Raw genomic sequence first — 56,995 nt, forward strand, 5'->3', positions numbered from 1 at the left:
TGGAATTGATTATTTGGTGCTGCAGGAACTAATCTAAAAGAAGATGTAACATTTGGTTCTAACTCGCTTGGATCCATTAATAAATACATTTTGTACTTATCCAATACTGATTCGACTTTATTACGAGTAGCCACCCGCTCAATCTCAGGTAAATTAAATGTCATCTGCATACCTAAACCCTTCTCTCTATTTAATAATAAAAAAGAACACAGACATAGAGTATTAAATCTTGTCTGTGTCCATCGGTTCTTCCGTAAGGACTTTTCATTGAATTTAATTACTTAGTTTATTCCGTGTCTTTCTTTTAATTTATCAACTTCATTTGTAATTTTCACGAGTAAGTGTCTCTCTTCGGATAGTTCTTTTGAAGTTGCGGTAGGTCTCCTAATATAATGTTGTAAGGAATGTTTTGTAATTTGTAATTCCTTGTACTTCATATGAATTCCTGTCCTTCTATTCTTATTCGTTGGCTACGATCAACGTCTAATACTTGTCCGTTTTTCCAAATGATGATGTCCTGACCATGATCCTTAGCTATAACTTTAGTAAGCTGACATCCTTTAACCACATATACTGCATTTTCATTTAGATTAATCTCAGCCTTCATTTCAACTGCCATATGCTGACCCCCAAAGGTTAGTCTTGTAACGCTTTTGCTTTTTGCTTTAGTGCTTTCCTTGCTAAATCATTCGGTAACTTTGCTTGTTGATGTAATTTATAATGATGTGGGCACATATCCACTTGATGACCTGCATTGTGACTACATTCATCACATAACGGTAAATCACATGTTTCATGCTTATATCCTGGTGAGTTCACTTCTTTAAATCTCTGCCAATTTCTAAAGAATATAATCCCGTTATCGTAACGGATAATATAATCACATAGTTTTGTTGCTACTCGTTTACTACATATGGCGCAAGGGTTTTCGAATACCTCTGCATCATTCACCCTCAACACCCCTTTTCTTATGCTCACTAGCGTAAATCACCAACGATAAAGCGTATAACGCTACCGCTATTGTCAATGTGATTATCGCTGCTTGAATCATTGTGAATCACCTTCCAGTAGTTCAGGATTATCGTATATGTTGCCGATTACTTCACAATTATTTGCTGACCAATGATGACCGCTATCTGTGAAAGGATGCATTGCAGCGAATCCTGCAATCGTATAATATTTCACTTCTTCGTGTCTCGGAGTTCCACCATATTGATTAACATTTACAATATCCCCCTCATAAATCTCTTTACCGTTCTTGTCTTTTAAACCTGTGAATTGACCGACTGATTCATCAATGACAACAACAGGTAAGTTATCTGTTAATATCGTGCATCCTAAATTATCTTCATTTGGTTGTTCTGATAAGAAGCCATAAAACCATGTTTTTAAATCTGGAGCATATCCTCTAAACTTAATATCTCTCATCCTTCACCCTCCTAAAATACAATTTAAAGCCAATCTGAGCGTTTTTAATCCTGCTGACTATAAAACTATTAAATTATGTATAAAACGCTCAATTCGGCTACGTATTTAATTCATTTTGCTATGTCTTGCTGAATCTAACTCATATACTTCAACCTCTGCTCGTTCTTCACTTTCATCACAAGCAAATATCCTCGACTTCATTTCCTTAATCTGCCTATCATCCTTATAAACTATCTTGTTGAGTGAATCGGTAACACCTTTAAAAAAATTGTCGATATCTCCGTGTTTATTTCCACAAATATATAGCGTAATATTTACTCCAACAGCTTCGTTGGTTGGTTCTCCCTGCATGTGCGACCGTGCAATCCAACCGACTTGCTTCTTGTACATCAGATACCGTTTAGCGTATTTATTCTTGTACATGCTCTTTTGTGTCATCCTTACAGCTGGTACGGGGCGACCTGGTATGGTGAACTCAATCATCGCTTTCACATCCCATCAACATCCCTTGCCTACACTTTGCATTGATATGCGTATGCTCCAGTACAAACAGGCTCACATCCTCAATGCTTCTACCATCTGCTGTATGTGCAACATCCATTCGGTACAGAGCGTTCTTTAATTCTGTAATTCTATCGTTTACTGCTCGTTGCCTTTGTTTTTCGGTGATGTCGTTCAATTTAAATCACTTTCCTTTACAAAACTTCCGTTTACCATTTCGCCTTTTCTGTCACTAATCTCACCATAAGCAGCAGCAATACATGCTTGTAAATCTAAATCCAACCGCATAGATAAAATGGTTAATACCACATATACATCGCCCACTGAATCAATCACTTGGTCTCTGTTCGCCTTCGCAAGACCTTGTGCTAGTTCGCCAACTTCTTCCATGAGTTTTAGCATTTGTTTTTCTGGTTGCGCTTCGTCTAGTTCTTTTTCGATTGCCCAAGCTTGGATATTTTCTGTTAATTTATTCAGATTCATTTGTCATCACCATCCTCAACGGTCCATTTGCCTTCAAATAGTTCATCCCATATTGTTCCCGTTAAAAGAACGCCGCTTTGTTTACCGTATATATGATCATGTTCACCATTCGGATAAATAACTTTTACTTTTTTCCCTTCCTTCAACGCCTTCATAGCATCTTCAAAAGATACATAGTTTGGCAGGATGGTCCACTTGTGACCAACAATCATTCCATCAAGTGTAACTTCTCGAAAACCACTAACGTCTCCGTCTTCAGTGCAAAACTTATGAATTGACGATGTAACTTTTTTTATATGCAAATCACTATTTTTCCTCTTTGCAACTTCCCCAACCTTCAATTTATCTATCATTTGTCCTGTAGTTAGCCATTCACTCACGTATAAACTCCCCTTTCTTAATTGATCTATCATTGAATCACCTTCTTTGCCGCTAACTATTCCTCTACAAAACACCCACATCCGCCAATATCGAACATATCAATTTGTTCTGGTTGACTTTCATATTCTTCTCTTAATTGTTTTAATGTCAGTATTTGTTTTTGTCCTTTTTTTGTTCTGGTTAATATTGAAATGTCGTTCCGTTCTAAGAATTTAAGCATTTCCTGTTCTTTTTCTTCATGGTATTTGTAACGGTCTGGCATTTCTTTAAGCAGATTTATAAAGTGCCCTTGTCCTGCTCTTACACAAAATCCTCCGCAATTATTATGTGAAAATCCTTTGTTATAAAGCCTAGGAATAGCTATGCTCCTGCTTTCTAAATCCTTGATAATGTCCACTTTATTTACGTATGGCTCTTCACACATCGGAAACTCTACTTGATATGGCGCCCAATTCCTTATAGGTGACTTTCTGCGGTGTTCTTCTGTAAAGTCGATACCTAAATACAAAATACATTCATCTGGCTTGTAATTGGCTTCAACCCATTCCCTGGACTTATCTTGTTTCAGTATGTGACTACATTTCGCTATCCTAGAATTACCCAAGAACCTTGTATCTTTGAACACCTGCCATACGTCACGACCATCTGCTAAACGTGTAATATCAATACCAAAGTCTTTTTCCGTATCTTCCAAGAACCTATACAAGTCCTCATCTTCTATTAGCGTATCGGTAAATAAGAGGATTACATTTTCTTTTCCGTATCTCTGAATAACCCTGTTAGCAGTTGCCCAGCTACCTAACCCACCGGAATAAAATACAATATGCTTCACTTTCTCATCCTCTCCATTCACGTCACATTTCCGTTCTAACATTCACCTATCAATCACCCACAATACCGCACCTATTCCAAGTACGAACAGTAATCCTAGCCATTCCATTACATTCGCTTGCTTTCTTTTCCGGCATCCTGTTCTTCACGCAAAAACTTCCGAAAACATTCCTCACACAAGTAATTACTCCAATGAGTTGCGACAGCACTTTTACATTCAACACAAGTTTTCATCAAATCACCATCCGTTTATGATTTTGACAACCTTCTGCAATTTCTCGGATGCACGTTCATCACGTTTCATGCTATTTAATTGCGCTCTTAACTTCCCGTTTTCGATTTCTAGTTGCTTTAATTCACTTTTATTAGTTTCTTGATTTTCTAAAGTTTCGATTCTAGCTTCTGCATAACGGTACTTATCTCGCCATTTCTTAGCAATAGCTCTTGATTCTTTTAACTGTTCTTCAAGTTTGTACATTTTTCTTTGAATTGTTTGTATTGGATCTACCATTCTTCAACTGCTCCTTTCCAGGAACTAATAATGTGCTACTTTCCATAAAGGCTCGTCCTATGTTTGATACCTTCCCATCCATCTGCGCTTCATAGAGTGTGAAAAATACTTCGTGCGGGTTTCTTCTAACGGTTTTAGCAATATAAATTAAACTTTTACGCTGATTCCAGAGATCGATGATTTTATTTTCTTGCCATTCTGGAAGTCCGAATTCGATATCCTTATCTTCAAATAAGATTCTGCTCTTACCTTTCGGCAGATTCGGCATCCTGGTTGCGGTTAGGGTGTTCATGCTGTATCATACTTTCGTAAGTAAGCCTGCGTTTGTTCAGCGTTAGGCACCGCCTTATCCTGGACAGCACTTTTATGGTCGTTCCATTCCAGCCATTTGCGTTCCGTTTCTGCTTGGCTGTCCTTTGGATCGAATAGCATTACTGATTTCATACCTTGCCACATACTAGAATCCCCTCCTTCGGTAATCCTTGCCAACCATTTTTATAATTTCAGTACCGTCTAAAATCCTAGATAGGTTTCTTTCGTTCATTTTTTCCCCTAGCCGATCGCTATTTAGATTTGTAGTAAAAATAGTTGATTTGCCAGAACGATTATCTAAGACTTCAAATAACTTTGTATGTGTCCAGTTATCATTATCAGTTTTGTTATTGGTGTATTCCGTTCCCAAATCATCCAAAACGAAAAGATCAACCCTTTCGATCAAATCCAAAATGTCACTTTCACTAAATCTACTTGCAGCATTGTAAGTTTGCTTTATTTTTGTTAGAAGTTTAGGTACCGATAAAAATAAACAAGTAAACCCTTTTTCCATCAAGTCTTTCGTGATGGCTACTGCTAAATGACTTTTTCCGGTTCCGTAATTGCCAACCAGTAATAGATTACTAGATTCGTCTTTGTCAAATTCCTTTGTGTACTGCATAAGCCTGCTTTTAACTTGTCGCAAATCCTCATTCGGAGGAATATAATTTGTAAAGGTTGCTTTCTGTAATGATTTGTTTATTAGTGAGTTGTTATCAAACTGTTGTTGAATTTTTCTTAATTTAGCTTGGTCACGCTGCCTAAGTGCCTGTTCAACAAGTCGAATGTCTTCACACTTGCAACCAATATCCGCAATGATGGTCTCTCCTTTTCGCGGACCCATCGGTATAACCATTTCTTTTTTCTCAACACTTCTACCGCAACCTTCACAAGTGTATGTACCCAGTAGTTTTTGTCTTGGTTGAAGCATTTCCCCAACGTCTTTAATACTTTGCATTGAACAAACCTCCTAAAAACCGTAATTGTATTTTTTATTTTTTTGAATTGGTGTGACATTGGAAGGTTTTGATTGCTTAACCTTCATGATCAATGAATCAAATCGTTTTCTGAGTTTAGCTGGAGATAGAACATTCACCATTTCAAAGTCATCCTGCTGCACCCATCTCATTAAATATCTGATTTGTTCTTCTGTACGCTTGTCCAGCTCAATCATTTTTCTAATATCATCAGCCCACGCTTGTATGTTCGGCTTTTTATGTTGTGGATTATTAATTTTGATCTGTTCAAAAAAGTAAACTGCCAACTGAAAATAAATAGATGTGTCGTCGTAAACTCGTTTGCGACTATTCTTTTTATTATTATTTTCATTCTTAGCATTCTTAGCATTCTTAGCATTCTTAGCATTCTTAGCATTCTTGTTTTTGTTCACCGAACGTTCACCGAACGTTCTCTGTTCGTTTTCGGTTCCGTTCACAGTTTCGTTATTTGTTTCTTGCAAGTCTTGATATTTAGCGTAATTCAGTACTGTGAATAGCGTTCCTTGTTCCGTTTCCATTTTGGACACTCTTTCGGTATTAATTAACTTATCTACACACTTTTTAATGGTGTTGGTGGAATACTTTTTTGTACCTCTTCCTTCCTTGTAAGAAAGGTCATCCGCAAGCTTTCTGTATGAACGAAGATATTGTCCTTTCTTTAATTCAATTCCGGATATCTTTATTCCATCCTGGTGTGTGGCTTTACCAATCAACAATATAAAGAGGCGAAAAGTGGTTACATCATTCCATATGTCCGAATCAAATATTTCCCTATAAACTTTAAACCAGGTTTTCACGATTTCACCCCTTCACTTCTTAAATCAATGCGTTCACATATTGCAAATTCATTTTCTATATAAATTAGGACATAATTCGGATAACGTTGCATATACTGTAGTACAAGCTTATTTAATTCCTGTTCGTTCGTTGATTGTGTGAAAATCCACTTTGGAAGTAATACACGATGTTTATTCAACATGTTATTAGATCTCCTCCCTTATGCCCTTACATTTGCCACATTACACTTTATAAGCTACAATAAAGCTATTCATTTAACATATTCATCCAAGTATGTTAAATTCCATTAATTAGTGTATTTAGCTTGAGACCTTGTGTTGTAGCACGTGGTCTATTTTTTTTAAAATAAAATCAAAATTATTGGTAACACTATCAAAACTGACCCTGCTAGATTGATAGAGAAATCTTTTTGATCGTACACTCACCACGTCCTCCCTCCTGAAGTGATTAAACCGTATAACAAAAACCCTGTAACAATAGCAGCTGATGCGTAAATCTTTATAACGTGAAATTTACTACTCTCTTGTTCTTCAGGCTTCTTAGACCCTTCAAGCTGAATTAATGAACGTCTTGCATTTTCAAGATAAACAAAAGCTTTTGAATAATTCGACTTGTCAAATTGCGCTTTTGCCTGCTTAGAGCAATATTCATAACAGCGTGATTCATCAACAACTTGTTTTTGATTCAATTCTTATGCCCCCTCAAGAAACTTTTTTAGGAATCCAATTTTCAATGTAGTTAATCGCAGTTTGCATGTCCTTACGTTTTATATCCTTGTATGATGAAACTCCAAATCTATCTTTGATTTCGCGGTGCAATTCAGAAAACAAACTTTTACGATATTCTTTATCACTAGTTAAGCTATATACTTTACTTCCAACTGCTCTTTGTAATCTACGTTGTTCGCCATGATAAAGCGTGATTTGTTCCTCGACTTTTGCCTCTAAATCAGACAATCTAGTATCCATCCTCTCTTGCTTTTCAGCAGTTTCTAATGTTAACCGCATACTTTCCATTCGTTGTTCTCTATCGCTAAGTATTTTTGTCCCCCTTAACTGCTGGTGCATATGATTAAATTCATTGATGTATTGCTCTTTAAATTGCATTGCATTCATGCCGGAATAACCCATTACTAGAAGAGTGAATCCTTGTTCTGAGATAATATATTTTTCTTGTGTACGCCCCCTAACATCCTGGTAATTAATAAGTCCAAAATTGGACCCATAAAATTCTTCACTACAATTTAGTTGGCGAATGTCACGTTTGACATGTTTATGTTCCTTGCCGAATACCTCAGCTACAGTTAAACTATCTGTCACAACTTGCTTGTCCTGAACAAAAACTAGTTTATTCATTTTTGCTTAGCCTCCTTTTGCTATTTATTTCCCACCCATTCATCAACTTGTTCTTGAACAGTTTTAAAAAATCGTTCTGTTTCATGATTAGGTGTTGCATTTTCGAAATATCCAAAAATCCTAGATAAAATGCTGTTTTTTCTATGTTGTGGAAGTTCATGCATTTGTTTAAATAGTGAATCGCGTTCTTCCTCAGTCATTTTGTTATCCACCCTTCATTTTTAATTTGCTAGTGCATTAACTTCTTATAAACCATCAATCTGTTATGTCTGTATGGATTACGTCTTTTAGATGGATGAATAGAACCGAATTGAGCAAGTTTTTTTAAATAATAAGGTATGCGATCAACACTTTTTTCAATTGGTTTTCACCTTCTTTCGCTCTTCAGCAATGATTCGCGGAACGGATGTTTTTAAGAAGAATTTGGCTATTTCTTTTAATGTTTCTTCACTAATTTTTTGTGCTGCCTTAACTGCTTCCACTTTTATTCTCCTTTCCTTAATAAAATAGGGACAAATAACCAATATTAACCCTCATAGAAACATTTTGTGTCTATTATGATTAAAAAAAATTTCATCAACAGATAATCCATAGTAATCAGCAATTTTTTTTGCTAAAGGCAATGAAGGTGTACGATCGCCTCTTTCAATTGCTCCTAACATTTGGGGTGTGATTTTAAGTTGTTTGGCGACTTCTTGGCGAGATTGTTCACCTCTACAGTTGATTAGTATTTTTCGTTCCAAATAATTTCACCTCATTTATCAGAAACGTTTTGTTTCTCGTGGTAATTATTACTATAAAGAAACGTAATGTGTCTGTCAATAGTTTTAGGAAACTTTTTGTTTCTTTGGTAGAATGGTGATGGACTAGAAACTAATTGTTTCTTATAATTAAATAGAGTAGGTGATTAGATATGTTAAATGAACGGTTAAAAGAATTAAGGAAGAAGAAAGGCATAAGCCAATATGAAGCTGCAAAAGAATTAGGTTTCTCTAGAGGTCAACTTGCTAATTATGAGCAAGGTAGTAGAGAACCTGATTATTCTACATTAGAAAAAATAGCTGACTTTTTTGATGTAAGTGTGGATTATTTACTAGGTAGATCCGACACAGAAAATTTTACTGTTAATGAAGAACAACTAATTTATGATGTGGACTCAAAAAACTTTTCTTTAAAAGAATTAACAGAGAAATACAAGCTTACCGTTGATGGTAAGCCTGCCACAAAGGAAGAAATTGAAGGTGCAATTAGCTTCATCCGCTCTCTACGCGGTTTGAAGTAGTTTCGTTTTGTTCTTGCTTAACTAATTTACTTAATAATTCCATTAAATCAACAGTAGGTTTTGACAACATGAAACAACTCCTTAGTTGGTAGTAGAGAGGGTGTCTGTTTGACTTATAAAGTCGGTAGATGCCTACTTCGAGAATTACTCTGGAATAAAGATATGACACAACAGGAACTGGCTGAGAAAATGAGTATAACGGCGCAACAAATCAATAAGTATGTACTCAATGATCGCAAAATGTCACTTCAAGTAGCTAAAAACGTTGCAACCGTTCTCAACTGTCAAATTGATGATCTTTATGAGTGGATCGAAGTGGGTAATAACGAGTAGATTGTATCTACTCACCGGCATAAATAAGTCAACTGACTTATTTTATTTATAACACGAATCACGTTACAAAATCATTACAATTTTACAATTTAGTAATAATTAATAAATTTTATGTTACAGTAATAATACCATAAATGGAACAAATGTTCTATATTAAAATCAAAAATATATAGGAGGAGCTAAAATGAAGGCTGCGATTTACATTCGAGTTTCAACAGAAGAACAAGCAAAAGAAGGTTATTCAATTTCTGCTCAAAAGCAAAAATTAAAAGCATTTTGTATTTCCCAAGGTTGGGAAGTAGCTGGCATTTACCCTGATGAAGGTATTTCGGCAAAAGATATGAATAGACCTAAATTGCAGTCAATGCTTAAAGATATTAAAAACGGTGAAATAGATTGTGTTTTAGTATATCGTCTTGATCGACTTACTAGATCTGTCCTTGATCTATACAAAATGTTAGAGATATTCGAAGAACACGATTGTAAATTCAAATCAGCTACTGAAGTCTATGATACTACTACTGCAATGGGGCGAATGTTTATAACTATTGTTGCAGCTCTTGCGCAATGGGAACGTGAAAACATGGGTGAACGTATTAGTTTTGGTTTTGCTGAAAAAGTAAGACAAGGGAAGTACGCTTTAAATTTTTCACCGATGGGATATGATCTAGATAAAGATAATAGCAAATTGGTTATCAATCCTATAGAGGCTAAAACAATAAAAGAAATATTTCGATTGTATAAAATTGGCGGGTTTAATTATGTGAGCAAGCAATTAAACAATAGAAGAATATACACAAAAGCAGGGAACCCTTGGAACGACAACACTATAATGAAAATAGTTACAAGTCCTGTTTTTTACGGTGCTACTAAATGGCGAGATATGGTTGTTGAAAATACACATGAAGGTATCATCACAAAAGGGGAATGGGAACTCGCACAACAACTAATGACAGAAAGAAGACAAGCCCCTCCTAGATCCGTTTCAAGCCGTTATATTTTTTCAGGCAAGCTCAAATGTAAAGAATGTGGTAGAACATTAACCGGATCCTATACGACTTATAAAAATAAAAAGTATTTGCAGTATCGATGTAGACATAAAAGAATTGGCCAATGCAAAGGAATAAGGAATGTGTCTGAATCTAAATTGGAAACAGCATTTGTTGAATATCTAGAACATCTTGATTTTGAAGAAGTATTTAAAGATGTAGCAGAAACTGGAGAAAAAGAGTTAAATAGCAGCCAGAGCAATAATCATGAAGTCGATATAGAATCCCTTAATAAACAACTGAAAAAAATCGAAAATCGAAAGAAGAAATGGCAGTATGCATGGACCGAAGATGTAATGTCTTATGAGGATTTTAAAAAACGGATGAATGAAGCAAAACAAGAAGAAGATGCAATTAAAGAGCAATTTGGATCAATAGTTGAGGAACCGAAAGTGGAACCGATAAATCAAGAAGAAATTATCAATGCTTTAAAAAGTGTAAAGAGAAATTGGTATGCATTAGAAATGCATGAAAAGAAAAATCTGATAAATTCACTCATAAAACAAATCCACTATTCTTACTACGGTAATACTCTAATTATTGAGGATATTATTTTTAAGCGTTCTTAGTACTTTCATTTGCTAAGAACCTTTAAGGCTGGCACCAAAAAATTTGCACGCATTATCAATAATTTTTGTTGGGATGTGTTCTACTAAAACTTCCTCTTGATCCTCAAATATACATGTACTAAAATTCCCATTTTCATCTGGCTTCGCAATGATCGCCAGTGTAAGGGGAGTAATTTCATATGATGGAGAATAAAAATCTTTCATCAGCTTATAACATCCTTTCCATGTTAAATGAAAAAGAAAGAGGCTTAAATATAATTTACCAAATTTATAGGCAGAAAGTAATATAAAAATGCAATTTTTAGAAAAAATTCACAGTTTATTCACAAATGATACTAGTTATTGCTCTAATTTTGTCGATACGTCAGTATTTTCGTGATTTTCATCACTTTTATAGTCGGTGTTTAATTGGCTTTCCACCGTATGAAAATCAGGATTCAGTATTGTATATGTGGCAAGTTCTGGATCATTATTCTTTTTTTTCATTATTAACCACCCCTTTTCTTATTAGTTTGCCAAACTAAAGCAGGGTTCATACTTTATCAATGAAAATAGGTGTGCATAAAGCAAAAATACCATGCTTCAGCACACCACAATACGGACTTTCTATAGTTCTACTCTCTCCTTAAGATTTCTGCGTAGAATTTTTCCGGTTGTATTTTTCGGAAGCTCATCCAAGAATTCAATTTTTGCCGGGACTTTATAGCCTGCTAAATGCCCTTTACAAAATTCAATAAGTACCTCCTCTGTCAATGTCGAATCACTCGAAACAACAAAGCACATAACTGCTTCTCCTGTATTCGTATCTGGAATTCCGATAACTGCTACCTCTGAAATATCAGGATGTGTATACAAAACCTCTTCAACCTCACGAGGATAAACATTGTAACCGCCTACAATAATCATATCCTTTTTACGATCTACTATATAGAAAAAGCCTTCATCATCCATTCGTGCCATATCTCCCGTGTAAAGCCAGCCATCCTTAAGTGTAACAGCTGTTTCCTCTGGCAAATTGTAATAACCCTTCATCACATTTGGTCCTCGAACTACTAATTCACCAACTTCTCCAACGTGCACTTCTTCACCAAATTCGTCCACTACTTTATTTTCAACATGAAGAATGTTACGACCGATGGATCCTGGTTTTCTCGGACGATCTAAAGGATTAAAGCATGTAACCGGAGACGCTTCCGATAACCCATACCCTTCAGACACCATAACACCAAATTCCTTTTCAAAGTTTTTCAATAACGCAACAGGCATGGCCGCACCACCGGAAATACATAATCGGATTTCTCCAAGATCTACATTCTTACCATCTGCACTTTGCAGTAAATAATTATACATCGTGGGAACACCCGCAAAAATCGTTGCATTATATTCATTAGCAATACGAAATACTTCCTGCGGTGAAAATTTTGGCATAATTAACACCGTTCCGCCGTTCATTAACGGTGCATTTAATGCAACTGTTAAACAAAATACGTGAAACATTGGTAATGCAGCAATTACCCGATCATCTCCATTAATGGATAAATAATCGGCAACATCCTTAGCGTTAGAGAATAAGTTCTTATGTGTGAGCATGGCGCCTTTTGGTTGGCCAGTCGTTCCTGATGTATACAAAATTATAGCCGTGTCTTCTTCATTAAGCTTTGGTTTATCAAACATCAAAGATCCTTCCTCAACCATTTCTGTAAACGGTTTCAATTTAACAGAAAGAGTACGATTCTTAAGAGATATATCTGTACCTGTTTCACAGGATATGTAATGGTCCACACCTGGAAGATTTTCAGCTATTGCTTCGAATTTTTCTAGTAAGATATCCATTGTAATAACCGCTTTTACATCACCATTTTTTAAAATATACGATAACTCATGTGCCGTGTACAATGGATTAATCGGGATAACAACTGCACCTAGCCTGAGTGCACCGTACAATCCAATCACATAATAAGGACTATTACCAACAACCAAAGCAATATGGTCACCTCTTTGATAACCTAATTCACATAATTGAGATGCAAATTTTGTAACTGCCCCCTCTAACTCCATGTAGCTCGTTTTTTGGTTCTGAAATACAAACGCTGTTTTGTTTGGGTGGTTTCTAGCTGTAATAGACAATTGATCACTTAAATTCACTTCCAAGCCCCCCTTAATATAATGAATGAATAATCATTCATTATTACGGTAAAATTCATATTAATTATAAAATACAGATAATAATTTATCAAGTGGCAGTGGTAAGGGATGATACATCACTTCTCGAGATGATCCTGATTTTCCGATGACACTAGTCCACAAAAAAATCAGGCACCGTCAACGACGAAAACCTGATTCCCCATAATTAATATAACAAGTTTATAAAGTCTTCTTTGGAAATTTTGCCAAGGTAATGCGGTACATCCACATCTGCTAATGCTTCTTCAATTGCTTTCCGTTCATGACGAACACCAGTTAGTCTATCCTCGATAACTGATACTTCACCAACACCAAAGAAATCACCATAAATTTTACAATTTTCAATGACTCCTTTTTTTACATCTAGTCGGACATCGACAAGACCAGCAGGGAATTTGTGTGATTCTTGAATGTTAAATGATGGTGATTTTCCGTAATTCCAATCCCAATTTTGATAGCGCTCTTTGGAAATTTTATGAACGTTTTCCCAGTCCTTTTCTGTCAGCTCATACTGAGGTACATCTTTCACATCTTCAACATCAAAGACGTAACGTAGAATCAATTCTTTAAATTGGTCCATCGTAATTTTCTCTTCAAGGAATTCAGAAATATTTGCTACACGACTACGGATTGATTTGATTCCTTTTGATTGGATCTTTTCCATTTTTACATTTAACGCAGACACGACATTTTCGATTTCTGAATCAAACATTAATGTGCCATGGCTGAACATACGTCCCTTTGTAGAAAACATAGCATTGCCTGAGATTTTTCGACCACCCGCTGCCAAATCGTTTCGTCCTTGTAATTCTGCAGGAACACCTAGTTTATTCAGGGCTTCGACCATTGGTTTGGTGAACTTTTCGAAATTTTGAAAGCTTTCCCCATCATCTTTCGTAATAAAACTAAAGTTTAAATTGCCTTCATCATGATAAACCGCTCCGCCACCAGATAAACGACGAACGACTTTAATACCATTCTCATCAACATAATTTGTATTAATTTCTTCAATCGTGTTTTGGTTGCGACCGATAATAATGGATGGCTTGTTAATGTAAAATAATAAATATGTATCCTTTTCGCCAAAATTTTGTAAAATGTATTCTTCCAATGCCAAGTTAATACTTGGATCGGTTATACCTTTATTATCTATAAACTTCATGTGATTGACCCTCCCATAAATGTTTGTCCACTCTATATTGTAATCCAATTTTACTAGGCAATCAAAGGATATATCGATTACATTATTTTTCCCACACTAATCCTTCTTTTGCCAACATAATTTTCCCATCATAATACTGTTTTGCTTCCTCAACTAGTTGGTAATTATCACCGTACTGTGGCAAATGACTTAATACAAGTTCACCAACCCTTGCTTTAGCAGCAATCATAGCCCCTTCTTTACTTGTCATATGTCCGGCACTTGCCCCATCCTGATCTGCGTAAAAATTACAATCGGTAATTAGCAAGTCAGCATCGTTAGCAAAATCACTCCACCCTTCTTTATGCGCTGTATCAGCAGTATAGACAATGACACGGTTCCCATCAAAAATCCGCATACCGTAGCATGGAACTGAGTGATTTGTTTTAAAAAATGTAATCGAAAATGGTCCTATTTCAAGCTGTTCATCCGGATTATAAGCAATTCCCTCCGTACATTCATGTGTTAACGAATCAAATCCTTCTCTGTCTTCCGTATGGCCATATATCGGTAAAATTTCTTTATTGTTCTGTAAATACATGTGAACGAGCCAAGCGTATTGTAATACACCAATGTCTGCAACATGATCATGGTGATAATGTGATATAACAACTGCATCAAGATCCATAATATGTTTATACTTTTGTACCTTTGCTAATGCACCACTTCCTACATCGATTAATAACGAAAACCCATCTTTCTCCAACAAATATGCCGATGTTGCACTGTCTAAAGCTGGGTATCCACCCCAAAATCCTATTATTGTTAATTTCATATTAATCACCTCATCAAATTTTGTTGTGACACACTATTGACTTTTTGCATACTGTTATAATACAATACAGTTACTATAACAAAGGAGGATGTTACACATGAAAAGCGTCGTTGAGTTTTTTAAGAACTTACCAAAGAAAAAGTGCCATGAATGTGGTCAAGACATGAACGAGAAAGCGGATTGCTATGGTAATTTATGTGACGAATGTGATCATCCAGCACGGTAATAGTAGTATACCCTAAAAAATCATTTGTACTGTACTATAACATATCATCAAACAGCTATTAGTAGTAGCTGTTTATTTTTTTGTAAAGGATCTTTTTCGCATAGTTTGTTGCTATTCATAGAAACTGTGACGTAAATGCTAGGTTGATTTCGCACTTTTGGTTGTTCTTGCCCCGCATCTACTCAGCTTTCCGTGGGCAATTAAAAGTTTCTCATCCCCCTGGAGATTATATTGAGGATATATGCTTTTCTATTTCTTATAAATGAAATGCGATTATAAAGCAACAATCTATAGAAAATAGTCTTTGCAAAAAAACAGACACACCATTTTATTTGAAAAATCATACCATTCAACCATTTTTTATATTATACTATTATTTAGAGTACCGAAATACTTATTCTGAAAGGGGCAAAATAATGACTACTACTACACAAACAAAACGGTGGATAAGATCAGAAGTACCCGAAGAACAAACGTGGAATTTAAAAGATTTATTTACATCCGATCAGGATTGGGAACAGGAATTAGCTGCAGTACAAGCAGATGTTGACGAAGTAACGAATTATAAAGGTAAATTAGGTACGAATGCTGACACACTATTAAACTGTTTAGAAACCCTTGAAAACTACCAAAAGCGAATCATTAAAGTGGCTGTATATGCAAATTTGCGTTCAAGTGCTGATGGAACAGACCCTAAGAACCAGGGAGATTCCGCAAAAGTTTCGGCAGCGCTCGCAAACATTGGTGCAAAGCTTTCTTTTGTTGAATCGGAATTATTAACATTACCCAATGCAACAATCCAACAATTTTTACAAGAAAAACCAGAACTCAACACCTATCAAAAAATGCTTGATGACGTACTTGAAAAAAAGCCATTTACTTTATCACCCGAAATAGAAGAAACTTTGGCAGCTCTTAGTGAGGTTCATGACTCACCATACATGATTTATCAACGCAGCAAATCATCAGATATGGAGTTTTCATCCATTCAAGATGAAAATGGAAATGAACTACCGATGTCAGCAGCACTTTACGAAGATCGATATGAAATAACGGCTAATACAAATCTTCGCAGAAAAGCATATGATTCATTTATTAATACGCTGGACCAATACAAAAACACGTATGCGGCAACCTATGCAACAGAAGTTACCAAACAAGTTACTATGGCTCGTTTACGTTCCTATGATTCTGTTACAGACATGCTCCTGCAGTCACAACATGTTACGAAAGATATGTATCACAATCAGTTAGATATTATTCAAAAAGAGCTTGCCCCGCATATGAGAAAGTTTGCTAAGCTAAAACAAAAAGATCTTGATTTGGATGAATTACGCTTTTGTGATTTAAAAGCTCCACTTGACCCGAAATTCAATCCAACAACAACGTATGAGGAAGCGACAGCGACAATCTTAGAAGCTCTTCAGGTTATGGGGCCCAAATATAGTGAAATCATGCAAAAGGGAATCAAGGATCGTTGGGTTGATTTAGCTGATAATGTTGGAAAATCAACTGGTGCTTTTTGTTCTAGTCCTTACGGGGTTCATCCTTATATCCTTATTACATGGACAGACACAATGAGAGGCGCGTTCGTACTAGCGCATGAATTGGGGCATGCAGGACATTTTTATCTTGCCGGAAAAAATCAATCAATCGTAAATACACGTCCGTCAACCTATTTTGTTGAAGCACCATCAACATTAAACGAATTACTGTTAGCTAATCATCTCATTAAAAAAACTGATAACAAGAGAATGAAACGTTGGGTTATTAGTCAATTGCTAGGTACTTACTATCACAATTTTGTTACCCACTTATTAGAAGGTGAATTCCAGCGCCGCGTTTATGAACTAGCTGAATCTGGAACGCCGCTAACAGCAAATGTGTTATGTGAACAGAAACGAGAAGCTTTAGAAAATTTCTGGGGTGATACCGTTACATTTGATGAGGGTGCAGGTCTTACATGGATGCGTCAACCGCATTATTATATGGGACTCTATCCATACACTTACTCAGCAGGCTTAACTGTTTCTACTGCTGTTGCCCAAAAAATTCAAGAAGAAGGAAAACCCGCAGTAGATCGCTGGCTATCTGTATTAAAAGCAGGTGGAACAATGAAACCACTCGATTTAATCAAACAAGCTGGTGTTGATATGTCTAAGCCTGATGCAATTAAAACGGCTGTAGCATATGTTGGAAAGCTCGTGGATGAATTAGAAAAAAGCTATGAATAGCAAGTAAGATAAGGCTGTTCCATTTGAGGAACAGCCTTTTTTTATAACTATGTTAGGATAGAATTATTTTAGCAATGAAAGTTCCAAGTTCCTTAACCTTACAAGTAGATTCATGCGCTCAAGTGATGAGGTTGCACGTTCACGGACCGAGGTTGCGTGCTTAATGATCAAAGTTGCACGTTCTACTGTGGAAGTTGTGTGTCCAGCTCAAAACGGCGCATTTAAAGTCTGGAGTCATCAGTATCAGCATCAATCTCAATCCACAAAAAAAGCCCGCACACTCTATTAATGTACTGGCTCAGATTATCATCCTCGCAAAAACTCCAATACATCTGTCACTGCCTTCTCACCTTGTTCAATACAATCCGGTACACCAATACCTTCATACGAACTACCTGTTAAAAAAACACCTGGAAGTTGCTCATTAACCTTATTACGAACCTTAGCAATTCGTTCTTTATGGCCAACCGTATACTGCGGCATTGCATTCTTCCAACGTGTAATAACACTAAATTCAGGTTTTCCAGTGATATTCATTGTTTTATTTAAATCATTTAATACAATATCGATAATTTCCTGATCCGATAAATCAACTACTTCTTGGTCTGATGGACGACCGACATAGCAACGCAATAGCACCTTACCATCTGGTGTCGATGTTGGCCATTTCTTGTGTGTCCATGTACAAGCAGTGATACGGAAATCACTATTTCTTGAAACAACATAACCTGTTCCATCAATATCTTGGTCAATTGCTGATTTATCAAATGCTAAAGCAACATTTGCAACAGAAGTAGCTGGAATTTCTTTAAAACTACTAAAGAAATCATATTGGCTGAACATCTTTGGTAGCGTGAAGTGCGGTGTCGCCATTATGACTGTGTCAGCCTTATAAACCTCACCATTACTTAATAACAAATGATAGCCATGTTCTTTTTTTTCAACATGATCTACAGCTGCATTTAATGTAACTGTATTGTCATCAAATTCATCTGCAAGTCGATCAACCATTGATTCAAGACCACTTTTAAATGAGAAGAACATGCCAGGCTTCTTCTCTTTTGTTTTTTTAGGTTTAGGCATCGTATTCTGTAAGCCTTTAACAAGACTACGATGTTCTTGTTCTAATTGATAAAAATTAGGGAATGTAGCCATCAAGCTCATATCATCAATATCTCCAGCATAAATACCAGACAACAAAGGCTCAATTAAATTTTCCACTAATTCGTTACCAAACCGGCGTCGGAAAAAGCCACCTAATGATTGGTCTGTTTGTTCCTTTCCTTTAGGAAGTACAAAATCAAATCCTGCACGTAACTTCCCTTTCCCCGAAAAAATCCCCGAAAATAGAAACGGTCGAACTTGTGTTGGGATTCCCATAAAAGCACCACTAGGCATTTTGTGTAATTTACCTTGTACTAAAATATAGGACTGACCAGTACCATTTCTTACAAGTTGATCATCCATGCCTAGTTCTTCAGCAAGTTTAACCGCAGGCTTTTTTCGTGATAAAAATGAATCCGGACCTTGTTCGATCGTAAAACCATCTTTTTTAAACGTTTTGATTTTACCACCTAAACGTTCACTTGCCTCCACTAATTTCACATCATATGGCAATTGATTTGCTTTTATTTCTTTTTGTAAGTAGTAAGCAGCGGTTAAGCCTGTTATACCGCCACCAACAATTACAATTTGCTTTTTCTCACTCATTACGCTTCACTTCTAACTTTTTTCAAAACTACCTCGGCCAATGTTTTGATAAACTTCGGATGTACATTAGGCATCTCAGGTCTATAGTAGTTAGCTCCTAATTCATCACAAACTACCTTACATTCATAATCATTGTCATATAAAACTTCTAAATGATGTGCAATAAATCCTACTGGAGCATATACGAATGAACGATAGCCCTTTTTATCATATAATTCACGTGTTAAATCTTGTACATCTGGTCCAAGCCATGGATCTGGTGTGTTTCCTTCGCTTTGCCAGCCGATTTCGTAATTTGTAATACCAGTTTTCTCAGAAATTAGTTTAGCAGTTTCTTTTAATTGGTCAGGATATGGGTCACCATGTTGCAAAATTTTCTCAGGCAAGCTATGTGCAGATATTACCAACACAGCTTTTTCTTTTTCATCTGCAGGCATTTTATTATAAACAGCATTAATTTGCTCAGCCCAAAAACCGATGAATCCAGGTTCATCATACCAGCTTTCCACAGATATAATGTTAGGTTTACCATGTTTTGCAGCCTCTTCACTTGCACGTGAATTGTATGATTTTACACTAAATGTTGAGTAGTGTGGGGCGAGTACCAAAGATACCGCCTCTTCAATTCCGTCTTGCGCCATTTGTTCCACTGCATCTTCAATGAATGGCTCAATATGTTTCAATCCGATATATACTTGAAATTCGTATTCTTCTTGCATCTCGTTTAAATTTGCTTCAATTGACCTTGCCTGGTCTTCCGTGATTTTTGCTAATGGAGAAATTCCACCAATCGCTTTATATCTATCTTTTAAATCCTGAAGCATGTCATCTGTTGGCTTTCTACCATGACGAATATGTGTATAATAACGTTCAATATCTTCCTCTTTGTAAGGCGTTCCATATGCCATTACAAGTAATCCTATTTTTTTTCGTTCCATTTTCAGCACCTCTTATTTTCGTGAATAATTATGAATGAGCTCCGTCAATTTCTTCAACGTTGCTGGTTCGATATCTGGTGTTACTCCATGCCCCAAATTAAATACATAGCCGTTTTCCCCTACACCTTCATCTAAAATTCCCTTTGTACGTTTTTCGATTGTTTCCCAATCAGATAATAAAATTGCAGGATCCAGGTTCCCTTGCACCACTTTCGTAACACCCATTTGTCTTGCTTCCGTAATAGATGTACGCCAATCCAAGCCAATAACATCTACTGGAAGGTCATTCCATTCGAGTAGTAAATGCCTTGCACCAATACCAAATAAAATCAATGGTACGTTTTCTGCTTGTAACTCTTGAAAAATCCGATTCATGACAGGTTTAATATATACCCGATAATCACCTGCATTAAGAGCCCCTACCCACGAGTCGAAAATTTGGATAGCTTTTGCTCCCGCATTAATTTGTGCTTTCACATACGTAATAACCATATCAGCAAGTTTATCCATTAATGCAAACCAAACTTCAGGTTCTTTGTACATGAATGCTTTCGTTTTATTGTAATTTTTGGAAGGGCCACCTTCAATCATATAACTTGCCAATGTAAAAGGCGCACCACTAAATCCAATTAACGGTACACTTAATTGTTCCTCTGTTAATAAGCGAATGGTATCTAATACATACGGTACGTCCGCTTCAGGGTTAATCTTCCCTAGCTTGTCCACATCCTGAAACGTTTTAATCGGATTGTGAATAACCGGGCCTACATTCTTCTTAATTTCTACATCAATTCCAATAGCCGGAAGCGGCGACATAATATCTTTATACAAAATTGCTGCGTCAACACCATAATGCTCTACAGGCAATCGTGTAACATAAGCACATAGTTCTGGCTGGTGTGTAATTTCAAATAAAGAGTATTTTTTCTTCAATTCTCGATATTCTTTTTGTGACCTGCCCGCTTGTCGCATGAACCACGCAGGAGTGTAATCAGTTTTTTCACCATTGTACGCTCTAATAATCGTATCATTAATCTGTTTCGACATTTTTTTCACCCTTTTTACCTACTTAACCTCTATATTTAACTATAGCGATTTCCTTTCTTACTGTATAGCAAACCCTTTTGATTGTCATGAATTTGTCTAATTTACATCGACAATTCCACTGAATTTGAACGTTTTCCTTCTATTTTTGTTAAAGGGTTAAATGGTACGACATAAAAATTTTCTTTCTGAAATAACGAAACATCATCGACAATAAATTCATTATCCCCTTTCACCTCACCAATACGTTTATCGATACCATCTTTTTCTTGATAAATACGATAAACAACACGATCATCTGGCGGACTTGTCCATGTCAATTTTCCCTTTACTAAGGAAAAACCACCGAATTCATAACCGGCAGAAAGTTCTATATTTTCCGGCAGATTAATCGGTTTTGCTAACGCATCAACATTTTTTGGTTTTGTAAAAGCTGTTGTTAATGATTCACGGTTGTCCAACTCTGTTAAAATAGCTTTTGTAAGCATTGTCGGATATTTACTTCCATCTGTTAAGTAATGTTTTTCATCCGACTTATCATATCCCATCCACAATGCACTAACATACTCCGGGGTATACCCGACAAACCATGCATCTTTAAACTTACCATTTACAAATGGATGTTGAGTCGAACCAGTCTTTCCTGCCAAGGCTTTTTCGTATTCCCCATATTCGGCAGTTCCATGATCAACATTTGCCTGTAAAATTTCAGTCATGTTCCATGCAACTTGTGATGAGAAAACTGCCGTGGTTTCAGCTTCATTTTGAAAAATAACCTCATCATCTTGATCATATATTCGATCAATTGTATGGGATTCAATCGCTTCTCCAGAATGTGCAAACACTCGATAACTTTCCATCATCTCTAAAGGGGTTATGCCTTTTGACAACCCACCTAATGCAATAGCTAATCCATTATCTGGAATCGTAATATCCATTTTAGTTAAATATTCTTTTGCATAGGGAATTCCAATTTCATCGAGCAGCCAAACTGCTGGTACATTTTTCGACTTTATTAGAGCTTCATAAATGGAAACCGCTCCCGCATAGTTATTGTCAACATTTGTTACAGTATAACCATCATTATCCATTTTCTGGTCTGGTAAAAGCGTATAAGGCTGATAATCCTCTTTCATCATTCCTGGACCATATACAGCTATCGGCTTCATTGTAGAGCCAGGCTGGCGCTTTACGGTTACACGATTTAAGTCTCCTAGACTATAATCCCGCCCTCCGATGGCTGAAATGATGGCACCCGTTTGCTGATCCATCATGACAAAAGCACCCTCTACTCCTGTCGTATTTCCTGGGAAATAGTCCTCTTTTTTAAATTGTTCATAGGCAATTTGTTGTGCAGTATCATTCATATTTACCACAATTCGATAACCACCGCGTTTTAATTCATCAATCGACAATTGATGATCGCTTGCCGCTTCTTTCATCACTAGGTCAACGTAACTGTCTGTCCACGGATTTGGTGTTTCTTCTTTTACGTGTAACCCCAATGTTTTGCCCTGTGCCTGAACGCGTTTTTCAGTAGATATCATACCCGCCGCATCCATGGCTTGAAGTACTGTATTCCTTCTTGTTAATGCCTTTTTTGGATGATTGATTGGCGAATAACCATTTGGGGCTTGTGCTAATCCTGCCAAAAGTGCCCCCTCTGTTACGGTTAACTCTTCAGCAGACTTAGAGAAAAATAATTGCGAGGCAGCCTCAATTCCGTATACACCATGTCCAAAATAGATTCCATTTACATATAACCCTAAAATCTTTTCTTTGGAAAACTCTCGTTCTAAATAAATTGCAGCCATTACTTCTTTTGTCTTTCGCATCCATGTTTTATCATTGTGTAAAAACAAATTTTTTGCCACCTGCTGCGTGATGGTGCTCGCTCCCTCAACCTTTTTCATAGCAACGATATCTTTAAATACTGCACGTGAAACAGATTTAAAATCAACGCCAGCATGATCATAAAAACGTCGATCTTCAATTGCCACAAACGCATTTTTTACATGCTCTGGAACATTGTTAATATCGATAGGAGTCCTATATTCATGGTATAATGAAGCTATGACTTTACCGTCTTGGGTTTCAATCGTTGTTTTTGCGTCTAGAATTAAATCTTCCTCATCGACAACTAGTTTTCCACCGAATAAAATAATGAAATAACCGATCAACCCGAAAAATATAATAAAACCAGCTACAAATAATGTCCATTTTACTTTAGTAGGAATTGATAAAAGTTTTTCATATTTGTTATTCTTTTTGTTCATATTTCACCTCTAGACATGATTGTTTTTTACAATCACACCGTATAGTATACGACAAATTTCACCAATCCGAAAGAATAATACTCAATGTTATTTAATACTAATTCTAAATACTAGTAGATTAATATTATTTTCATAGGGTATGAATAACTATAAGAATTTTTTGAGAGGAGATGTTAACGTGAAAGCATACATGACAAATGGTTCGTTCGATTTTTTATCTAAACTTCAAGAAAAATACCCAGAAATCCATTTTTATTTCATGGCTGGAGGCGGAAGTGCATTAGCCTATTATGAGGATTATAAAAAAAACGTTTTCGCTGCTGGAAGGGAATATCACGTTTTACAGGATAGCGGAAGTATTGTAAAAAAGGGATATGTCGTGATGAATAACATAACGGTAACAGAGGATGGGACAGCAGCGTTTGAGGATCGCTTTAAACAACGGGCGGGCGAAATTGATAAAATGCCTGGGTTTCAAGCGTTTCGTTTATTAAAGCCTAAAAAAGGAAATACATACGTTGTGTTTACGCAATGGGCTTCAGAAACTGACTTCGAAAACTGGAAAAACTCTGATACGTTTAAAAAACAGCATCAACACGGGCCAACTAAACCACCAGCATTTTTTGCAGATAAACCCTTTGTTACTACCTATACCATGATTGATCAAGATTAACGGGAGAGAAGGATAATCCCTCTCTCCCGCTTATTTTCCTGCTATACTAGCTAAATAAATCGCTATTCACCTAAACTTTATTGTTTATTAACGTCGTAGTTTCAGTAAAATGCTACGTTAATTAATGCTAGGGGGTTCGTTTCGGAAATACATTTCGCTTTCCGCGGGCTCGCGCTGAGCCTCCTCGCTCGCAAAGACCACTCCCTGTGGGGTCTCAACGTCTTCGCTTTCCCGCAGGAGTCTGAGGCCGTCCCTAAGGTGCGCATCCGCCCGCAGCGATCCCGGACGACGATAGAGAGTTAGACTTAATTATTTAATCACTGACGACACATTTTATGTATCATGTGTCAAAAAACAATATTTTACTAAACATCCTAATTAAAAAACTAGATACGCACAGTAGCTAGTCTTCTATTTTACAACATATTCATTAAAAAACGCTCTAAACATTTCTTCGGATTGGGATCCTGTAATCCTGTCCACTTCTTTCCCATCTTCATAATATACAAGTGTCGGTGTTGCTTCGATACCATACGTATTCCAACCATTTTCAAACTCTAACAGATTAAATTTTTTCATATCCACACCTAATTCATCAGCTATTGGAACAAGATATGGCGTTGTATTTTGACAATGTACACATGTTGGGCTAAAGAAATAAACTACTACATCTTCTTTATTATCTAACTTCTTTTCTAATTCATCTGGTAAAATTATATTCTGATATAATGGATCGTCTAATTGATCTATCGTCGCTTGGTCTAAATTATTTGTGCCATATGGATTATCAGTATTCTCGATTGCCTTATCATTTTTATAGTCCATTACAAAGTATAATGCTATAAATAAAACGACAATTACAGCAAGGATGATGAATAATTTCTTTTGCATCTATTATTTCCCCTTTTGTTGTTTTAGTAAAATAATATGAAGTACAAAAATTACAATAAACGCGACTCCAGCTAAGAACGGTATTGTGATGAAGCCTAAATAATTTACGTATTCGGTATTACATGGAATAATTCCACATGATCCGCCGGTTTCGTGTAACACTGGTAATTTCTGAATCAAATAATGATATGCAGAAACAAGCATACCTATACCACTTAAAATTAGTCCTGGTAAAGCGATTGATAAATCTTTTTTAATAGCTGCAACACCATAAATAATAACTAATGGATACATCAGAATGCGTTGGAACCAGCATAATTCACATGGTATATACCCCATAATTTCTGAGAAGAATAAACTACCAAGTATTGCTATTAGTGCCTGGGCCCATATCACTAAAAGAATAGTCTCACTAGAATTGGAATTTTTCATTTATGTAAACTCCTCCAATTTAATATACATTGTTATTATACAAGCGCAGTTGTAAAAAAACAAAAAAGAAGATCCCCCAGAACCCTCTTCCTGCTTTATTTTATTACAATTTAATGAATTAATTTATTTCGATGCACATAAACAGCCGCCTGTGTCCTATCATTAACACCTAGCTTCCCTAAAATATTGCTTACATGTGTTTTTACTGTTTTTATTCCGATATAAAGTTTTTCGCTAATTTCTTGGTTCGTCATTCCATTTCCGATACAAATTAACACTTCTAACTCTCGATCGGTTAAGTCATCATGTGCCCTTCTTTGTGCAGTTCTGTATTTAGACATCATTTTCCCAGCTACCTTTGCCTCGATAACATTTTCACCACTTGCAGCTTTCTTAATAGCATCAGTGATTTCTTCTGCTGTTGATGTTTTCAAAATATAACTAAATGCACCAGCTTCAATTGCAGGAAAAACCTGTTCATCATCGTAATAGCTAGTCAGAATAATTATTTTACAATTCGGCAATGTACGCATGATTTTAGAAGTTGCATCAATCCCTGTTCCATTCTCCATCATCAAATCCATTAGAACAACATCTGGTTCCAAATCGATAACCAGCTTGGCACCATCATTTCCACTACTAGCTTCCCCTACCACTTCTAATACATCGTCAGTTCGTAAATAGGCTATGATACCTTTTCGGACGATATCATGATCATCAACTACGACTACTCGAATCATAATTTCTCCCCCCTTTAAAAAGGAATTCGTATATCAATATACGTTCCTTCTCCCACATTTGATCGAACTGCAAACGTACCACCTAATTCAGCGCTTCGTTCCTTCATTGTCTTTAAACCATATGACGTTTTCCGATCTGCATCCTCATCAATATCAAATCCATTACCATTGTCACTTATATGTAAAAACAATTCATTAGCACGATGACCCAGCTGTAATTTTACTTCTGTTGCATTAGCATGACGTAAAGTATTTGATAACGATTCTTGAATAATACGAAAAACATGCTCTTCTGTTGTTTCAGAGAGGTTTAAGTCTTCATCAATTTTTAAATTAAATTCCAGTTTGCTTTTCCGCTTTAATTCATTAATCAATTTCTTGATACCAGATGCCAATGGTTCACCAGATAAATGTACAGGTCGAAGATGTAACAAGAGTGCGCGCATTTCCGTTTGCGCTTTTAATGCTGCAATCGCAACCTCTTGCATCTGTTCTTTTGCAAGTTCAGGTTTCTTCTCTAATTGTTTCACTGCCGCTTCTGACATCATGGTCAATGCAAACAATTGTTGACTGACCGCATCATGAAGGTCCCTTGCCAATCGTTGCCGTTCTTCAATTACAGCAGCTTTGTGCGCCGATTTGGCGAAATCCGATTTTTCATCAGCCATCCGTTGTAATGATTTCACTTGATTTTGTAATTTCTCACCTAATTCATTCAACTCATTGCCAATTCTAGTAATCTCATCTTCTTCATTAAAAAAAACACGAGAGGTATAGTTACCATTGGTGAATTGCGTGATTAAAACAGATAGGTAATCTAACCGCTCTTTCATATCACCACTTGATTTAAATCCAACATAAAACGATAAAATCAAAGCCAATATGACATACAATAATACAAATACAAATATACTTGTCACATTCAGCCATGCCGGAGCAATTAACACATGTATAGAAAGTAAAATCGATAATAAAGTAACTGTCGTTAAAAACGTACTATAAAAATGGGAACGAATATAGCTAAAACGTATACTACTAAAACGTTTTTTCATTATTTCCCCCCCTCTAGACTCTATCCACAAGGATTGAACCAGCTTTTAGTTTCAATCTTATATCTATTTTTCGAACTGCATTTTCATAGTCCGTAGATTCATAGAACACATTTCGATTAACGCCATCTGCTGATTCACCCAGTACATTAATCTCACCTGCTTTGACAGAAGCATCTATTCGAAACGCAAGGTTTTCCGGCAACAATATTTGTACGTCACCTGCCCAGCTATTGATCGTGATCGGAATTTCTTTTTCCGGGATAAATGCTTTCGTAAAATCAATGTAGTAATTTCCAGCAGCATTAAACAAGTCCATTGGTTCCACTTTCCAATTAGGTTTCTTAAACTCGTGATCACCTATCGAGAAGCGGTTCCCCTTCCTTTTGCTTTCAACATTATTGTCTTTTTTACTATCTGTCATGATACTGAATTTCATCCCACGCCCGGGTTTCCCAATAATGCTAAAACCAATATAAATGATTAATAGTGGCCATAATTTAAATACATCGGAAAAGGTAAAGTTAATCACATCAAAATATCCGAGTAATAATAATACTCCAAATATGATTAAAAACGAGCCCCCCATCCAGCTTCCGCCCCATTTTCTAATATCATTCGTAAACCACTTTATTCCGAATACGATAAGAATTATTGGTAGTAGCAAATTCCACACATCTGTAACATCAAAATAAATGATATCAAAGTTTGCCAAAACCAGTACTGCCCCAATAACGATAAATAATAGTGCCATAAGATTTCGGAGCATTTCAGTCACCCTTTCTACTCTTTAAAACTCAAAATATGTTTGTTCCTAAAATTAATTGCAGCAATGAGTGTAACAATAATTCCACCAATAAATATAATAACTTGAATGCTGACTCCCATGGCTAACAGCAATGAAGTTACAACATATGATACCGGGACTAGCCCGGTTGAGACCGTCATCAGAAAACTCATCATCCTGCCTAACATTTTTTTCTCCGTTGTTTGTTGAAGCATCGTCATTAAAGGAATGTTGACCAATTGAATTAAAAAGCCCATTGTTGCTACGATAAATGCAACTAGATATAAATTGCCAGATATTCCTATCATTGAATAAAAAATCCCTAACAGAATTAGACTTATTAAAAGTACAGTCCCCTGTTTTTTTAACTTTATTGAGGCAAGTACAATTGCTCCAACAAGTGCTCCTATCCCCATGGAAGTTTCAACAGTCGCCAATCCCAGTGCACTACCTTGAAATATATCTTTTATTATTATTGGAAGACCAATTGACAGTGGACCTGAAATGAAAAAGTTTAAAAAGAATCCCAAGATCACAACTGCAATAACCAGTTCGTTTTTCCTGGCATAACTAAATCCTTCTTTTAAGTCTTCCCACGGTGTTTTCTTCTCACTTTCAACAGCTTGTTGTGGCAATTTGATAAACAATACTGCTAATGAAGATAAAAGAAGCATAACAAATGCTACTGAAAAAACACCTTCAAATCCTAAGAACGCAATTAAACTACCACCCACTGCAGGTCCTAAAATCGGACTAATTTGTGCTGTCATTTGAATAAGTGAATTCCCTCGCTGTAACTGATCTTCCTCTAAGATCATCGGTGTCATGGAATTCATTGCTGGATAACTTAAGGCATCCGAAATTCCAAAAACAATAGCCATAACAATTAAATGAACAATGGTTATGGAGTCAGTCACAATAAAAAATAGTAATACTACGATTAACAGTGCTCTGGATAGATCAGATAAAAAAAGTATTGTTCTCCGATTAAAACGATCTGCAATTAACCCTCCTGCAGTTAATAATAACAATCTTGGAATTGATGCCGCGAGAAACAGCATACCGAAATAAAAACGATTATCATTAATGGATAGCATTAACCATTCAGAACCAATTAAATAAACATAATAACCCGGTGAAGAAAATAGAGCTGCAATAAATAAAAAGAGAAAATTTCGATTTTTGAAAACAGGAACTTTCCCCTCATTTACTATGTTAGCATGCGTAGTTTCCACACATAACGCCCCTTCCGTTTTATCTTACCCATATACTAATGGAAAGCGCAACATTAATTAACGACCTGAAGAATGTTTCTTCCTCCGCCTTAAGACTGAGTCAGCTGAAACTGTTATTATAGGTTTTAAAAATTTTTAATAGGGAATCGTAACTATATAAATAAAAATAAAGGCTGTTTTCGAGAAAGATTGTTTTTGAAGTGGTGAATGTTGTCTAATTCTAACAGTTGAAATATAAAAACAACAATCTCTTATAAAACAGCCAAAATAAATAAAAGGTTGGGATAGTATATGAGTGACGAATTACAACAATTAATTGATGGATTAAATGAAGATTTATCACATGAATATGGAGCAGCAATCCAATACACATACAGCGCATCGGTTGTTTCAGGTTTATATCGCTCTGCACTAAAACCATTTTTTGAAAGCGAAATAAACGATGAACTTGGACATGCACTATACTTATCAGAGAAAATAAAGACGCTTGGTGGTACACCGACTACAAAATCTGCTGATGTCGAACAGCCAACAGAGGTTAAAGCATTACTTGAGGCAACATTAACAGCCGAAAATGATACGATTAAACGTTATGAAAAACGAAAAAAACAGGCTGAAGCATTAGGCTATACCGAGCTTGTTGTTAAATTAGAAGACTTAATTTCCGATGAAACTCATCATAAGGAAGAGGTTGAACGATTACTCGCCGACCCGCGATTAACTTAATATAGATTGCCCCCCTTTTTAAGGACAGCTTTGATTAGCCGTCCTTTTTTCTTTGTTCATTCATAAGTGTTATAATAGTAAGAAAAATTAGTTACAGGAGGATTTACCGATGTTAGAAAAAATACATAAAGCCATTGATGAACTGTATCCGGAAATGGTAGAAACTCGCAGATATTTACACCAGCATCCTGAACTATCCTTTCAAGAAACAGAAACTGCTAAGTTCATTGCGGATTATTATGAAAAATTAGGGATCCCTTATCAAGCAAACGTTGGTGGAAATGGTGTCATAGCCACATTAAAAGGTGGAAAACCCGGTAAAACAATCGCATTGCGAGCTGATTTTGATGCATTACCGATTCAAGAGGAAAATGAAGTACCATACAAATCAATGGTTGACGGTGTAATGCATGCATGTGGTCACGATGGACATACCGCTACATTATTGGCTCTAGCCAAAGCTGTTCTTTCATTTAAACAAGAACTCACTGGTACAATCGTCTTTTTACATCAACATGCAGAAGAATATGCTCCAGGCGGTGCAAAACCTATGATTGAAGCAGGTGCGTTAGATGGAGTGGATGCGGTATTCGGAACACACCTCTGGGCAACAACACCTCTAGGGGTGCTGCAAACATCAAAGAGTACATTTATGGCAGGTACTGATCGTTTTGAGTTGACGATTCAAGGAAAAGGTGGGCATGGTGGATATCCACACGAGACAAATGATGCAATTGTTATTAGCGCACAAGTCATTTCACAGCTCCAGCAAATTATCTCAAGAAGATTAGATCCACTGAAGACCGGTGTCGTGACAGTTGGCGTTTTCGAATCTGGAAACGCATTTAATATCATTGCGGATAAAGCAAAATTAGTTGGTACTGTTCGGTACCTTGATACAGCCATACAGGAACAAATTATTGCTGAAATGGAAAAAATAATTAAAGGTGTATGCGTTGCTAATAATGCAACCTATACACTAAATTATGAAAAGGGCTATCCGCCACTTGTTAATCACGCTGACGAGGCTGAACTAGTTCTTGAAGCAAGCGAACAAATTTTAGAAATAACAAAAAGAGAAGAAGTCTTACCTGTTATGGGTGGCGAAGACTTCGCATATTACATGTTAGAGCGACCAGGTGCTTACTTTTTTACTGGCGCACAAAAGGATGGTAATTCTTATCCACACCACCATCCTAAATTTGATATAGATGAAAAATCTTTACCAATCGCTGCAAAAACACTGATTTCAGCATATTTTAATTATCAAGCACAAAACTAAAAAACGCTCTATATGCGAAATCCCGCATATAGAGCATTTTTATGCCAGCTTTTGTTTTACATAGCCGTTAATAAATAGATAATTGAATATCAGTCCACCTATTAACATGATAACCAAACCTTTAAGATCACCAAACACCAGGAAAAGACAGGCATAAATAAATAGTTGAATGAATCCCAGTTGATACAGCCACTTTAATACTGCTTGCTGTCTTCTTTGTAGCTCAACAGGATATAAATCCAACCAGATTACAGTTCGGTGATGCTGATACAACGTCATCATTTGAAAACTACTCATATACAAAAAAACAAAACCAAAAATAATCTTCACCCAACTATTTGGGATAAAATAGATTAATAATCCACCAATAATAATGAGACGGACGTACATACCAAAATAGTCGCCACTGCGTATAAAAGTAATACGAAACAAATAGTCAAACGTATATTTTTGCTGAAACGCCACCCGATTAATCAATGATACAAGCCATTGTCTCTTTTTAACTCGATTTTTCATATGTGGAACATCTGTAAACATATTTGCAATTCGATAGAAAGCCTGCATTCTATTACGATCCTTTTCCACGAGCAAGTCCCAAACTATTCCTGCCTGTTTCCTTGACACACTCAAATCGTATAAAAATACAAGTATAAACAGTGCAGTTGTAACCCCCGCAAGCAACATATCCCCATTAACTATAAAAAAGAATGTTGCTATATTTAATAAGATACGTACAAACTGATCGATCTTTCTTACTCCGGGTTCTCTAACTTTTAACATCCACCAATTTGCAATTAAATTCCAAATCTTGAAGATTAAAACAACAACGATTGTAACTAGATAAACTTTCCCATCGCGTTCAGGATATGTAGCAAAATACAGTGGACCAAACGCCGCCATCGTTACTAAAATTAAATACAATTGAATGACAAAACTGTAAATTAATGCATTCCGAAAATATGCTCCCATTTTATGTTCAGCAGTTATTAAAAAAACTAAATCAGGTTCCTTTAATAGTGTACGAACCGGACTATAGCTGACTAATAATCCGAGTGCTATTCCCATTACCCAATCGGTCGGAAAATCTGCTGGAAGTTTTGTCAGCCAATCCTGGTAGTAATAGGCAAGTGCTGATACAAAAAACATCATTGCAAAAGCAATATGACCGTTAAAAATATAGCGTAAATATCGGTTTGTCTCTTTTAAATGATCTGAAAATCGTCTTCTAAAAAGCGCATTGGAATCAAACATGGCTCTCTTCCTTTGTCAGCTGTACATACAGGTCATCAAGTGTTGCATCATGCATGTTAAATTCAGTTCGTAATTCTGGTAATGTACCAATCGCTCGTATTTTACCATCGTGTAAAATTACGAAACGGTCACAATAACGCTCCGCAGTTGCTAATATGTGTGTTGACATTAACACACCAGATCCGTTAGTCTTCATTTCATCCATTAATTGAAGATACGATTGGATCCCCAAAGGATCCAGACCAACGAATGGTTCGTCAACAATATATAACGGCGGTTCAATTAAAAATGCGCACATGATCATCACCTTTTGACGCATTCCTTTTGAAAAATGAACTGGAAACCATTTTAACTTTTTCTCCATGCGAAATTCCTTTAACAAAGGCTGCAATCTTTTCTCAAAAACATCCTCTGGTATATCATAGGCCATCGCCGTTAAACGAAGATGTTCATACAGTGTAAGTTCATCGTATAATATTGGCATCTCAGGTATATATGCCATTTGACTTCGATAGACATTAGAATTTTCCTCAAATGTTTTTCCATTAACAGAAACAGTGCCTTTTTTTGCCTGCATTAAGCCAATAATATGTTTAATTGTTGTACTCTTCCCCGCTCCATTTAACCCAATTAGCCCAACAATTTCTTTTGGAAAAACATCAAACGAAATACCGTGTAATACATTCTTATGAGTATACCCTCCATGAAGGTTATCAATATGTAATAAAGGTTTCACCTAGACTTCCTCCTAAACATTCCTTAGACTAAAATTTTACCATTATTCGAGGACAAAGCCAAAGCATACCGTTAGACATTTAATGACAAATTTTTTAAAGGCAATTAATCATAAGGCGACATAAGAGCTATGATGATTCCGTTCCGGGCAGCCAACGCTTGAGCCTCCTGGCGCGACTGTTTTCCGGAATGACAATCTACCATCATTTCAATCAATGTCGTATTTTTTAAACACACGTATGTATAAAAGCAGCCTTTCCGTTCAAAATAACTAGTGAAGAGCGGGGATGTACCACTACAAAATTTCGTGTCAAGCACAAATGAGGTGTTAGTGATCGAGTAACTAATGAAATTTCGTGTATAAAAAACACAAAATGAGGTGTTAGCGAAAGATACTCTAATGTGAATTTCGTGTAAAAAACACAAAATGAGGTGTTAGTGAACGGTAATCTAATGATAAAACCCTTTTGCCAGGACACATCCCAGGTTTACCTGAGATGCTGACAAAAAGGTTTTTGTAATCAAACAGTTAAGTAGCAGTTTTGCAATTTAACGTTGTATTACTAAAAGTCCCCAACGTTAGATGTTATCGTCATCCTCGTTCTTCTTAAAGCAGGCTAGTCCAATTAGGGCTAGTCCTGTTTGTTTTTGCATATGAACGTCTAATTATCTACTGTTCAGTATGAAATCTACATAAAGTGTTGTGTAATTTAACATTTTTGATTACTCTCTGTTCCCGCAGTCCGTATACACTACGAGTTGTGAGGAGTGCTGCATCGCTGAAAGTATTGTATACTGGCTGCTAGTAAGTGGATTTTTAACATGCTTATCATTTTCTTAAAGATATTATTGATACTTTACGTTTAATAATCATTATCTAGTGAGGTACCGTTATATATTTTTTAATCTTCTGTACCAATCCGGATGAGCGGAGGGTGGTGACTCCTATGGGAACAGCACGAGTCCGAAGACCCCGCAGAGCGGGTTTCTCGAGGAGGCTGAGGCCGTTTCCGCGGAAAGCATCCAGCCGAAGTGAATCCGGACGGAGGTCAAGAATTGGACGTAATTATAGAAAGCAACCATTAGTACAGTTAACTGAAATTATGATCCAAGGCTAATGTAGTTTTTAGCTTTACTTTTCCTATAGTTGCTATATACAATAGGAACAAATAAGCTAAGGAGTGATTTCAATGAGTCATGAAGATTGCATTTTTTGTAAAATCATTAATGGTGAACTACCCTCAGCAAAAGTATACGAGGACGAGCATGTATACGCCTTTCTTGACCTCAGTCAGGTAACAAAAGGACATACGTTAGTCATTCCAAAAACGCATACGAAAAATATTTATGAAACTCCATCAGAAGTTGCTGAAGAATTATTTTCTCGCGTTCCAAAAATAGCTAAAGCGATTAAAGAAGTTTATCAGCCGATTGGAATGAACATTTTAAATAATAACGAAGCACCAGCAGAACAATCTGTATTCCACTTACATATTCATATCATTCCTCGATACGGCGAAGGAGATGGATACAAATTAGGTTGGACAACTCATCAAGACGATTATTCATCTGATGATCTACAACAAATTGCCAAAAAAATTAATGAAGGAATTGAATTATAAGGGATTTAGAAAATTGGCACTTTTTATTCAGCCTGTTTTTTGTTATAATAATAATATGTTTCCGCAACTGACGATGAGCGTACAGTTGGGATGCATATAAACTAAAAGAGGATGTTCGATTAAGATCGCCACGTCCTGGGATTGCGATTACTCGTCCCAGCGGTAAAATTGTGGCAATGTCGAACTGACCTACATCATGTAGGTCTAGCCGAGATGAGGAGAGGTACAAATGAATACTAGGATTTTAGTGGTTTTGTCATTGTTGGTGGGGATAGGTGCTGTCCTGCATACAGTTATTCCATCAATAATATACGGAGTAAAGCCAGACATGATGCTGTCCATGATGTTTTTAGGAATTATGTTAGTTCCCAGAGCTAAATACGTTGTTATTTTAGCAATTACTACAGGAGTTATTTCCGCATTAACAACACAAGCTCCTGGAGGACAAATTGCAAACATGATAGATAAGCCAATTACCGCACTACTATTTTTTGGATTGTTCTTACTTGTTAAGGACAGGGTATCCAATACTATCAGTGCACCAGTATTAACTGCAATTGGAACAATTGTTAGTGGCTCTATCTTTTTAGGTTCAGCCTTATACATTGTTGGCCTAATGGAAGGTACTTTTACATTATTATTCCTAACTGCTGTATTACCAGCGGCTGCATTAAACGCAATATTCATGGCAATCATTTATCCGATCGTTCAACGAATTTTCAAAAGAACACAACCACTTCCAATTTCATAAAATTATATAAATCCTCTGGCAATATTGTCAGAGGATTTTTTAAAAACAATGGTTTTTCGTACACTTTGAACCTAAAATCTCTTATAATAAAAGTATGTTGTTACATATTATCTGAAAGCATGTTTCATAGTAGTATGAAAAGAGGAAATAATAATTATAGGTAAGTATGCGAAAGGAGCGACATGTTTATGGCTAAAGGTAAATCATTATTATTAGGTTTTGTTGTTGGAGGCGTTGTTAGTGCCACTGCCACATTATTGAGTACACCTGCTTCTGGCAAGGACTTAAGAATCCGTGCAAAAGAGCAAGGTGCCGAATGGAAGTATATGCTTGAAAATTTAAGAAGAGATGGCATGCGCCTGAAAGACCAAATTACCGAAACATCAAAAGAAGGTGCGGCATTAATTAAGGATTTAACACAAGAAATGAAAACCTCCGTTCTAGATTGGAGAAATTCAGTCGAGCCACATCAAAAAAATATACAAAATTACCTGGAACAAATTGAATCAAGCTTGAAAGATCTTGAAGAAAAAGTAAAAAAAGATTCCTCGTTATAAAATCGAGGAATCTTTTTTAAACTTGTTATTTCGCTTGTAAATCTTCAATAGAATCAATGTCCATATATTTTGGAACGACCAATCCTATTTTAGCACCTTTTAGATTTTCACCTAGATCATCAAATTGATCTTTAAATTCATCATAAAAATCTTTGTGTGTGACAGGCATCCAAGCAGCCATTGTAGCATCGCCATCTCCATTTGCAATGGCTTTAAATACAACTGCTACATCAACTGGCGTAACTTTGACGTTAAAACCTTTTGATTTTAATACTTCTGCAACTACACTTGATGATGCTCGTTCAGAGTCCCATGGAGTTGATACAAGTTCAACCTCAACTCCATCAACGTCATCAACACCTTTTGTCCATTCAGCAACAGCATCAGGATGTTCATCAACCCATTTTTTTGCTATTTCAGCTATTTCTTTCCCACTTTCTTGCGAATCATACATAATCCCTTCCATATCTTCTACCTTCCAATGGAATTGATCTAATATCTTATATGCATTTGGCTTCTCTTCTTTTAACCCTTTACGAGCCAATGTTTTAATAACTTCTGTACTACCATAAACACCTTTTGGGTCCTCTAAATATTTGAGATCAGGGTATTTCGCAAACATCCAATGCGGATTCCATCCTGTAACCACAATCGGCTCTTCTTTATCAATTGCTTCAGATAGTTGTGTGACCATAGCAGCCGTTGATGACTGTTTAAGTTTCCAACCACTTAAACTATCATACTTCTCTATAGCTTTTTCTGTTGTAACCGTAATCCCAGCTCCTGGTTCAATACCTGTAATCGTATAGTCAACTGATTCACTGTAATTTGAAGCATCACCTGATTTTTCATTCGTATCATCAGCAGATTTTTTATTCGTATCATCATCTGAACCACAGCCTGCAACCATAACCATTAACAAAACACCAAAAAGTATTATGAAATTTTTCCAAGGTTTATTCATCTTTAACATAGAAATGCTCCTTTCGAAATAAAAGCTGATACCATAAGTATCAGCTTTCTATTTTTTATGCTTATTCTACACCTTTAGTCCATTCCGCCACTTTGTCTGAATTTTCTTCAACCCAAGCTGCAGCAGCTTCTTCTGGATCTGTTCCATTTTGGATTTCTAGCATTACAGCTTCAATATCTGCAGGATCCCATTGGAATTGATCCAAGATTTTATATGCATTTGGCATATCTTCTTTCAAGCCTTGACGTACCATAGTTTTAATTTCTTCTGCATCTCCAAATGAACCTTTAGGATCTTCTAAATATTTAAGATCATATTTTTGGAATTTCCAGTGTGGAGACCATCCTGTAACAATAATTGGTTCTTCATTTTCAATAGCTTCACCTAATGCTGTAGCCATTGCACCACTTGAGGAAGTTTGTACTTTCCAACCATCTAAATTACTGTATTCTTCAACTGCAGTTTCAGCAGCTTTAACAACTCCAGCCCCTGGTTCGATACCAGTAATTGTCTTATCTGCTTGTGAATCCAAATCTTCAATTGAATTTGCATCCATATATTTCGGAACTACTAAACCAATTTTTGCACCTTCAAGATTTGTACCTAAATCTTCTAACTTATCTTTGTACTGCTTATAAAGATCTCCGTGTGTTCCTGGTAACCATGCAGCAACCATACCATCTGTTTCACCAGAAGCTACTGATTCCCACATTACTGCATTATCAAGTGGTGTTACTTTAACATCAAAACCTTGATCTTCTAAGACTTTTGCGATTACATTTGTTGATGCAACCTCAGTATCCCATTCCACATAAGATAGTTCAATTTCTTTTGAAGCTTCAGAATCGCTATCAGAAGATCCTTCACTTGATGAACCTTCATCAGAGCTACAACCTGCAGCAACTAATGATAATGAAAGTCCGGCAGCAATACCTAGACGTTTCCAGTTAAATTTAAACATAACTATAAAACTCCCCTTTTACTAATTTTTTATATATGGAAACTTTTCGTATAGAAAAGATACCAACATCATTAACAACCTACTTATTTTTCGAATTCACAGTTTGTGTGAAACGATCAATAATAATCGCAAGTATAACAATTCCTACACCTGCAACAAATCCTGTACCTACCTGTGCACGTTGAAGTGCTGATAGAACTTCTGTTCCGAGTCCTGGCGCTCCGATCATGGATGCAATAACTACCATTGAAAGAGCAAGCATAACCGTTTGGTTTATTCCCGCCATAATGGTAGCTCTAGCCATCGGTAATTCAACCTTAAACAATTTTTGTGAACCAGTACTACCAAATGCTTCAGATGCTTCAACTAATTCCTTAGAAACCTGACGAATACCTAGGTTGGTAAAACGTACAGTTGGTGGTGTAGCAAATATTAAGGATGCAAACACACCTGGAACCATTCCGATACCGAAAAATGCAACGGCCGGAATCAAATAAACAAATGCTGGCATCGTCTGCATAAAGTCCAAAATTGGTGTGATAATTGCTTCTGCTGTTCTGCTTTTAGACATTAATATACCAACAGGAACACCAATTATGACGGACAATAAACTAGAAATAAGTACCAATGTAAATGTGTTCATCAAATGTTCCCAAAATCCTTGATTGTAAATTAACCAAAGACCTACGATTGAAAAAGCTGCTAAACCCAATTTTTTACCAGATATAAAGAAGGCAAGTATAGCAACTAATAAAATGATGATCACAGGTGGAACTAGTATCAACTTGTCAGCTGTAAATTCCATAAAACCTTCTAGATTTTCTTTGATCGGATCAAATAAAAACGCAAATGTGTCTGTCAACCATTCCGTGAATGCCTTTGTTTTATCTGCTATTGGAATTTCTGGAAAGAAATCTAAAACGGTATTAAGCATCTATTTTCACCTCGCCTTCCCCAGCAAGTCCCGCAATAACTGCACCTCTAACAATAATACCTACTAACTTATCGTTTTCAATAACTGCTACTGGAATAGGTGAGTCATAAATCACGTCAAATATCTCATTCATTGCAGTATCTTTTTTAACTCGTGGAATGTCATTTTTCAAGATTTCATGAATATCACGAATATCTTTTTTCCTAGCTTCTGATGCATCATCTGCTGTCACATACCCTTTTAGGTTACGTTTGCTATCAACAACAAAAATACTAGACAAACCTTCTTCTCTCATTCTCTCTAAAGCAACACGCGGTCCATGTTTCTCAATATTAATCGTTTCAGGACGCTTCATAATATTTTGCGCTGTTAGAACTTTTGAACGATCAACATCCTCAACAAATTTTTCAACATAATCATTTGCTGGGTTGACTAAGATTTCCTCTGGTGTACCAATTTGTACGATTGAACCATCTTTCATCAGTGCAATACGGTCACCAATACGCAATGCTTCATCTAGGTCATGCGTAATAAATAGAATCGTTTTTTTCATGCTTGCTTGTAAATCGATTAATTCATCTTGCATTTCCTTACGAATAAGTGGATCAAGTGCTGAAAATGCTTCATCCATTAATAGTACTTCCGGATCATTCGCTAATGCACGAGCTAATCCGACACGTTGTTGCATCCCACCAGATAATTGACCTGGATTCTGATGGATGTAATCACCTAATCCAACCATTTCCAATGCTTCTTGTGCTTTTTTCTGTCTTTCTTCCTTAGGCACATTTTGAATTTCAAGACCAAATTCTGCATTCTCCAGTATAGAACGATGTGGGAATAGTGCAAAGCGTTGGAAAACCATACTTAATTTTTCCCGACGTACTTTTCTTAAAGATTTCTTGTCCATTTTGGCTAGGTCTTCTCCGTCAATTCGAACACTACCCTCCGTGGGTTCAATCAAGCGATTTATTAACCGTACTAATGTAGATTTCCCACTTCCAGATAGACCCATAATAACGAAAATTTCCCCAGATTCTACTGAGAATGAAGCACGATTGACCCCAACCGTATTTCCTGTTTCTTTTAAAATAGCGTCTTTGGACATACCTTCATCTAAACGCTTTAACGCTTGCTTTTGGTTTTTACCAAATACCTTTGATAGATCTTCAACTTCTATTACCGGCATATCTTTCACCTCTTTTTTAACTTGGTTATACTTGTAATCCATCCAGTCAGCGGTACAAAGCACCACACTTAAATGTGATCACTACTTTTCGTTTATCATTTCTAATGAGCATGCTATTCGTCGTAATACTTTTTACTTAGATTAAAACCATGCATTGTTTACCAAACTAGATTCATAGTTCGATAGTTTCATCAGATCCGATCACTTCACTCTTAATACTATATAACGTTTTGTACGTACAATTCAAACATTAAATTTCACCGATTTTGTATATATTTTTCGTACAGTTTATACTGTACAAATTTAAATAGGCATTTACTTTCATTTGCTCAAATTTACTCCATTTATCTACCCAGTTGCCTATTTTTATTATTTTCATTTTTAATGTAACCTTTATATAGCAAGGCTTTTAGGGGGATTGTATGAACGAACAACAAAATGAAAACATCACCAACAAAATTATTCTTGAGTTCGGGAAAACGATTGAAATGTTTGATTTAACGCCATTAGAAGCTAGGTTATTCGCTTTTCTATACTTAAATGAAAAAGCCCTTACATTAGATGAAATGAGTGAAGCATTAGGAAAAAGTAAAACATCAATGAGTACCAGCGTCCGAAGTCTAGTGGATTTCAATCTTGTAACACGTGTATGGAAAAAAGGAGTTAGGAAGGATTTATACCAAGCAAACTTTCAGTTATTTAAATCATTTATGCCCACCTATATTAATAAATGGATTGATGCTACCAATCATCAACTAGGTTCATTAGAAGAGATCAAGGGAAAATTAAAGCAAGATAATTACGAGGATAATAAAGAACTTACTATTATAAAAAAACGTTTAAACAAAATAATAGACTTTCATTTAGAAGTGGAGAAATCATTTCGGGATATGAAAAAAGACTGATAAACGTCTCTATCAGTCTCTTCTTCTATTATTCTTCTCAATCATTTCAATAAAGGCATTCATTAACGAAGGGAAATATCCTTCTTTTTTTAATGCATATATAGTAGTATTTGGCACCAGTTTTTCATTTAACATTCCCGCAAAATTTACTAACAACGATGTAAAATCCAAAAATCCTTCTTCTTTTTGAACCTGGTATTTCACATCCAACTTATGTAATAACTGAAAAAGTTCATCGTATTCTTTGCGGGTAATATTATTTTCTATAACTAATTTAACAAATGGATATTGATTAATATCAATCAATTTAGAAATCAACTGTAAATGAAAGGACATCGTATCGTCATTATTTCGTGTACTCAAGCGTTGATCCTCCCCTTTTTTCATCCTATTTTCAAGACCTGCAAAATCGTTTACATAACGCCTATAATACCAGCAAAAAAAAAGAATAAAAAATAAGTAAAAAAACTATTGATTTTTACCCTAAAACGTACTATTATTCTTGAAGTATTGATTAAATAACATCAAGAAAATTACGTGAGGGGGATCAATTATGAACTGCTGGAAATCAATAAACATTAATAAAGAGTTCGGATTGAATCGTATTTATTTTATTTCATTTTTGATCGGCTTAACAACCTTTATCTTCCTTTACGTACCTTTTTCCATTATACATGATTCAACAAATGTAAACGAATCTGGAATTATCCCGTTTACTGCTGCAATTATCATGCTACCAGTGCTACATTCGTTTATGCATATTTTACCACTTATTATGATGAAAAAACGTACTAAATTAAACTACAAATTAAAAAGTAGAATTAAACCAAGCTTTACTTATTTTCCAATGGCATATCTAACAAAACCTGTTTCATTATTTGTTGCTCTAGCACCAACATTATTTATTACATTACCAGGGTTAATAGCAAGCTATTTATTTCATGACTTTTATGTTTATATTCTATTATTCACATCCATTCATATTGGATTCTCATTTATGGACTTTTTGTATGCCATTCATATTATAAAAGCGCCTAAAAGAGCTTTTATTGAAAATGGTAACGGTGGTTTTGATATATTAGTGAAGGCACAAAATTAACTAGATTAATAAAAGAATCTGCATTTCCTGCAGATTCTTTTTTATTATGACAGTTTTGTAAAAGATTATTGTTTTGTTTTTACACAAAATACATAAACTACGACGTAAGTTTATGCTTGGACAGCCGTTCTGGAAATACATTTCGCTTTCCGGGGGCTCGCGATGAGCCTCCACTAGTGTTTAGATTCATAATCTTATTTCATTTATAGGGAATTAAAAAGCATATATTTACTTACTAGCAGCCCGTATACAGGGAGACTTTTGGGTGAGATGAGGGATCGATGAGACCCCAAGGTTCGTTAGCGCCTCGTAGACTCGTCAGCCGCCAAGGAGGCGCGAAGTGTAACGGTCTGCCGGACAAAGAGCAACCAAAATACGAAATAAACATAGCACTTACCTCGCAGTTTCTGTGAATAACAACAAACTATACGAAAAGAGCTTTTTATTTATAAAAAAATACTGTTCACAGTCTCTATACTCTGATAGAGTTATAAATATGATATAATTGATAAATGTGTTGAGATTTGGTTAAGGAGGTTTTCGTATGTTGATCCTATTTCTCTTTTATGCACTATTCATCCTGCTAATCTTTAACTCACTAACACAACGATTTTGTTTAAAAATGGAAATGAATAAGAATAAACAATCGCGCACGTTTAGGATGATTAATATTATGGTTATTATTTTACTTGTTTCTTCTTATGTTAAAGTATTAAATGTGGTTGGTTAACACAAGATAACATTGTAAATAACTCCATTAAATAGAAAAATTGCAGGTTAGACTATTTTTTTTGTACAAAAATATGTTATATTATTCATTAGTTTAATGTAGTGGTAACTATCATGTTAGGAGTGTTCATAAAATGAAAAAACTAGCAATCGCTGTAACATTAACAGCAGGAGTACTGAGCTTATCAGCATGCAGTTCAGGTGACGATTCTGAAGTAGTAGTGGAAACAAATGCTGGAAATATAACAAAAGATGAGTTTTATCAGGAATTAAAAGATCGTTATGGTGAATCAGTAATACAAGAAATGGTAACTGCTGAAGTATTAAATGATAAATACGAGGTAACAGATAAAGAAGTTGATAAAGAAGTTCAAAAAACAAAAGATCAATTGGGTGAGCAATTTGAAATGGCCTTACAGCAACAAGGTATTAAAGATGAAGATGCATATCGTGATTTAGTACGTATAAGTCTTCTTCAAGAGAAAGCGTTATCGGAAGACATTAAAATCACAGATAAAGAAATTAAACAACGTTATGACCGTATGAAACAGGAAATTGAAGCACAGCACATTTTAGTTAAAGATGAAAAAACTGCTAAAGAAGTTAAAAAGAAACTTGATGAGGGTGGAGACTTCGCGAAATTAGCAAAAGAGTACTCAACAGACACTGCAACCGCCAAAGATGGTGGTAAATTGGGTTATTTCTCTGCAGGTAAAATGGATCCTGCCTTCGAAGATGCTGCTTATAACCTAGAAGTAGGAAAAATAAGCGAACCAGTAAAATCTGAATTTGGCTACCATATTATTAAAGTAACGGACAAGCGTGATAAAAAAGAAGACATTGGTAAGTTTGAAGACATGAAAGAAGACATTCGTCGTCAAATCCTAAATCAAAAAATAGATCCAACAAAAGCACAAGCAAAAATTCAAGGGCTTCTTGATGATGCTAGTGTCGATCCAAAAGATGATGATTTTGAAGGTCTATTTAAAAAAGAAGATACTAAAAAAGAAGATACTAAAGAAGATAAATAAAGTTAATTAAACGAGGATGTCCCCACATAGGACATCCTCGTTTAATTTGATAACTGTTTATTGCTCTCTTTATGTTTCCGTTCTTCCTCCATACGCTCCATAAAAATATTTCCTTCACGCTCAATAAACTGCTGCTCTAACCTTTTCTCAGCTCGAATTGCTCTATAAGCCATGTACCCGCTTAAGAAAATAAAAAGAATCATCATAAAGACCCACCAAGGCACTCCAGCAATCATATTTCAGTCCCCCTTGTCCATCCATCTATCACATGTATATGTACAAGAGTCAGAAAAAATAACCTCTGTTTATTTTTCTTCAAATAGTGGTTTGTAAAATTGGCGGTTGTCCATTGCAAACAATCGCTCGGTAAATTCACCTGGTTTCACCTTATCTAATGCACGATTTAACATATTCATTTTGGCATCAATTAAATCAATTAGATGTAATAGTTCAGCTTCACGAACTAATGGTGGCTTCGGACTTCCCCATTCCGCCTTGCCGTGATGACTTAATATAAGATGTTGCAATATCAGTACTTCTTCCCCTTCAATTTGCAGTTCTTTTGCCATGATTCCAATCTCCTCTACCATCATTGGAATATGACCTAGTAACTTTCCTTCCAGGGTATATGAGGTTGTAACTACACCCGACAATTCTTTCAATTTACCTAGATCATGAAGAATAATTCCCGCATATAGCAAATCTTTATTTAGCTGTGGATAGAGATTGTGTAATTCTTTAGCGATGGCCAACATACTTACAACATGATGTGCTAAACCAGACACATACTCATGATGGTTTTTGGAGGCTGCAGGATAGGTTAAAAGAGCATCCTGATATTTTTTAATAAATGCTCGAACAATTCGCTGCATTGTTGGGTTCTTCATTTCAAAAATTGCCTCTGTAAGCTTTTCTATTAATACCTCTTTTTCAACAGGGGCTTTCTCTACAAAATCGGAAACATGAACACCATCTGTCGGTTGAGCAGGTCTTATCGTAAAAATCTTCAGCTGTGCCTTACCCCTGAATTGATTGATTTCACCAGTTAATCTAACAATTTTTTCCGGTAAAAAAACTTCTTCATCTTCCTTTTTTATATCCCATAACTTGGCCTCAATTTCACCAGTCGCATCACGTAGGATTAATGTTAAAAATGCTTTTCCATTACTCGCTACTCCCCTTGTAGCTTCTTTAATTAAGACAAAATCATCGAATGATTCACCTATATTTATATATCCTATACCTTTTCTCATGCAAATTCTCCCCCTATAAATAAAAAAGACTGACTAAAAGACAGGCCATATTTTTACCAGGATGCCAATTCTTTACGTCAGTCTATATTCGCTATTCATTAATCTTCATTCTTTGGAACGTATTTAAAGATTTCACCTGATTCCATAACGCGAATAAACTTCATAAGCCATTTATAATAGTTTTGAGCGTAACGAAGCCGGTCAATATCTCTATTGATCTTATTCTTTAATTCCTCATCCATAGTGACCGAAAGTAAGGCTTCCAATTCCTCGATAGCTTCATCTGCCTCTTCAATGTTTGTTTCAGTGTGCTGACGCCAACGATTACCAAATAATGATGTAAATGACTTATACCAATCCTCTTCTGATTGATATAGATCTTTACGAATACCTTTTTTAAAGGTTGATTCAACCATTTTCATATCTGATAATGCACGTACACCAGTTGACATACTGGTCTTGCTCATAACCAGTGCATCTCGCATATCGTCTAAAGTCATTGGCTGATCTGAAAAATACAACACTCCATACAATCGACCAACAGATGATGTGATGCCATACAGATTCATATTTTTAGCAATTACTTGAATAAATTTTTCAATTGTTTCTTCATACTTTTCCCAGTCTTTTGATACATTTTCCTCTGGCAATGGAAGTCCCTCCACCTGCAATATTCATCATATATCTGCAAATAGTTTACCATTAAACGCTAATTAATGCGAACAGTATTTTCTAAGAAAACTATTTCTGCTTTATTTTCTGTTTCAATTATATCTTTTTTACATGTAAATACAATAACCTGTTGGTGCTCTGCAATTTCCGATAATATTTTCATAACTTGGTTTGTCCGAGAAGCATCAAAATGGACAAACGCATCATCAATTATAAATGGTAAATGGTGGTTCTTACTCATTACTTCGCTAATAGCGATCCGTAATGCAACATACAGTTGATCTCTCGTTCCTTGTGACAGTTCTTTCACCGTGTATTTTAGTTCATTTTGAGCTAATACTTGAAAGGCTTGGTCGTCAGTTGGGGCAAAAACACGTTTATAATTATAATTGGTTAACAATGAGAAATAATGTGATGTTTTATCAATTACTTTTGTAAGATATTTATCTCTAAATTTTCGTTTTGTTTCAATCAACATTTCTTTAGCCGTTTTTAATACTGCCCACTCTTTCGCTAAATAATGTAGATTTTCTCGTTCCATATTGTACCGATACAGCGTTTCAGAATATGTTTCAGATATTTCCATTTTAGCTAAATCTGCATTTACATCAGCTAACAGTTGTCGTTTCTCATCAAGTTCTTTTTCAAGGCTTTTTATTACATCTACATGTTCTTTATGTTTAACCTCAAGTTGTTGTGCATCGATTGTACGTTCAGCTAACTCTTCCCATTCATCTTGAGTAAACGTAGCCAAAATTTGCCCAATCCGTTCATTTACTTTTTCTTCAAGCGCACATTTTTCATCCCATTTTTTAGCTTTTTGAAAGAACTCTTCTTCGGTTTTTACTGCAGCACCATCATATAATGTACTTATTTCTTTCTCATAGACACTTAATTTTTGTTTCAATAGATGATATTGTTCCATTGCTTCGGTAATCCACTTATCATACTGGTCGATTAAAGCAGTGGTTTTATTGTAATGGTGAACGAATTCTTCTATGTCCTCAAACTGATCCACAATTGCTATATTAGACGATTCCCAATTTCGTTCATGGAAAAACATATTTACCACATTATTGAAATGCTGTTGTCTATCTTCTAGCATGTTGATTTGTCTCTCTATTTCGATTTTATTTTCATATTTTTGTAGCAAATGCTTCATGGTGTGGTAAAGCTGAGACCAAAATGATAGGTCCACATTTTCTAGAAAAGGATAATCTGTGTGTTGCTCGTCTATTTTTTGCCTTAAACGTTTTTGTTTGTACCCTAATAAATTATTCCGTTCGTCTACCTGTAAAAGCTTATGATCGTTTGTCTTGATTTGATCTTCGATAGCATCCAAATCGGCTATTCTTTTATTATGGAAAGCAAGTAAATTCCCTGCTTCCACAAAAACTTCTCTTGTTACCTGGGTTCCTAATCCATCTATTTGGTCATGTAACAGCATTTGTTCCATGTTGTTAATTGATTTTTTCCCTACAATCCATTGGATAACTCCTACAAGTATTAGGATTGCCATTAAACCATAAAATATCGTCGAATCCCATAATACCGCGAAACTACCACTAATTAACGCAAATATAATACTCCCAATTAGTAAGTTTATGCTCTGCCTATTTTTTTGTTCTTTGATTTTCTGCCATTTTTCACGCTGGTTATAGGAATCCTCTCTTAACTTATCTAAAGAAGTTTGCTGCTTATATTCACTGATTGTTTCATTTAGTTCATAAACACGCCCTTCAGGAAGTAATCCTGTCTTTATTTCTTGTTTCTGATTAAATAAGTTATCTTGTTGGTTAGACAAAACACTTTCTTCCCGTTGAAGCTGCTCTTTTTCCAGCTGTAATTGAGTATAATCATTATTAAGCTGATTCCATGTATTCTCGATATGAAATGGAAACGAAATAAACGCTAAATCATCCACAGCTAATCCGATATTCAGATTACTTAATTCATTTTCCAATTGTATATCTAGCTTCTTTAAATCATCTTTAAGCTTTGTAATTTCTTTATCATTATCCATATAGTCCTGTTTTATTTGTACGATGGTTTCTGCCTGATTATAGCTACTTTCATCATCGAGTTCTTCCTTCAGCATGGTTTGTTTTTCTTCATACTTCCGCTTGTTACTTTCAATTACTGACAGTTCACTTTGCATTGGAAGTAGTTGTTCTTTTAATACATTAAGCCGACTTAATCCATTCGCAGGAAACGTCAAATCAGCAGGATAACTGGACAATTGACTTTTGATATTTTGGTAATCATGAATCAGTGGTGTGGTCTGTTGCTGCTTTTCAATTGATAACAACAATTGATTTTTTTCTTTTATGTCTTCCTTTATAGCTTGGATATCATTGGTGTAAGAAAGTAATTTTTCCTTCTTCTCTCTATACAATGCCTCATCATTCTTATAAGATGTCAATTTTTGAAACAGTCCATCTAACGAATCCAGCTGCTGATTAATGGTTGGCTTTTTACCATACGGTTTAAACAATTCCCCTATTTTCGTCTCAATTCGTTTCTCGATTGAATAAATATTTTTCGAACCTGTTAAGCCAATGCCAAGCAATACCTCACCAAGATCATCTTCGTTCATTTCTGATAAAATACTTAAATCGTTCGCAGAGAATGAAAAAATCGATTGATACGTTTTGTTCGTCATTCCATGAAGTCTTTCTCTTAACCAATCTTCTTCAAATTCACGACCATCAGGCAAAAAGCATTTAGCTGCTCCATTTCTATCATCCGTACGCTCAATCGTAAATTCACCAATAGAATCATCAAATAGTGTTAATCTTCCACCCATTCTTCCGCTTGTCTTCGGTTTGAAAAATGACCGTTTTTTCGGTGGAAAACCAAATAACATAAATAAAATAAATTGTTGTAATGTTGATTTACCTGATTCATTTTCACCAAAAATACATAGGAAAGCTTGCTTGGAAAAATCAACTGAGTAATCGTTCCACTTACCAAATCCGTAAACAGTCGCGTGCATTAGCTTCATCCCTAATCACCCTCAATCTCTAATAGCTCTTGAATCAGTAATTGCTTCGCCTCATTTTTAATGGATTGCTCTTCCTCTTCCGATATGGCTTTGATATATTTTCTAGCTTGTTTATGACGATATAATTCCGCGATGTATGGATGAATGGACACATCTTCCGTATAACGTAAAAGTTCACCAATAAAATGATCTCCTTTATTCAAATCACTATCTGATAGCGATTGTTTATAGTCCACGTTAACACGAAAAATATAGAACCAATTTGTTTGATGGGCTGCAGATTCATTTAGCAATTCAACAATATCATCAAATAAACCTTCGTTTACCCAGCGTTTATGTTCTGGGTTTGTCGTTGTTACCGTAATGGAAAGAAGCTTAGAAACACTTTTATTAGGCATGTTCTGAATAGTTTTATCAATCAAAGGTTCCAGTTGATGTGGCTGTTTACAAGCAGACACATCGATTGTTACAGATTGAAACGTTATCGACTGTAATGGCATGAACGTTACATTTGTTGTTGTTTCATTTAAAGTAACATGATAACATCCTTTTTCACCGGATTCTTTACGGTGGCGACCTTGCGTATTCCCCGGGTAAATAACAAAAGGTTTTTCCGATAAAATTTCTCGTTGATGAATATGCCCAAGTGCCCAATAATCAAAATACTGTTCCTTTAAATCCGTTAATCTAAAGGGAGCATATACGTCATGCTCCGTGTTACTGGCGATACTTCCATGTAGCATCCCAATGTGGAATGGTATATTTTCGTCAGCTATCGTATATTCTTTTGCTTTATTTGTAAGGACAGCACGGTTCTCATAACTAAATCCGTAAATAGATACAAGCTCCTCCCCATCTCGTTTATATGTATAATGATTCACGGTTTCTTCATTGAAAATATACACATTATCTGGATAGTCAATTGGATGAATATTTCCTTTTATGTAATCATGATTTCCATAAGAAAGATATACATTAATCTTGTATTCTTTTAATTTCTCAAACGCTTTTCGTAAACGTATTTGTGCCTTGAGACTTTGCCTTTCATTATCAAATAAATCTCCAACCAATAGAACAAAATCAACTTGCTTATGAATAGCTGTTTCAACAAGCCGTTCTAGCGCAACAAATGTACTTTCTTGAATTTCTTTAAAAATATTTTCCGGCACACGGGTTAATCCGGTAAACGGACTGTCCAAGTGTAAGTCAGCTGCATGAATGAAGGAAATTTGATTTTGCATCAAAACACCACCTTTACTGATAGTTTATCAGAAGTTTTATACGAATGCACGTTCTGTACTAGAGGGAAGTAGGATAGCTCAGCTTTCGGGAACAGGTTGCAGCATAAAAGCTCATGTTCCTCTATTCTGGGCAATATCCCGGTCATACAAAAAGGCCACTACAGCGTGGCCTCCTCTTTCTTAAAAAGTCTAATCTTTTTTCGATAATTGCATTGCTTTTTTAAAATCTTTTAGTGAATTTGATTTACCATACATCAAAACTCCACCTTTGTAGACTCTTGCTCCAATTATTGCAAATATAATAATGGTTCCAATCAATATACCTAGTGATAATGCTACTTCCCACACAGGGACATCTAACATTCCTACGCGTAAAAACATGAGCATTGGACTGAAAAATGGAATGTATGAGCTAATGGTAACAAAACTAGCATCAGGTACGTTTAATCCATACATCGCAATTAAAAATGCTGCTACAATCAAAAACATCATTGGCATCATTAGCTGTTGCACGTCTTCAATTCGACTAACTAATGATCCTAACATTGCTGCCAATGTAGCATACAACAAATAACCTAGCATAAAGAATACTATGGCATAAATGAATAAGGACGGTGAGGCACCTTCAATTCCAAAATAGCTAAACACGCCACCAGTTAGTTCATCCTGATTCACTGAAATCATTGCATAAGCTACTCCAATGATCAAGACAATTTGCGTCAGTCCCAGTAGTGCAATACCGAAAATCTTAGCAAACATCTGTGTAACCGGAGATACGCTGGATATTAGGATCTCCATTACTCGAGATGATTTTTCCGTCGCTACGTCTTGTGCAATCATTTGTCCATATACTAATACGGTAATGTACAATAAGAATAACATTGCATAAACAATACCTCGTGCCCGACTAAGCTCTTCTCCCGTTTTTGCACTTTTATCGAGTGCAATCGCATTGAATGTAACCGGTGCATAGATTTCTGCTAGTTTTGCTTGATCAATTCCAGCCTGTTGTGTTGCAACGGCAACTTTAAGCTGTTGTAACTGTTGCTGAATAGCGGTTTGTTCACCTGCTTCGGCGATTGTTTTTGCATAGTAAGAAGCTTCTGGCAGTCCATCATCATTTAAGGTTAATGTAATTAATGCTTCATAATCTTCGGCTTGAACTGCATCTTTTGCGTCTGCCTCAGAACCATCATAAGCTACTAATTCCATTTCATCATTTGTACTCTCTAAACCTTCTTTTAATGGAGCAAATAACTCACCTGATTCATCTATTACCGCTATTTTGTCTGTACTATCTCCTGCAAAACTTTCCATTATCGTTTGGAAATTTGTTGCTCCTATGACGAATAAAAGTGTAACGATTGTACTGATCATAAACGACTTTGTTTTAAATCGCATCATGTATGTATGCGATAAAATTATCCAAAATTTATTCATAGGAGGCACCTACTTTCTCAATGAAAATATCGTTTAAGGATGGTTCCTCTAGGTCAAATTTGCGAATGAACCCTTTACCTTGCAAAGCTGCAAAAATTGCTTGTGATACTTCTTCATTTTCAATTTGCAGTTCACATCCTTCAGTCAAAGCTTTGTACATAATGACACCTGGCTGATCCTTTAAAAAATCAAGTGGTATATCTGCATGAACAATTAAATTTTTCTTACCAAAAGAACGCTTAATTTCACGCAATGAACCTTGTACAACTTGGTTGCCTTTATGTAGAATACATACATGTTCACATAACTCTTCTACATGCTCCATTCGGTGCGATGAAAAAACAATTGATGTACCTTGTTCTTTTAAATCAACAACCGCTTCCTTTAGCATTTCTACATTTATTGGATCAAGTCCGGAAAATGGTTCATCTAAAATTAATAGTTTTGGCTTATGAATAACTGCAGATATAAATTGAATTTTTTGCTGATTACCTTTAGATAATTCCTCTACCTTCTTATCGATGTATTCAGGTACCTTAAATCGTTCCAGCCATCCGACAAGCTCTGTTTCAACTTCAGTTTTTGTCATACCACGTAATTTTCCAAGATAAATTAACTGATCTCTTACTTTTAGTTTTGGATATAATCCACGTTCCTCAGGTAGATAACCGATTAGATGACTCTTATTATAGCTAATCGTGTCACCATTCCAGGAAATATCCCCTTCTGTTATGTCTAATAACCCTAAAATCATTCTGAATGTTGTCGTTTTACCCGCACCGTTTCCCCCTAGAAATCCAAACATTTCTTTTTCCGGTATTTCCAGTGAAAGGTGATCAACTGCGGTGTGCTGCCCAAACCGTTTTGTTACATCTTTTAAAACTAATGTCAAAATTTATTCCCCTCTCTTCCCATATTCCTTTAATTTTGCTTATTAACATAAACACTCGTAATAATTAGTGTTACGTTATGAAGAACATAAATACCAGTTACTAAGAAAAAGCTAAAGGAAATTCCTTCATAAATAATTGCAACTACCCAAGCAATTATTAGAATAATTAGCATTGAATCCCACGATCTTGCTTTTGCCCGGTTATTAATTTGTTGATATCGCTCATCAAACCGATTCTTTTTCTTACCAATATGCCTATTAATGTAGAAAACAATTAACCCAATTATTCCACCAACCAACAAACCGGAAAGTGACAATAGAATATCTATCGTATTTTCACTCAAGATTCTCATCCCCTTCAAAAATAAACAAATCCTCAATTGAACAACCAAACGTTTGCGCCAGCTTGTGTGCTAATATTAATGATGGTTTATATTTACCTTTCTCAAGTGAAATAATCGTCTGTCTAGATACCTTTAATTTATACGACAATTCCTCTTGTGTAATATGTAACTCGTTTCGCTTTTCCTTAATTAACGTTTTCATATTATCTCCTATACAAAAGTAAAGTTGACTTTACAAAAAGTTTACGTCACTCCCTTCCTTTTGTCAAGTTTACTTTACGTTAATTTTTAAATAGTTTTTTGAAAAAAGCAGGAATTTAATGATAAATCAAGAATAAATAATATAACTATGTTTTTTGACTTCAAGGAGGAAACGGTATGCGAACCTATATGTTAACTGTATTCGAGAAAACTGGCGAAAAACTATTAGACGAATCATTTTCTGCAGAGAATGATATTGAAGCAAAAAAAATCGGTGAAGCTCGTTTAGCCGAAGAAGGTTATCGTGAACATACACATCGTTGTGTATCCCCAGAAGCTAAGTTAATTCTATTTCATCGATAAAACACAAAAAAGGGCTACTTTTTATAGGAAGTAGTCCTTTTTTATATAGTAACGTTTATCATTATTCCCCGACAAATACAGGTTTTCTTTTCCCTAAAAATGCACGTACACCTTCATGATGATCCATTGTGTGACAAAGCTCCCATTGTGTTTGTTTTTCTGCGTGTAAATAGTAATCCAGCACTTCTTTCTGCTTCTCGTGGTAAAGAAATTTTGTTTTTACCATTGAAGTAAGCGGCTTTGACTGTAGCCTTTGCCCTAATTTGGTAGCATGATCAAGTGCATGTTGATCCGTTACAACATCTACTAAATTCATTGCCTGGGCCTTTTCCCCCTTCACTTGTTCCATTCCCCATATGAATTGCTTTGCTCGTTGCGTTCCAATTCGTTCCTGTAACCAGAAATGTCCTCCACCATCTGGTGCAAGCCCTACACCGAGAAATAGCATACCAAGTTTAGCATCTTCATTTGCAACAATATAATCTGCTGTGAGTGCTAGACTTAACCCCAATCCAGCTGCGGATCCTTGGACTGCCGATATAACCATTTTAGGCATCATATATAACTTCTTGGCAATCGCACATATTGTATCCATTACATTGTCATAATAGACTTTATCAGAAAAGTCAGCCATCATGCCAATATCACCACCAGCACAAAATGCCTTCCCTTTCCCACTTATAATTAGAACACGATCATCGTTATTTTCCACCTGTTCAATCACCTTTAACAAGTCCTCTAGCATTTCCTTGTTAAGTGCATTGTATCGGTCTGGTCGATTTAAATAAATATATGAAATATGATCAACACTTTCATAGAGTACTGTGCTCACCATTAATCCCCCTTTCCTAATTTCCATGTTAATCAATAATTCGATATTACTACTAAAAAATCCTTCATTAACTAAAAAAACGATCCGTAGATTAATTCCACGGATCGTTTTAGACTACAATTATTGTTCTGTATTTTCCTCTGATGGGTCGCCATATAATTCTTCTAAAGGTTTAGTAATAATACGGCTAACGTCATTAATAACGAGATTTAAACGTTGTTCTTGTTCCATTAATTTTGAAATATCGTTATGTTGTTGCACTAGTTCAACAACCTGGCGTGCTTTCTCAACTTCCTCTTCAGTAATTTCCTGACCCTGCATTTGTTTTTCCTGCAATGCCATTTGTGTGTTACGGAAATTATCAAACATTTGCTTAGCTGATTCATCACTCATTACCGCATCATAAGCTTCTTTTAAACTTTTAAATTCATCACTTTCGCGAATAGCTTTTTCTAATTCGTATGCACTATCATAAATATTAGGCAATGTATTTCCTCCTTAAAATTCTGCTATTGTATTCCTTCCTAACTATACCAAACGAGAACTATCATGTATACTATTTTCTAAACCGATTTTTCTACCTGAAAACGGTGTAATATATAATAAAAGACTAAAGAAGAGGATAGATTATGATAAACAAGTTACGCGAAATTTTCCCATCATTAATTCTTAAATCGAATATAGATAGGCCACAAGACAATGACTTTCAGTGGTATATAACATCCAGTAATGAAGTAATTGGCATTAAGAAAAAGGAGCTGACAAAACAAGCTGAAAATGTACTGTCTGCGCTTTTAACACCCTATCAAATAAGATTACCATTCCCTTCAGAAAAAGAGCAATATTGGTCTGAACTTATTAAAGCAGACAAAATTGAACAAGAAACTGAATCCCCTTACCGTTTCATCTATTTTTCATTTGCAAAAAACAAGTTAGAACCACTAGCATTTAAAGAGGCAATAAATGAGATTTTCACAAGGCAAATACCTATTCTATGGGAAACTGATCATTCTGGAATAATTGTTGAAGAACAAACTAATTCTACCGATGAAGCTACTTCCTACGAGCAAATTATTGATATATTAATGAGTGATTTATATGTAAAAATCAATTTTTTCGTTGGTCCGTTTCTTCATCAATTGAGTGATGCCAAATCCTACTATGTTACGTTAATACAAAATGCTGAAAAATCATTTTGTCGTTCTGAAAAAAAAGTCATTACTTATGTAGAAGCAATTCCTTATTTAATTGTGGAAAAAATTGGACCTGCTTTTCGTACAATGATTGCAGAAATAATATTAAAGGAAATCGCTGATGATCATGAGTTATTATATACAATTGAAACATTTATTGATTGTAACTTGAATATTTCTATAACTGCAAAGGAATTGTTTATGCACCGAAACAGTTTACAATACCGCATTGATAAATTTATTGAAAAAACAGGTATTGATATCCGAGATTTTAACCAGGCCATGACAGTTCACCTCGCCTTGTTATCTAAAAATTACATCGATTAGTAAACATGCACAAACCATTCCCAAATGTTTGTGCATGTTTACTATTTATGCTTTTCCTAATTTTGTATACAATTAAATTAATGAAAATGCTTACAAAAAATAGGGGGAAATAAAAATGGCAGAATTACGCTTAGATCATATTCAAAAATCATATGATAAAAAAGTTATTGCTGTAGATGACTTTAATTTAGACATTAAGGACAAAGAATTCATCGTTTTTGTTGGCCCGTCTGGGTGTGGGAAATCAACCACTTTACGAATGATTGCTGGATTAGAAGAAATTACTGGCGGTGAATTATTCATTGATGATAAAAAAATGAATGATGTTGCACCTAAAGACCGAGACATTGCAATGGTATTCCAGAACTATGCATTGTATCCACATATGAATGTTTACGATAACATGGCATTTGGTTTGAAGCTTCGCAAATTTAAAAAAGATGAAATTCAACAACGCGTTAATAACGCTGCAAAAATATTAGGATTAGAAGCTTATTTAGACAGAAAACCTAAAGCGCTTTCTGGTGGTCAGCGCCAGCGTGTCGCATTAGGACGTGCAATTGTTCGTGATGCAAAAGTATTCTTAATGGACGAACCATTATCGAATTTAGATGCTAAATTACGTGTGCAAATGCGTGCAGAAATACAAAAGCTTCATAAACGTCTACAAACAACTACAATTTACGTTACACATGACCAAACCGAAGCAATGACAATGGCAACGCGCCTTGTCGTTATGAAAGACGGAATCATTCAACAAGTCGGTGCTCCTAAAGAAGTATATGACAGTCCAGAAAATGTATTTGTTGGTGGATTTATTGGATCACCATCAATGAACTTTTTAAATGGTACATTAAATAATAATTACCTACTTTTAGATGATATAAAAATAAAAGTTCCAGAAGGAAAAATGAAAGTACTTCGTGAAAAAGGTTATGTTGATAAGGACATTATTCTTGGAATTCGACCTGAGGATATCCACGATGAGCCAGTGTTTATCGATTCTACTCCTGAAACAAAAATAAACGCTACAATTGAGGTTGCGGAATTGATGGGTGCAGAAACATATCTTTATTCAAAAGTAAACGATCAAGACTTTATTGCTCGTGTTGACTCCCGTTCTGACATTAATGGAGGAGAACATCTTGACCTAGCTTTTGATATGAACAAAGCACATTTCTTTGATCCAGAAACGGAGCAACGAATTAGATAATAATCAAAAGCTCATGGGCTTGATATTCAATTTTTAACAATACTTAAAA

At 35.6% G+C, this 56,995-nt stretch carries 72 protein-coding genes (1 of these 72 only partly in view); 18 read left to right on the plus strand and 54 right to left on the minus strand.

Features of this window, described 5'->3' with window-relative positions:
• From CS937_RS04625 to CS937_RS04710, 21 genes are all read right to left on the minus strand, one after another.
• Positions 1-170, minus strand: the beginning of a protein-coding gene (locus CS937_RS04625) for an ArpU family phage packaging/lysis transcriptional regulator (protein WP_245835694.1). It extends 280 nt beyond the left edge of the window; only the first 170 of its 450 coding nucleotides appear in the window; its start codon is at positions 168-170; its stop codon lies off the left edge, out of view.
• A 111-nt stretch (positions 171-281) separates the two neighbouring features.
• Positions 282-437 carry a hypothetical protein gene (locus CS937_RS19365; RefSeq protein WP_176555751.1) on the minus strand — a complete coding sequence of 52 codons (156 nt, stop codon included), beginning with the start codon at positions 435-437 and terminating at the stop codon, positions 282-284.
• Positions 434-619, minus strand: coding sequence for a DUF3954 domain-containing protein (locus CS937_RS04630; RefSeq protein WP_099157289.1), 186 nt, complete (start codon positions 617-619; stop codon positions 434-436). Before CS937_RS04630 ends, CS937_RS19365 begins: the two co-directional genes overlap by 4 nt.
• 17 nt (positions 620-636) lie before the next feature.
• Positions 637-951, minus strand: coding sequence for a hypothetical protein (locus tag CS937_RS04635; RefSeq protein ID WP_099157290.1), 315 nt, complete (start codon positions 949-951; stop codon positions 637-639).
• A gap of 96 nt (positions 952-1,047) precedes the next feature.
• Positions 1,048-1,428: a YopX family protein gene (locus CS937_RS04640; RefSeq protein WP_099157291.1), complete on the minus strand. Its 381-nt coding sequence runs from the start codon at positions 1,426-1,428 to the stop codon at positions 1,048-1,050.
• Positions 1,429-1,533: 105 nt separating this feature from the next.
• The gene (locus CS937_RS04645; protein ID WP_099157292.1) at positions 1,534-1,911 is read right to left on the minus strand and encodes a RusA family crossover junction endodeoxyribonuclease; all 378 of its coding nucleotides are present in this window, start codon (positions 1,909-1,911) and stop codon (positions 1,534-1,536) included.
• On the minus strand, positions 1,904-2,107 hold the full coding sequence (locus CS937_RS04650) for a hypothetical protein (RefSeq protein ID WP_099157293.1): 204 nt from the start codon (positions 2,105-2,107) through the stop codon (positions 1,904-1,906). Before CS937_RS04650 ends, CS937_RS04645 begins: the two co-directional genes overlap by 8 nt.
• The gene (locus CS937_RS04655; protein WP_099157294.1) at positions 2,104-2,412 is read right to left on the minus strand and encodes a MazG nucleotide pyrophosphohydrolase domain-containing protein; all 309 of its coding nucleotides are present in this window, start codon (positions 2,410-2,412) and stop codon (positions 2,104-2,106) included. Before CS937_RS04655 ends, CS937_RS04650 begins: the two co-directional genes overlap by 4 nt.
• On the minus strand, positions 2,409-2,792 hold the full coding sequence (locus tag CS937_RS04660; RefSeq protein ID WP_141554326.1) for a hypothetical protein: 384 nt from the start codon (positions 2,790-2,792) through the stop codon (positions 2,409-2,411). Before CS937_RS04660 ends, CS937_RS04655 begins: the two co-directional genes overlap by 4 nt.
• A gap of 56 nt (positions 2,793-2,848) precedes the next feature.
• Positions 2,849-3,625, minus strand: a complete 777-nt coding sequence (locus CS937_RS04665; protein ID WP_099157789.1) for a hypothetical protein — start codon at positions 3,623-3,625, stop codon at positions 2,849-2,851.
• Between the two features lie 237 nt (positions 3,626-3,862).
• The gene (locus CS937_RS04670; protein ID WP_099157296.1) at positions 3,863-4,135 is read right to left on the minus strand and encodes a hypothetical protein; all 273 of its coding nucleotides are present in this window, start codon (positions 4,133-4,135) and stop codon (positions 3,863-3,865) included.
• Positions 4,089-4,427: a hypothetical protein gene (locus tag CS937_RS04675; RefSeq protein ID WP_099157297.1), complete on the minus strand. Its 339-nt coding sequence runs from the start codon at positions 4,425-4,427 to the stop codon at positions 4,089-4,091. Before CS937_RS04675 ends, CS937_RS04670 begins: the two co-directional genes overlap by 47 nt.
• Positions 4,424-4,591, minus strand: a complete 168-nt coding sequence (locus CS937_RS19370) for a hypothetical protein (RefSeq protein WP_176555752.1) — start codon at positions 4,589-4,591, stop codon at positions 4,424-4,426. The genes CS937_RS04675 and CS937_RS19370 overlap by 4 nt, the downstream gene beginning before the upstream one ends.
• A gap of 1 nt (position 4,592) precedes the next feature.
• Positions 4,593-5,405 (minus strand): ATP-binding protein, encoded by an 813-nt coding sequence (locus tag CS937_RS04680; RefSeq protein WP_099157298.1) that lies wholly within the window; start codon positions 5,403-5,405, stop codon positions 4,593-4,595.
• 12 nt (positions 5,406-5,417) lie between these two features.
• Positions 5,418-6,242: a hypothetical protein gene (locus tag CS937_RS04685; protein WP_099157299.1), complete on the minus strand. Its 825-nt coding sequence runs from the start codon at positions 6,240-6,242 to the stop codon at positions 5,418-5,420.
• The gene (locus tag CS937_RS04690) at positions 6,239-6,424 is read right to left on the minus strand and encodes a hypothetical protein (protein WP_099157300.1); all 186 of its coding nucleotides are present in this window, start codon (positions 6,422-6,424) and stop codon (positions 6,239-6,241) included. Before CS937_RS04690 ends, CS937_RS04685 begins: the two co-directional genes overlap by 4 nt.
• A gap of 240 nt (positions 6,425-6,664) precedes the next feature.
• Positions 6,665-6,931, minus strand: coding sequence for a hypothetical protein (locus CS937_RS04695; RefSeq protein ID WP_099157301.1), 267 nt, complete (start codon positions 6,929-6,931; stop codon positions 6,665-6,667).
• A 13-nt stretch (positions 6,932-6,944) separates the two neighbouring features.
• Positions 6,945-7,598, minus strand: a complete 654-nt coding sequence (locus CS937_RS04700; RefSeq protein WP_099157302.1) for a Rha family transcriptional regulator — start codon at positions 7,596-7,598, stop codon at positions 6,945-6,947.
• Between the two features lie 20 nt (positions 7,599-7,618).
• On the minus strand, positions 7,619-7,798 hold the full coding sequence (locus CS937_RS04705; protein WP_099157303.1) for a hypothetical protein: 180 nt from the start codon (positions 7,796-7,798) through the stop codon (positions 7,619-7,621).
• A gap of 156 nt (positions 7,799-7,954) precedes the next feature.
• Entirely contained in the window at positions 7,955-8,080 is a 126-nt protein-coding gene (locus CS937_RS19795; RefSeq protein WP_281251872.1) for a hypothetical protein, read from the minus strand.
• Between the two features lie 51 nt (positions 8,081-8,131).
• Entirely contained in the window at positions 8,132-8,341 is a 210-nt protein-coding gene (locus CS937_RS04710) for a helix-turn-helix transcriptional regulator (RefSeq protein WP_099157304.1), read from the minus strand.
• 170 nt (positions 8,342-8,511) lie between these two features.
• On the opposite strand from CS937_RS04710, the gene CS937_RS04715 reads away from it, so the two are divergent.
• From CS937_RS04715 to CS937_RS04725, 3 genes are all read left to right on the plus strand, one after another.
• Positions 8,512-8,880 (plus strand): helix-turn-helix domain-containing protein, encoded by a 369-nt coding sequence (locus CS937_RS04715; protein WP_099157305.1) that lies wholly within the window; start codon positions 8,512-8,514, stop codon positions 8,878-8,880.
• Positions 8,881-8,988: 108 nt separating this feature from the next.
• Entirely contained in the window at positions 8,989-9,213 is a 225-nt protein-coding gene (locus tag CS937_RS04720; protein WP_099157306.1) for a helix-turn-helix transcriptional regulator, read from the plus strand.
• A 184-nt stretch (positions 9,214-9,397) separates the two neighbouring features.
• Positions 9,398-10,831, plus strand: coding sequence for a recombinase family protein (locus tag CS937_RS04725; RefSeq protein ID WP_099157307.1), 1,434 nt, complete (start codon positions 9,398-9,400; stop codon positions 10,829-10,831).
• 12 nt (positions 10,832-10,843) lie between these two features.
• On the opposite strand, the gene CS937_RS04730 is transcribed toward CS937_RS04725, so the two are convergent.
• From CS937_RS04730 to CS937_RS04745, 5 genes are all read right to left on the minus strand, one after another.
• A complete protein-coding gene (locus CS937_RS04730) occupies positions 10,844-11,035 on the minus strand; it encodes a competence protein ComK (RefSeq protein WP_245835695.1) in 192 nt (63 codons plus the stop codon).
• A gap of 135 nt (positions 11,036-11,170) precedes the next feature.
• A complete protein-coding gene (locus CS937_RS19375) occupies positions 11,171-11,317 on the minus strand; it encodes a hypothetical protein (RefSeq protein WP_176555753.1) in 147 nt (48 codons plus the stop codon).
• Between the two features lie 120 nt (positions 11,318-11,437).
• The gene (locus tag CS937_RS04735) at positions 11,438-12,976 is read right to left on the minus strand and encodes a fatty acid--CoA ligase family protein (protein ID WP_099157309.1); all 1,539 of its coding nucleotides are present in this window, start codon (positions 12,974-12,976) and stop codon (positions 11,438-11,440) included.
• Positions 12,977-13,181: 205 nt separating this feature from the next.
• Complete coding sequence (gene lplA, locus CS937_RS04740) at positions 13,182-14,177, minus strand: lipoate--protein ligase (protein ID WP_099157310.1); 996 nt, start codon at positions 14,175-14,177, stop codon at positions 13,182-13,184.
• A gap of 82 nt (positions 14,178-14,259) precedes the next feature.
• Positions 14,260-14,991 carry an MBL fold metallo-hydrolase gene (locus CS937_RS04745; protein WP_099157311.1) on the minus strand — a complete coding sequence of 244 codons (732 nt, stop codon included), beginning with the start codon at positions 14,989-14,991 and terminating at the stop codon, positions 14,260-14,262.
• Positions 14,992-15,088: 97 nt separating this feature from the next.
• Here CS937_RS04745 and yhfH point away from each other — a divergent pair, with 97 nt between their 5' ends.
• Both yhfH and pepF read left to right on the plus strand, forming a co-directional pair.
• Positions 15,089-15,217, plus strand: a complete 129-nt coding sequence (gene yhfH, locus CS937_RS04750; protein WP_099157312.1) for a protein YhfH — start codon at positions 15,089-15,091, stop codon at positions 15,215-15,217.
• Positions 15,218-15,633: 416 nt separating this feature from the next.
• On the plus strand, positions 15,634-17,451 hold the full coding sequence (gene pepF / locus CS937_RS04755) for an oligoendopeptidase F (protein ID WP_099157313.1): 1,818 nt from the start codon (positions 15,634-15,636) through the stop codon (positions 17,449-17,451).
• A gap of 306 nt (positions 17,452-17,757) precedes the next feature.
• Here the strand turns inward: pepF and hemY are convergent, their stop codons facing one another.
• The 4 genes from hemY to CS937_RS04775 form a co-directional block, all read right to left on the minus strand.
• Positions 17,758-19,161, minus strand: a complete 1,404-nt coding sequence (hemY, locus tag CS937_RS04760; RefSeq protein ID WP_099157314.1) for a protoporphyrinogen oxidase — start codon at positions 19,159-19,161, stop codon at positions 17,758-17,760.
• Entirely contained in the window at positions 19,161-20,099 is a 939-nt protein-coding gene (gene hemH, locus CS937_RS04765; protein ID WP_099157315.1) for a ferrochelatase, read from the minus strand. The genes hemY and hemH overlap by 1 nt, the downstream gene beginning before the upstream one ends.
• A gap of 12 nt (positions 20,100-20,111) precedes the next feature.
• Positions 20,112-21,146 (minus strand): uroporphyrinogen decarboxylase, encoded by a 1,035-nt coding sequence (gene hemE, locus CS937_RS04770; protein WP_099157316.1) that lies wholly within the window; start codon positions 21,144-21,146, stop codon positions 20,112-20,114.
• A gap of 101 nt (positions 21,147-21,247) precedes the next feature.
• On the minus strand, positions 21,248-23,419 hold the full coding sequence (locus CS937_RS04775; RefSeq protein WP_099157317.1) for a transglycosylase domain-containing protein: 2,172 nt from the start codon (positions 23,417-23,419) through the stop codon (positions 21,248-21,250).
• A 178-nt stretch (positions 23,420-23,597) separates the two neighbouring features.
• Between CS937_RS04775 and CS937_RS04780 the strand changes: the two genes are divergently transcribed.
• Positions 23,598-24,092, plus strand: coding sequence for an antibiotic biosynthesis monooxygenase family protein (locus CS937_RS04780; protein ID WP_099157318.1), 495 nt, complete (start codon positions 23,598-23,600; stop codon positions 24,090-24,092).
• A 411-nt stretch (positions 24,093-24,503) separates the two neighbouring features.
• Here the strand turns inward: CS937_RS04780 and CS937_RS04785 are convergent, their stop codons facing one another.
• The 6 genes from CS937_RS04785 to CS937_RS04810 form a co-directional block, all read right to left on the minus strand.
• Positions 24,504-24,983, minus strand: a complete 480-nt coding sequence (locus CS937_RS04785; protein WP_099157319.1) for a DUF6568 family protein — start codon at positions 24,981-24,983, stop codon at positions 24,504-24,506.
• A gap of 3 nt (positions 24,984-24,986) precedes the next feature.
• The gene (locus tag CS937_RS04790) at positions 24,987-25,415 is read right to left on the minus strand and encodes a disulfide oxidoreductase (RefSeq protein ID WP_099157320.1); all 429 of its coding nucleotides are present in this window, start codon (positions 25,413-25,415) and stop codon (positions 24,987-24,989) included.
• A gap of 110 nt (positions 25,416-25,525) precedes the next feature.
• Positions 25,526-26,155 carry a response regulator gene (locus tag CS937_RS04795; protein ID WP_099157321.1) on the minus strand — a complete coding sequence of 210 codons (630 nt, stop codon included), beginning with the start codon at positions 26,153-26,155 and terminating at the stop codon, positions 25,526-25,528.
• 14 nt (positions 26,156-26,169) lie between these two features.
• On the minus strand, positions 26,170-27,207 hold the full coding sequence (locus CS937_RS04800; RefSeq protein ID WP_099157322.1) for a sensor histidine kinase: 1,038 nt from the start codon (positions 27,205-27,207) through the stop codon (positions 26,170-26,172).
• A gap of 13 nt (positions 27,208-27,220) precedes the next feature.
• Entirely contained in the window at positions 27,221-27,973 is a 753-nt protein-coding gene (liaF, locus tag CS937_RS04805) for a cell wall-active antibiotics response protein LiaF (protein ID WP_099157323.1), read from the minus strand.
• Positions 27,974-27,987: 14 nt separating this feature from the next.
• Positions 27,988-29,226: an MFS transporter gene (locus tag CS937_RS04810; RefSeq protein ID WP_245835696.1), complete on the minus strand. Its 1,239-nt coding sequence runs from the start codon at positions 29,224-29,226 to the stop codon at positions 27,988-27,990.
• A 291-nt stretch (positions 29,227-29,517) separates the two neighbouring features.
• Here CS937_RS04810 and CS937_RS04815 point away from each other — a divergent pair, with 291 nt between their 5' ends.
• Together CS937_RS04815 and CS937_RS04820 are read left to right on the plus strand one after the other, a co-directional pair.
• Positions 29,518-29,952: a ferritin-like domain-containing protein gene (locus CS937_RS04815; protein ID WP_099157324.1), complete on the plus strand. Its 435-nt coding sequence runs from the start codon at positions 29,518-29,520 to the stop codon at positions 29,950-29,952.
• 109 nt (positions 29,953-30,061) lie between these two features.
• Positions 30,062-31,234, plus strand: a complete 1,173-nt coding sequence (locus tag CS937_RS04820) for a M20 family metallopeptidase (protein ID WP_099157325.1) — start codon at positions 30,062-30,064, stop codon at positions 31,232-31,234.
• Positions 31,235-31,273: 39 nt separating this feature from the next.
• On the opposite strand, the gene CS937_RS04825 is transcribed toward CS937_RS04820, so the two are convergent.
• Together CS937_RS04825 and CS937_RS04830 are read right to left on the minus strand one after the other, a co-directional pair.
• Positions 31,274-32,485 carry an ABC transporter permease gene (locus CS937_RS04825; RefSeq protein ID WP_099157326.1) on the minus strand — a complete coding sequence of 404 codons (1,212 nt, stop codon included), beginning with the start codon at positions 32,483-32,485 and terminating at the stop codon, positions 31,274-31,276.
• Entirely contained in the window at positions 32,478-33,221 is a 744-nt protein-coding gene (locus CS937_RS04830) for an ABC transporter ATP-binding protein (RefSeq protein ID WP_099157327.1), read from the minus strand. The genes CS937_RS04825 and CS937_RS04830 overlap by 8 nt, the downstream gene beginning before the upstream one ends.
• A 1,189-nt stretch (positions 33,222-34,410) precedes the next feature.
• On the opposite strand from CS937_RS04830, the gene CS937_RS04835 reads away from it, so the two are divergent.
• The 3 genes from CS937_RS04835 (at position 34,411) to CS937_RS04845 (ending at position 36,150) form a co-directional block, all read left to right on the plus strand.
• The gene (locus CS937_RS04835) at positions 34,411-34,842 is read left to right on the plus strand and encodes an HIT family protein (RefSeq protein WP_099157328.1); all 432 of its coding nucleotides are present in this window, start codon (positions 34,411-34,413) and stop codon (positions 34,840-34,842) included.
• Positions 34,843-35,071: 229 nt separating this feature from the next.
• Entirely contained in the window at positions 35,072-35,593 is a 522-nt protein-coding gene (locus CS937_RS04840) for a tryptophan transporter (RefSeq protein WP_099157329.1), read from the plus strand.
• 188 nt (positions 35,594-35,781) lie between these two features.
• Positions 35,782-36,150, plus strand: a complete 369-nt coding sequence (locus CS937_RS04845; protein ID WP_099157330.1) for a YtxH domain-containing protein — start codon at positions 35,782-35,784, stop codon at positions 36,148-36,150.
• Positions 36,151-36,175: 25 nt separating this feature from the next.
• Here CS937_RS04845 and CS937_RS04850 read toward each other — a convergent pair whose 3' ends face one another.
• The 4 genes from CS937_RS04850 to CS937_RS04865 all read right to left on the minus strand — a co-directional run bounded on the left by CS937_RS04850 (position 36,176) and on the right by CS937_RS04865 (position 40,207).
• Complete coding sequence (locus tag CS937_RS04850; protein WP_176555754.1) at positions 36,176-37,123, minus strand: glycine betaine ABC transporter substrate-binding protein; 948 nt, start codon at positions 37,121-37,123, stop codon at positions 36,176-36,178.
• 61 nt (positions 37,124-37,184) lie between these two features.
• Positions 37,185-38,084, minus strand: a complete 900-nt coding sequence (locus CS937_RS04855; RefSeq protein WP_099157331.1) for a glycine betaine ABC transporter substrate-binding protein — start codon at positions 38,082-38,084, stop codon at positions 37,185-37,187.
• 79 nt (positions 38,085-38,163) lie between these two features.
• Entirely contained in the window at positions 38,164-39,018 is an 855-nt protein-coding gene (locus CS937_RS04860) for an ABC transporter permease (RefSeq protein WP_099157332.1), read from the minus strand.
• Complete coding sequence (locus tag CS937_RS04865) at positions 39,011-40,207, minus strand: quaternary amine ABC transporter ATP-binding protein (protein ID WP_099157333.1); 1,197 nt, start codon at positions 40,205-40,207, stop codon at positions 39,011-39,013. Before CS937_RS04865 ends, CS937_RS04860 begins: the two co-directional genes overlap by 8 nt.
• A gap of 422 nt (positions 40,208-40,629) precedes the next feature.
• On the opposite strand from CS937_RS04865, the gene CS937_RS04870 reads away from it, so the two are divergent.
• A complete protein-coding gene (locus CS937_RS04870) occupies positions 40,630-41,112 on the plus strand; it encodes a GbsR/MarR family transcriptional regulator (protein ID WP_099157334.1) in 483 nt (160 codons plus the stop codon).
• 12 nt (positions 41,113-41,124) lie between these two features.
• Here the strand turns inward: CS937_RS04870 and CS937_RS04875 are convergent, their stop codons facing one another.
• Positions 41,125-41,475 carry a DUF1878 family protein gene (locus CS937_RS04875; RefSeq protein ID WP_245835697.1) on the minus strand — a complete coding sequence of 117 codons (351 nt, stop codon included), beginning with the start codon at positions 41,473-41,475 and terminating at the stop codon, positions 41,125-41,127.
• Positions 41,476-41,665: 190 nt separating this feature from the next.
• Here CS937_RS04875 and CS937_RS04880 point away from each other — a divergent pair, with 190 nt between their 5' ends.
• From CS937_RS04880 to CS937_RS04890, 3 genes are all read left to right on the plus strand, one after another.
• A complete protein-coding gene (locus tag CS937_RS04880) occupies positions 41,666-42,211 on the plus strand; it encodes a DUF3267 domain-containing protein (RefSeq protein ID WP_099157336.1) in 546 nt (181 codons plus the stop codon).
• A gap of 544 nt (positions 42,212-42,755) precedes the next feature.
• Entirely contained in the window at positions 42,756-42,941 is a 186-nt protein-coding gene (locus CS937_RS04885; RefSeq protein WP_099157337.1) for a hypothetical protein, read from the plus strand.
• Positions 42,942-43,074: 133 nt separating this feature from the next.
• On the plus strand, positions 43,075-43,971 hold the full coding sequence (locus CS937_RS04890; RefSeq protein ID WP_099157338.1) for a peptidylprolyl isomerase: 897 nt from the start codon (positions 43,075-43,077) through the stop codon (positions 43,969-43,971).
• A 41-nt stretch (positions 43,972-44,012) separates the two neighbouring features.
• Here CS937_RS04890 and CS937_RS04895 read toward each other — a convergent pair whose 3' ends face one another.
• The 9 genes from CS937_RS04895 to CS937_RS04935 all read right to left on the minus strand — a co-directional run bounded on the left by CS937_RS04895 (position 44,013) and on the right by CS937_RS04935 (position 53,019).
• Entirely contained in the window at positions 44,013-44,207 is a 195-nt protein-coding gene (locus CS937_RS04895; protein ID WP_099157339.1) for a sporulation YhaL family protein, read from the minus strand.
• 69 nt (positions 44,208-44,276) lie between these two features.
• On the minus strand, positions 44,277-45,224 hold the full coding sequence (gene yhaM, locus CS937_RS04900) for a 3'-5' exoribonuclease YhaM (protein WP_099157340.1): 948 nt from the start codon (positions 45,222-45,224) through the stop codon (positions 44,277-44,279).
• Between the two features lie 98 nt (positions 45,225-45,322).
• Positions 45,323-45,874 (minus strand): GbsR/MarR family transcriptional regulator, encoded by a 552-nt coding sequence (locus CS937_RS04905; protein ID WP_099157341.1) that lies wholly within the window; start codon positions 45,872-45,874, stop codon positions 45,323-45,325.
• A 59-nt stretch (positions 45,875-45,933) separates the two neighbouring features.
• A complete protein-coding gene (locus CS937_RS04910) occupies positions 45,934-48,900 on the minus strand; it encodes an ATP-binding protein (protein ID WP_099157342.1) in 2,967 nt (988 codons plus the stop codon).
• 2 nt (positions 48,901-48,902) lie between these two features.
• Complete coding sequence (locus tag CS937_RS04915) at positions 48,903-50,141, minus strand: metallophosphoesterase family protein (protein ID WP_099157343.1); 1,239 nt, start codon at positions 50,139-50,141, stop codon at positions 48,903-48,905.
• A gap of 189 nt (positions 50,142-50,330) precedes the next feature.
• Positions 50,331-51,581: an ABC transporter permease gene (locus tag CS937_RS04920; RefSeq protein ID WP_099157344.1), complete on the minus strand. Its 1,251-nt coding sequence runs from the start codon at positions 51,579-51,581 to the stop codon at positions 50,331-50,333.
• Entirely contained in the window at positions 51,574-52,473 is a 900-nt protein-coding gene (locus CS937_RS04925) for an ABC transporter ATP-binding protein (RefSeq protein WP_099157345.1), read from the minus strand. The genes CS937_RS04920 and CS937_RS04925 overlap by 8 nt, the downstream gene beginning before the upstream one ends.
• A gap of 29 nt (positions 52,474-52,502) precedes the next feature.
• Positions 52,503-52,817 carry a DUF2178 domain-containing protein gene (locus tag CS937_RS04930; protein WP_099157346.1) on the minus strand — a complete coding sequence of 105 codons (315 nt, stop codon included), beginning with the start codon at positions 52,815-52,817 and terminating at the stop codon, positions 52,503-52,505.
• On the minus strand, positions 52,810-53,019 hold the full coding sequence (locus CS937_RS04935) for a helix-turn-helix transcriptional regulator (protein WP_099157347.1): 210 nt from the start codon (positions 53,017-53,019) through the stop codon (positions 52,810-52,812). The genes CS937_RS04930 and CS937_RS04935 overlap by 8 nt, the downstream gene beginning before the upstream one ends.
• A gap of 176 nt (positions 53,020-53,195) precedes the next feature.
• Here CS937_RS04935 and CS937_RS04940 point away from each other — a divergent pair, with 176 nt between their 5' ends.
• Positions 53,196-53,381 carry a YhzD family protein gene (locus tag CS937_RS04940; protein WP_099157348.1) on the plus strand — a complete coding sequence of 62 codons (186 nt, stop codon included), beginning with the start codon at positions 53,196-53,198 and terminating at the stop codon, positions 53,379-53,381.
• Positions 53,382-53,442: 61 nt separating this feature from the next.
• Here CS937_RS04940 and CS937_RS04945 read toward each other — a convergent pair whose 3' ends face one another.
• Together CS937_RS04945 and CS937_RS04950 are read right to left on the minus strand one after the other, a co-directional pair.
• Positions 53,443-54,213, minus strand: a complete 771-nt coding sequence (locus tag CS937_RS04945; RefSeq protein WP_099157349.1) for an enoyl-CoA hydratase-related protein — start codon at positions 54,211-54,213, stop codon at positions 53,443-53,445.
• 120 nt (positions 54,214-54,333) lie between these two features.
• Entirely contained in the window at positions 54,334-54,699 is a 366-nt protein-coding gene (locus tag CS937_RS04950; protein ID WP_099157350.1) for a YlbF/YmcA family competence regulator, read from the minus strand.
• 143 nt (positions 54,700-54,842) lie between these two features.
• Here CS937_RS04950 and CS937_RS04955 point away from each other — a divergent pair, with 143 nt between their 5' ends.
• On the plus strand, positions 54,843-55,733 hold the full coding sequence (locus tag CS937_RS04955) for a PucR family transcriptional regulator (protein ID WP_099157351.1): 891 nt from the start codon (positions 54,843-54,845) through the stop codon (positions 55,731-55,733).
• A gap of 115 nt (positions 55,734-55,848) precedes the next feature.
• Positions 55,849-56,946 carry an ABC transporter ATP-binding protein gene (locus tag CS937_RS04960; protein ID WP_099157352.1) on the plus strand — a complete coding sequence of 366 codons (1,098 nt, stop codon included), beginning with the start codon at positions 55,849-55,851 and terminating at the stop codon, positions 56,944-56,946.
• The last annotated feature ends 49 nt before the right edge of the window (positions 56,947-56,995 follow it).

The organism is Virgibacillus ndiopensis (assembly GCF_900187325.1).
Classification (GTDB): domain Bacteria; phylum Bacillota; class Bacilli; order Bacillales; family Amphibacillaceae; genus Virgibacillus_E; species Virgibacillus_E ndiopensis.

Excerpts from the sequence above, each read along its gene's own strand:
- CS937_RS04825 (WP_099157326.1), bottom strand. The coding sequence starts at position 32,485 with ATGTTTGATTCCAATGCGCTTTTTAGAAGACGATTTTCAGATCATTTA.
- CS937_RS04910 (WP_099157342.1), bottom strand. The coding sequence starts at position 48,900 with ATGAAGCTAATGCACGCGACTGTTTACGGATTTGGTAAGTGGAACGAT.
- CS937_RS04745 (WP_099157311.1), bottom strand. The coding sequence starts at position 14,991 with ATGAAATTAACAATAATAGGATTTTGGGGTGGATACCCAGCTTTAGAC.
- CS937_RS04675 (WP_099157297.1), bottom strand. The coding sequence starts at position 4,427 with ATGAACACCCTAACCGCAACCAGGATGCCGAATCTGCCGAAAGGTAAG.
- CS937_RS04835 (WP_099157328.1), top strand. The coding sequence starts at position 34,411 with ATGAGTCATGAAGATTGCATTTTTTGTAAAATCATTAATGGTGAACTA.
- CS937_RS04725 (WP_099157307.1), top strand. The coding sequence starts at position 9,398 with ATGAAGGCTGCGATTTACATTCGAGTTTCAACAGAAGAACAAGCAAAA.
- hemY (WP_099157314.1), bottom strand. The coding sequence starts at position 19,161 with ATGAGTGAGAAAAAGCAAATTGTAATTGTTGGTGGCGGTATAACAGGC.
- CS937_RS19370 (WP_176555752.1), bottom strand. The coding sequence starts at position 4,591 with ATGTGGCAAGGTATGAAATCAGTAATGCTATTCGATCCAAAGGACAGC.
- CS937_RS04840 (WP_099157329.1), top strand. The coding sequence starts at position 35,072 with ATGAATACTAGGATTTTAGTGGTTTTGTCATTGTTGGTGGGGATAGGT.
- CS937_RS04940 (WP_099157348.1), top strand. The coding sequence starts at position 53,196 with ATGCGAACCTATATGTTAACTGTATTCGAGAAAACTGGCGAAAAACTA.
- CS937_RS04640 (WP_099157291.1), bottom strand. The coding sequence starts at position 1,428 with ATGAGAGATATTAAGTTTAGAGGATATGCTCCAGATTTAAAAACATGG.
- CS937_RS04880 (WP_099157336.1), top strand. The coding sequence starts at position 41,666 with ATGAACTGCTGGAAATCAATAAACATTAATAAAGAGTTCGGATTGAAT.
- CS937_RS04715 (WP_099157305.1), top strand. The coding sequence starts at position 8,512 with ATGTTAAATGAACGGTTAAAAGAATTAAGGAAGAAGAAAGGCATAAGC.
- hemE (WP_099157316.1), bottom strand. The coding sequence starts at position 21,146 with ATGTCGAAACAGATTAATGATACGATTATTAGAGCGTACAATGGTGAA.
- CS937_RS04815 (WP_099157324.1), top strand. The coding sequence starts at position 29,518 with ATGAGTGACGAATTACAACAATTAATTGATGGATTAAATGAAGATTTA.
- CS937_RS04820 (WP_099157325.1), top strand. The coding sequence starts at position 30,062 with ATGTTAGAAAAAATACATAAAGCCATTGATGAACTGTATCCGGAAATG.
- CS937_RS04885 (WP_099157337.1), top strand. The coding sequence starts at position 42,756 with ATGTTGATCCTATTTCTCTTTTATGCACTATTCATCCTGCTAATCTTT.
- CS937_RS04855 (WP_099157331.1), bottom strand. The coding sequence starts at position 38,084 with ATGTTTAAATTTAACTGGAAACGTCTAGGTATTGCTGCCGGACTTTCA.
- CS937_RS04670 (WP_099157296.1), bottom strand. The coding sequence starts at position 4,135 with ATGGTAGATCCAATACAAACAATTCAAAGAAAAATGTACAAACTTGAA.
- CS937_RS04895 (WP_099157339.1), bottom strand. The coding sequence starts at position 44,207 with ATGATTGCTGGAGTGCCTTGGTGGGTCTTTATGATGATTCTTTTTATT.
- CS937_RS04860 (WP_099157332.1), bottom strand. The coding sequence starts at position 39,018 with ATGCTTAATACCGTTTTAGATTTCTTTCCAGAAATTCCAATAGCAGAT.
- CS937_RS04935 (WP_099157347.1), bottom strand. The coding sequence starts at position 53,019 with ATGAAAACGTTAATTAAGGAAAAGCGAAACGAGTTACATATTACACAA.
- pepF (WP_099157313.1), top strand. The coding sequence starts at position 15,634 with ATGACTACTACTACACAAACAAAACGGTGGATAAGATCAGAAGTACCC.
- CS937_RS19365 (WP_176555751.1), bottom strand. The coding sequence starts at position 437 with ATGAAGTACAAGGAATTACAAATTACAAAACATTCCTTACAACATTAT.
- hemH (WP_099157315.1), bottom strand. The coding sequence starts at position 20,099 with ATGGAACGAAAAAAAATAGGATTACTTGTAATGGCATATGGAACGCCT.
- CS937_RS04775 (WP_099157317.1), bottom strand. The coding sequence starts at position 23,419 with ATGAACAAAAAGAATAACAAATATGAAAAACTTTTATCAATTCCTACT.
- CS937_RS04795 (WP_099157321.1), bottom strand. The coding sequence starts at position 26,155 with ATGATTCGAGTAGTCGTAGTTGATGATCATGATATCGTCCGAAAAGGT.
- CS937_RS19375 (WP_176555753.1), bottom strand. The coding sequence starts at position 11,317 with ATGAAAAAAAAGAATAATGATCCAGAACTTGCCACATATACAATACTG.
- CS937_RS04890 (WP_099157338.1), top strand. The coding sequence starts at position 43,075 with ATGAAAAAACTAGCAATCGCTGTAACATTAACAGCAGGAGTACTGAGC.
- CS937_RS04955 (WP_099157351.1), top strand. The coding sequence starts at position 54,843 with ATGATAAACAAGTTACGCGAAATTTTCCCATCATTAATTCTTAAATCG.
- CS937_RS04800 (WP_099157322.1), bottom strand. The coding sequence starts at position 27,207 with ATGAAAAAACGTTTTAGTAGTATACGTTTTAGCTATATTCGTTCCCAT.
- CS937_RS04920 (WP_099157344.1), bottom strand. The coding sequence starts at position 51,581 with ATGAATAAATTTTGGATAATTTTATCGCATACATACATGATGCGATTT.
- liaF (WP_099157323.1), bottom strand. The coding sequence starts at position 27,973 with ATGCTCCGAAATCTTATGGCACTATTATTTATCGTTATTGGGGCAGTA.
- CS937_RS04850 (WP_176555754.1), bottom strand. The coding sequence starts at position 37,123 with ATGTTAAAGATGAATAAACCTTGGAAAAATTTCATAATACTTTTTGGT.
- yhaM (WP_099157340.1), bottom strand. The coding sequence starts at position 45,224 with ATGAGAAAAGGTATAGGATATATAAATATAGGTGAATCATTCGATGAT.
- CS937_RS04700 (WP_099157302.1), bottom strand. The coding sequence starts at position 7,598 with ATGAATAAACTAGTTTTTGTTCAGGACAAGCAAGTTGTGACAGATAGT.
- CS937_RS04680 (WP_099157298.1), bottom strand. The coding sequence starts at position 5,405 with ATGCAAAGTATTAAAGACGTTGGGGAAATGCTTCAACCAAGACAAAAA.
- CS937_RS04790 (WP_099157320.1), bottom strand. The coding sequence starts at position 25,415 with ATGAAAAATTCCAATTCTAGTGAGACTATTCTTTTAGTGATATGGGCC.
- CS937_RS04915 (WP_099157343.1), bottom strand. The coding sequence starts at position 50,141 with ATGCAAAATCAAATTTCCTTCATTCATGCAGCTGACTTACACTTGGAC.
- yhfH (WP_099157312.1), top strand. The coding sequence starts at position 15,089 with ATGAAAAGCGTCGTTGAGTTTTTTAAGAACTTACCAAAGAAAAAGTGC.
- CS937_RS04960 (WP_099157352.1), top strand. The coding sequence starts at position 55,849 with ATGGCAGAATTACGCTTAGATCATATTCAAAAATCATATGATAAAAAA.
- CS937_RS04730 (WP_245835695.1), bottom strand. The coding sequence starts at position 11,035 with ATGAAAGATTTTTATTCTCCATCATATGAAATTACTCCCCTTACACTG.
- CS937_RS04870 (WP_099157334.1), top strand. The coding sequence starts at position 40,630 with ATGAACGAACAACAAAATGAAAACATCACCAACAAAATTATTCTTGAG.
- CS937_RS04845 (WP_099157330.1), top strand. The coding sequence starts at position 35,782 with ATGGCTAAAGGTAAATCATTATTATTAGGTTTTGTTGTTGGAGGCGTT.
- CS937_RS04705 (WP_099157303.1), bottom strand. The coding sequence starts at position 7,798 with ATGACTGAGGAAGAACGCGATTCACTATTTAAACAAATGCATGAACTT.
- CS937_RS04690 (WP_099157300.1), bottom strand. The coding sequence starts at position 6,424 with ATGTTGAATAAACATCGTGTATTACTTCCAAAGTGGATTTTCACACAA.
- CS937_RS04785 (WP_099157319.1), bottom strand. The coding sequence starts at position 24,983 with ATGCAAAAGAAATTATTCATCATCCTTGCTGTAATTGTCGTTTTATTT.
- lplA (WP_099157310.1), bottom strand. The coding sequence starts at position 14,177 with ATGAAGTTTATAGATAATAAAGGTATAACCGATCCAAGTATTAACTTG.
- CS937_RS04655 (WP_099157294.1), bottom strand. The coding sequence starts at position 2,412 with ATGAATCTGAATAAATTAACAGAAAATATCCAAGCTTGGGCAATCGAA.
- CS937_RS04865 (WP_099157333.1), bottom strand. The coding sequence starts at position 40,207 with ATGCCGGTAATAGAAGTTGAAGATCTATCAAAGGTATTTGGTAAAAAC.
- CS937_RS04645 (WP_099157292.1), bottom strand. The coding sequence starts at position 1,911 with ATGATTGAGTTCACCATACCAGGTCGCCCCGTACCAGCTGTAAGGATG.
- CS937_RS04630 (WP_099157289.1), bottom strand. The coding sequence starts at position 619 with ATGGCAGTTGAAATGAAGGCTGAGATTAATCTAAATGAAAATGCAGTA.